The sequence below is a fragment of the Arthrobacter sp. HS15c genome (genome assembly GCF_040812005.1).
GTDB lineage: Bacteria > Actinomycetota > Actinomycetes > Actinomycetales > Micrococcaceae > Arthrobacter.
The window spans coordinates 171,380-213,914 of sequence record NZ_JBFOHM010000011.1 but is presented as its reverse complement, the minus strand read 5'-3'; the positions used below and the strand labels follow the sequence as shown (position 1 = coordinate 213,914).

At 66.6% G+C, this 42,535-nt stretch carries 45 protein-coding genes and 1 pseudogene (1 of these 46 only partly in view); 24 read left to right on the top strand and 22 right to left on the bottom strand.

Annotated elements, in window-relative coordinates:
* Window positions 1-137: 137 nt before the first annotated feature.
* Genes ABV518_RS18945 through ABV518_RS18930 form a run of 4 tightly spaced genes read right to left on the bottom strand, consistent with a single transcriptional unit; the run spans window position 138 to window position 4,073 of the window.
* The gene (locus tag ABV518_RS18945; protein ID WP_367770129.1) at window positions 138-1,178 is read right to left on the bottom strand and encodes a LacI family DNA-binding transcriptional regulator; all 1,041 of its coding nucleotides are present in this window, start codon (window positions 1,176-1,178) and stop codon (window positions 138-140) included.
* A 36-nt stretch (window positions 1,179-1,214) separates the two neighbouring features.
* Window positions 1,215-1,952 carry a cupin domain-containing protein gene (locus ABV518_RS18940; protein ID WP_367770127.1) on the bottom strand — a complete coding sequence of 246 codons (738 nt, stop codon included), beginning with the start codon at window positions 1,950-1,952 and terminating at the stop codon, window positions 1,215-1,217.
* A 2-nt stretch (window positions 1,953-1,954) separates the two neighbouring features.
* Complete coding sequence (locus tag ABV518_RS18935; RefSeq protein ID WP_367770125.1) at window positions 1,955-2,920, bottom strand: PmoA family protein; 966 nt, start codon at window positions 2,918-2,920, stop codon at window positions 1,955-1,957.
* Between the two features lie 31 nt (window positions 2,921-2,951).
* Entirely contained in the window at window positions 2,952-4,073 is a 1,122-nt protein-coding gene (locus ABV518_RS18930) for a Gfo/Idh/MocA family protein (RefSeq protein ID WP_367770122.1), read from the bottom strand.
* Window positions 4,074-4,326: 253 nt separating this feature from the next.
* Between ABV518_RS18930 and ABV518_RS18925 the strand changes: the two genes are divergently transcribed.
* Complete coding sequence (locus tag ABV518_RS18925) at window positions 4,327-6,681, top strand: glycoside hydrolase family 3 N-terminal domain-containing protein (RefSeq protein ID WP_367770119.1); 2,355 nt, start codon at window positions 4,327-4,329, stop codon at window positions 6,679-6,681.
* On the opposite strand, the gene ABV518_RS18920 is transcribed toward ABV518_RS18925, so the two are convergent.
* The 3 genes and pseudogenes from ABV518_RS18920 to ABV518_RS18910 form a co-directional block, all read right to left on the bottom strand.
* Entirely contained in the window at window positions 6,678-7,340 is a 663-nt protein-coding gene (locus ABV518_RS18920) for a flavodoxin (RefSeq protein WP_367770116.1), read from the bottom strand. The two genes, ABV518_RS18925 and ABV518_RS18920, sit on opposite strands and share 4 nt — an antisense overlap.
* 10 nt (window positions 7,341-7,350) lie before the next feature.
* Window positions 7,351-7,842 carry an aldo/keto reductase gene (locus ABV518_RS18915; protein WP_367770113.1) on the bottom strand — a complete coding sequence of 164 codons (492 nt, stop codon included), beginning with the start codon at window positions 7,840-7,842 and terminating at the stop codon, window positions 7,351-7,353.
* A 73-nt stretch (window positions 7,843-7,915) separates the two neighbouring features.
* A pseudogene (locus tag ABV518_RS18910) lies at window positions 7,916-8,161 on the bottom strand (aldo/keto reductase); the annotation flags it as partial.
* A 162-nt stretch (window positions 8,162-8,323) separates the two neighbouring features.
* Here ABV518_RS18910 and ABV518_RS18905 point away from each other — a divergent pair.
* The gene (locus tag ABV518_RS18905) at window positions 8,324-9,223 is read left to right on the top strand and encodes a helix-turn-helix transcriptional regulator (RefSeq protein ID WP_367770110.1); all 900 of its coding nucleotides are present in this window, start codon (window positions 8,324-8,326) and stop codon (window positions 9,221-9,223) included.
* Window positions 9,224-9,389: 166 nt separating this feature from the next.
* On the opposite strand, the gene ABV518_RS18900 is transcribed toward ABV518_RS18905, so the two are convergent.
* Window positions 9,390-10,313: an AraC family transcriptional regulator gene (locus tag ABV518_RS18900; protein ID WP_367770106.1), complete on the bottom strand. Its 924-nt coding sequence runs from the start codon at window positions 10,311-10,313 to the stop codon at window positions 9,390-9,392.
* Between the two features lie 275 nt (window positions 10,314-10,588).
* Here ABV518_RS18900 and ABV518_RS18895 point away from each other — a divergent pair, with 275 nt between their 5' ends.
* Genes ABV518_RS18895 through ABV518_RS18870 form a run of 6 tightly spaced genes read left to right on the top strand, consistent with a single transcriptional unit; the run spans window position 10,589 to window position 15,978 of the window.
* On the top strand, window positions 10,589-11,941 hold the full coding sequence (locus tag ABV518_RS18895; RefSeq protein WP_367770102.1) for a sugar ABC transporter substrate-binding protein: 1,353 nt from the start codon (window positions 10,589-10,591) through the stop codon (window positions 11,939-11,941).
* A 20-nt stretch (window positions 11,942-11,961) separates the two neighbouring features.
* Window positions 11,962-12,930, top strand: a complete 969-nt coding sequence (locus tag ABV518_RS18890) for a carbohydrate ABC transporter permease (RefSeq protein ID WP_367770098.1) — start codon at window positions 11,962-11,964, stop codon at window positions 12,928-12,930.
* Window positions 12,927-13,844 (top strand): carbohydrate ABC transporter permease, encoded by a 918-nt coding sequence (locus ABV518_RS18885; RefSeq protein ID WP_367770095.1) that lies wholly within the window; start codon window positions 12,927-12,929, stop codon window positions 13,842-13,844. Before ABV518_RS18890 ends, ABV518_RS18885 begins: the two co-directional genes overlap by 4 nt.
* Before the next feature lie 52 nt (window positions 13,845-13,896).
* A complete protein-coding gene (locus ABV518_RS18880; RefSeq protein ID WP_367770092.1) occupies window positions 13,897-14,958 on the top strand; it encodes an NAD(P)-dependent alcohol dehydrogenase in 1,062 nt (353 codons plus the stop codon).
* Window positions 14,959-14,960: 2 nt separating this feature from the next.
* Window positions 14,961-15,695, top strand: coding sequence for a carbohydrate kinase (locus tag ABV518_RS18875; protein ID WP_367770089.1), 735 nt, complete (start codon window positions 14,961-14,963; stop codon window positions 15,693-15,695).
* Window positions 15,682-15,978, top strand: a complete 297-nt coding sequence (locus ABV518_RS18870; RefSeq protein WP_367770086.1) for a hypothetical protein — start codon at window positions 15,682-15,684, stop codon at window positions 15,976-15,978. Before ABV518_RS18875 ends, ABV518_RS18870 begins: the two co-directional genes overlap by 14 nt.
* 19 nt (window positions 15,979-15,997) lie before the next feature.
* On the opposite strand, the gene ABV518_RS18865 is transcribed toward ABV518_RS18870, so the two are convergent.
* Window positions 15,998-16,321 (bottom strand): hypothetical protein, encoded by a 324-nt coding sequence (locus ABV518_RS18865; protein WP_367770083.1) that lies wholly within the window; start codon window positions 16,319-16,321, stop codon window positions 15,998-16,000.
* A 33-nt stretch (window positions 16,322-16,354) separates the two neighbouring features.
* Between ABV518_RS18865 and ABV518_RS18860 the strand changes: the two genes are divergently transcribed.
* From ABV518_RS18860 to ABV518_RS18850, 3 genes are read left to right on the top strand one after another with little or no spacing between them, the layout of a single operon-like run.
* Complete coding sequence (locus ABV518_RS18860) at window positions 16,355-17,206, top strand: class I SAM-dependent methyltransferase (protein ID WP_367770079.1); 852 nt, start codon at window positions 16,355-16,357, stop codon at window positions 17,204-17,206.
* A gap of 40 nt (window positions 17,207-17,246) precedes the next feature.
* Window positions 17,247-17,492: a hypothetical protein gene (locus ABV518_RS18855; RefSeq protein ID WP_367770075.1), complete on the top strand. Its 246-nt coding sequence runs from the start codon at window positions 17,247-17,249 to the stop codon at window positions 17,490-17,492.
* On the top strand, window positions 17,489-17,806 hold the full coding sequence (locus tag ABV518_RS18850; RefSeq protein ID WP_367770073.1) for a hypothetical protein: 318 nt from the start codon (window positions 17,489-17,491) through the stop codon (window positions 17,804-17,806). The genes ABV518_RS18855 and ABV518_RS18850 overlap by 4 nt, the downstream gene beginning before the upstream one ends.
* A gap of 55 nt (window positions 17,807-17,861) precedes the next feature.
* Here ABV518_RS18850 and ABV518_RS18845 read toward each other — a convergent pair whose 3' ends face one another.
* A complete protein-coding gene (locus ABV518_RS18845) occupies window positions 17,862-18,209 on the bottom strand; it encodes a GntR family transcriptional regulator (RefSeq protein ID WP_367770070.1) in 348 nt (115 codons plus the stop codon).
* A 44-nt stretch (window positions 18,210-18,253) separates the two neighbouring features.
* Between ABV518_RS18845 and ABV518_RS18840 the strand changes: the two genes are divergently transcribed.
* A complete protein-coding gene (locus tag ABV518_RS18840; protein WP_367770067.1) occupies window positions 18,254-19,081 on the top strand; it encodes a hypothetical protein in 828 nt (275 codons plus the stop codon).
* Here the strand turns inward: ABV518_RS18840 and ABV518_RS18835 are convergent.
* Genes ABV518_RS18835 through ABV518_RS18820 form a run of 4 tightly spaced genes read right to left on the bottom strand, consistent with a single transcriptional unit; the run spans window position 19,067 to window position 21,555 of the window.
* Window positions 19,067-19,567 (bottom strand): N-acetyltransferase family protein, encoded by a 501-nt coding sequence (locus tag ABV518_RS18835; RefSeq protein WP_367770064.1) that lies wholly within the window; start codon window positions 19,565-19,567, stop codon window positions 19,067-19,069. The genes ABV518_RS18840 and ABV518_RS18835 overlap by 15 nt on opposite strands.
* A gap of 9 nt (window positions 19,568-19,576) precedes the next feature.
* A complete protein-coding gene (locus ABV518_RS18830) occupies window positions 19,577-20,449 on the bottom strand; it encodes an alpha/beta hydrolase (protein ID WP_367770061.1) in 873 nt (290 codons plus the stop codon).
* A gap of 20 nt (window positions 20,450-20,469) precedes the next feature.
* The gene (locus ABV518_RS18825) at window positions 20,470-20,961 is read right to left on the bottom strand and encodes a DUF3592 domain-containing protein (protein WP_367770059.1); all 492 of its coding nucleotides are present in this window, start codon (window positions 20,959-20,961) and stop codon (window positions 20,470-20,472) included.
* A 24-nt stretch (window positions 20,962-20,985) separates the two neighbouring features.
* On the bottom strand, window positions 20,986-21,555 hold the full coding sequence (locus ABV518_RS18820; RefSeq protein ID WP_367770056.1) for an AAA family ATPase: 570 nt from the start codon (window positions 21,553-21,555) through the stop codon (window positions 20,986-20,988).
* A gap of 78 nt (window positions 21,556-21,633) precedes the next feature.
* Here ABV518_RS18820 and ABV518_RS18815 point away from each other — a divergent pair, with 78 nt between their 5' ends.
* Together ABV518_RS18815 and ABV518_RS18810 are read left to right on the top strand one after the other, a co-directional pair.
* On the top strand, window positions 21,634-22,131 hold the full coding sequence (locus ABV518_RS18815) for a DinB family protein (protein WP_367770053.1): 498 nt from the start codon (window positions 21,634-21,636) through the stop codon (window positions 22,129-22,131).
* A 157-nt stretch (window positions 22,132-22,288) separates the two neighbouring features.
* On the top strand, window positions 22,289-23,629 hold the full coding sequence (locus ABV518_RS18810) for an amidohydrolase family protein (protein ID WP_367770050.1): 1,341 nt from the start codon (window positions 22,289-22,291) through the stop codon (window positions 23,627-23,629).
* A 14-nt stretch (window positions 23,630-23,643) separates the two neighbouring features.
* Here the strand turns inward: ABV518_RS18810 and ABV518_RS18805 are convergent, their stop codons facing one another.
* From ABV518_RS18805 to ABV518_RS18785, 5 genes are read right to left on the bottom strand one after another with little or no spacing between them, the layout of a single operon-like run.
* A complete protein-coding gene (locus tag ABV518_RS18805; protein ID WP_367770047.1) occupies window positions 23,644-24,363 on the bottom strand; it encodes a DUF624 domain-containing protein in 720 nt (239 codons plus the stop codon).
* An 8-nt stretch (window positions 24,364-24,371) separates the two neighbouring features.
* The gene (locus ABV518_RS18800) at window positions 24,372-26,018 is read right to left on the bottom strand and encodes an extracellular solute-binding protein (RefSeq protein ID WP_367770044.1); all 1,647 of its coding nucleotides are present in this window, start codon (window positions 26,016-26,018) and stop codon (window positions 24,372-24,374) included.
* 5 nt (window positions 26,019-26,023) lie between these two features.
* The gene (locus ABV518_RS18795; RefSeq protein WP_367770041.1) at window positions 26,024-26,965 is read right to left on the bottom strand and encodes a carbohydrate ABC transporter permease; all 942 of its coding nucleotides are present in this window, start codon (window positions 26,963-26,965) and stop codon (window positions 26,024-26,026) included.
* A gap of 11 nt (window positions 26,966-26,976) precedes the next feature.
* A complete protein-coding gene (locus tag ABV518_RS18790; RefSeq protein ID WP_367770038.1) occupies window positions 26,977-27,957 on the bottom strand; it encodes an ABC transporter permease in 981 nt (326 codons plus the stop codon).
* 10 nt (window positions 27,958-27,967) lie between these two features.
* Window positions 27,968-30,031, bottom strand: a complete 2,064-nt coding sequence (locus ABV518_RS18785) for a beta-galactosidase (RefSeq protein ID WP_367770035.1) — start codon at window positions 30,029-30,031, stop codon at window positions 27,968-27,970.
* A 344-nt stretch (window positions 30,032-30,375) separates the two neighbouring features.
* On the opposite strand from ABV518_RS18785, the gene ABV518_RS18780 reads away from it, so the two are divergent.
* Window positions 30,376-31,764 carry a phosphomannomutase/phosphoglucomutase gene (locus tag ABV518_RS18780; protein ID WP_367770033.1) on the top strand — a complete coding sequence of 463 codons (1,389 nt, stop codon included), beginning with the start codon at window positions 30,376-30,378 and terminating at the stop codon, window positions 31,762-31,764.
* Between the two features lie 127 nt (window positions 31,765-31,891).
* On the opposite strand, the gene ABV518_RS18775 is transcribed toward ABV518_RS18780, so the two are convergent.
* The 3 genes from ABV518_RS18775 to ABV518_RS18765 all read right to left on the bottom strand — a co-directional run bounded on the left by ABV518_RS18775 (window position 31,892) and on the right by ABV518_RS18765 (window position 34,821).
* Entirely contained in the window at window positions 31,892-32,827 is a 936-nt protein-coding gene (locus tag ABV518_RS18775; protein WP_367770030.1) for a 2-hydroxyacid dehydrogenase, read from the bottom strand.
* Window positions 32,824-33,606, bottom strand: coding sequence for a DeoR/GlpR family DNA-binding transcription regulator (locus tag ABV518_RS18770; protein ID WP_367770027.1), 783 nt, complete (start codon window positions 33,604-33,606; stop codon window positions 32,824-32,826). The genes ABV518_RS18775 and ABV518_RS18770 overlap by 4 nt, the downstream gene beginning before the upstream one ends.
* A gap of 72 nt (window positions 33,607-33,678) precedes the next feature.
* The gene (locus tag ABV518_RS18765; protein WP_367770024.1) at window positions 33,679-34,821 is read right to left on the bottom strand and encodes a Gfo/Idh/MocA family protein; all 1,143 of its coding nucleotides are present in this window, start codon (window positions 34,819-34,821) and stop codon (window positions 33,679-33,681) included.
* Window positions 34,822-34,958: 137 nt separating this feature from the next.
* Between ABV518_RS18765 and ABV518_RS18760 the strand changes: the two genes are divergently transcribed.
* The 9 genes from ABV518_RS18760 to ABV518_RS18720 all read left to right on the top strand — a co-directional run.
* Window positions 34,959-35,873: a PfkB family carbohydrate kinase gene (locus ABV518_RS18760; protein WP_367770022.1), complete on the top strand. Its 915-nt coding sequence runs from the start codon at window positions 34,959-34,961 to the stop codon at window positions 35,871-35,873.
* Window positions 35,874-35,889: 16 nt separating this feature from the next.
* Entirely contained in the window at window positions 35,890-36,774 is an 885-nt protein-coding gene (locus tag ABV518_RS18755) for an aldolase (RefSeq protein WP_367770019.1), read from the top strand.
* Between the two features lie 93 nt (window positions 36,775-36,867).
* Window positions 36,868-38,154 carry an ABC transporter substrate-binding protein gene (locus ABV518_RS18750; protein ID WP_367770017.1) on the top strand — a complete coding sequence of 429 codons (1,287 nt, stop codon included), beginning with the start codon at window positions 36,868-36,870 and terminating at the stop codon, window positions 38,152-38,154.
* The gene (locus ABV518_RS18745) at window positions 38,151-39,113 is read left to right on the top strand and encodes a carbohydrate ABC transporter permease (RefSeq protein ID WP_367770015.1); all 963 of its coding nucleotides are present in this window, start codon (window positions 38,151-38,153) and stop codon (window positions 39,111-39,113) included. Before ABV518_RS18750 ends, ABV518_RS18745 begins: the two co-directional genes overlap by 4 nt.
* 4 nt (window positions 39,114-39,117) lie before the next feature.
* Window positions 39,118-39,933, top strand: a complete 816-nt coding sequence (locus tag ABV518_RS18740; protein WP_310166833.1) for a carbohydrate ABC transporter permease — start codon at window positions 39,118-39,120, stop codon at window positions 39,931-39,933.
* A 40-nt stretch (window positions 39,934-39,973) separates the two neighbouring features.
* Window positions 39,974-41,413, top strand: a complete 1,440-nt coding sequence (locus ABV518_RS18735) for an NAD-dependent succinate-semialdehyde dehydrogenase (protein WP_367770010.1) — start codon at window positions 39,974-39,976, stop codon at window positions 41,411-41,413.
* Entirely contained in the window at window positions 41,414-42,157 is a 744-nt protein-coding gene (locus ABV518_RS18730; protein ID WP_367770007.1) for a sulfite exporter TauE/SafE family protein, read from the top strand. It abuts the gene before it with no gap.
* Between the two features lie 88 nt (window positions 42,158-42,245).
* Complete coding sequence (locus tag ABV518_RS18725) at window positions 42,246-42,395, top strand: hypothetical protein (protein ID WP_367770004.1); 150 nt, start codon at window positions 42,246-42,248, stop codon at window positions 42,393-42,395.
* A 47-nt stretch (window positions 42,396-42,442) separates the two neighbouring features.
* Window positions 42,443-42,535 carry the beginning of an AGE family epimerase/isomerase gene (locus ABV518_RS18720; RefSeq protein ID WP_367770001.1) on the top strand. Its footprint extends 1,158 nt past the window's final position, so the window shows 93 of its 1,251 coding nt (coding positions 1-93); its start codon is at window positions 42,443-42,445; the stop codon falls past the right edge of the window.

Genomic DNA, 42,535 nt, shown 5'->3' with positions numbered 1-42,535 from the left:
CAACCCCGGTGACACCACTCTCGGATCATCAAAAAACAGAGCGTCACAATCATGCCGGGACCGGCAGGCCAGCACACCCACATCCTGCACCAGAAAGGGGCTACGAAAAAGGTAACGAGCGTCCTGATCGGCGGTGCCTACTTCGCCGCGGCCGCCTTCTTGGCCGGCGCCGCCGTCGAGCCGCGGACCACGAGTTCGGTCCCGAGCTCGATCCGCTGCGGCAGTTCCTCGTCGCCGTCCAGGTGCCGGAGCAGCGCGCGCATGGCGGTCTCGGCCATCTGGACCACGGGCTGGCGGATCGTGGTCAGGCCCGGCTCGATCCACTCCGCCGCCGGGATGTCGTCAAAGCCGATGATGGACAGATCCTCCGGGATGCGGAGTCCGGCGGTCCGCGCCGCCCGGTAGGCGCCCATGGCCTGGTCGTCGTTGCCGGTGAAGATCGCGGTGGGCCGGTCGTCCAAAGACAACAGCTTGCGTGTTCCGGCCTCGCCGGCCTCGATCGAGAAGTCGCCCGGGACCATCAGCGCCGGATCCACCGGAATGCCCGCGCGCCTCAGCGCCGAAACGTAGCCGTCCTCGCGGGCACTGCTGCACTGCAGGTCCTCGCGGCCGCCGATCATCCCGATCCGCCGGTGCCCCAGCTGCAGCAGGTGCTCGGTGGCCGAGTGCGCGCCGTCCCAGTTGGCCGCGCCCACCGTCATCAGGTCCGGCCCGGGCTGGCCCACCGGATCGATCAGCACCACCGGGATGCCCAGCGACTTGATCCGCTGGATCTGCTTGGCGTCCAGCTGGTACACGGCCATCAGCAGCCCGTCCGATTTCCGCTCCGCCACGTTCGCCAGCCACGGCCGGATCCGCGAGCCGTCCATGTTCAGGCTGCTCACCACCGTGCCGTACCCGGCGTCCTGCGCCACGCGCTCCACGCCCTCGATGATCTCCAGCGCCCATTCCGAGCCCAGGCCGGGGAACACCAGGTCGATCAGTCCGGCTTTCTGCCGCCGCTTGGCCGGGCGGCGGGCGTAGTCGCGCCGGGCGATGATCTCCTCCACCCGGGCACGCGTTTCGGCCGCCACGTGGGCGTGGCCGTTCAGCACTTTGGAAACGGTGGGGACCGAGACGCCGGCCTCCCGGGCAATCTCACTGATCGTCGCGCGCCCGGTGTCCTGCTTGCTCACCATGGAACCCACCTTTCCCGCCGGAGCACTCCCCCGGCCCTACGAGTTTTCGGAAAGTCCCCACGCCTGGATCCGGCCGCACATGCCGTAAATCCTGCTGGTTTTCCGTTTCCCCATGGTAGTCCGCGCTTCCTGCAGATAGAAACTTTCGGCGATTTCCAGAGACTGCAACTGCTGCCGTGTCGTAGCCGCCTGCCGCTCCGCCCCCTGAACCAGCATTTCCTGCCACTCGAAGGTCCGGGAACTGACCAGCCGGGCCGCTGCAGCATGGAAACCGGACAGCGCACCGGGCCCGGAGTCCAGCACGGCCTCCTTCAGGGCAAAGTACCCTTCCAGCGCCAGATCACGACGGCGGCGCGCGGCCGCCTCCGCGCCCGGGTCACCGCCGTCGGCATCACCGGGCGCCAGCACCGCCGCACGCCGGTACGCCGCGGCGTCCGCCAGGTGCGCGGGCGGGAACGTCATCACGGCGTCGCCGTTTTCCGGCAGGCCCGCGTTCTGCATCACCACCAGGACGCGCAGGTCGCCGGAATCGTTGACGGCCCGGTGGATGGTGCCAGGCGTGAACCACAGCACCACCCCCGGCTCCAGCGGCGTGGACGTGAACCCGCGCGAGTCCAGCGTCTCCAGCCGCCCATTCCCCTGCTGCACCACGTACGCCTCCGCGGACGCGGTATGCAGGTGCGGGGTGCCGCCGGCGGCGCCGTCCGCCGCGGGCCAGTCGTAGATGCTGACCTCGGACAGGGCGGTGGCTCCCGGGAACGTAGTGGCTGCCATCCTCAGGCCCAGGCCACCAGGGCAGCCTTCGCGGCGCCGGCCAATTCCGCCGCGGACTGCCCGTCCACCTGCCCGTCGGAAATGACGACGGCGTAGCGGTACCTGAGCGGCTGGCCCGCCACCAACGGGACTGCTTCGCTGAAGAACGGCGCGGCGCCCAGGCACGCGAACATGGACGAGCGGGCGAACCACTGGTTCGGGGCGCCCGGGTTGGTGCCGTCCTCCACGAACGTGATGCTGGAGAAGCGGCAGGTGTCATCGTGCTGGCCGGTGAACGAGATCCACTCGGAGCGGGTGCCCATGAACTCATCCTGGCCGGTCCCGGCGTCGGAGCGGAACTGGCCGCCGGTGAAGGACCGCGGCCCGCGCCAGAACAGCCCGCCGTAGCCGGCGTTGTCCCGGCCCTCGGTGGTGGGGCTGCCGATCTCGATGGCGTCCGGGGAGATGTTGGTGATCTCCGTTTCGAAGAGCAGTGCCCAGGCCGGGGTGGCCGGGACGTCGAGGAGCTGGACGTTGAAGCGGCGCTTCTCGGCGATGACGGGTGTTCCGTCCTGCGAGCTCCACACCAGTTCCTCGGCGGCGGTGATCCCGGCTCCGGCGTCGCCGATGGCGGTGAAGGCCTCGTGGGTCATGGCCCCGTTGTTGTCCAGGTTGGCGTAGCCGGTGGCGCGGGTGTAGGTGGCGCCACCCCAGAAGTTGTCCTTGCCCACGTTGGGCAGGGCCAGCGACAGGCCTTTGTGCCAGACGTGGTCCCAGGGCCGGAAGATGGTCACCTCGTCACCGCCCAGGGTGCTGAGCGGGTGGAAGTAGGGGCGCGGGCTTTCGTACTGGTCGTCCGTGGGCCTGTACGTGTAGGTGGCGATCTGCCGGCCGCCGGCGGTGAAGGTGAGGGCCGCGCCGTCGTCGGAATAGCTGAGCGTTGTCTGTTCGACGGCGGTGTTGGTGGCGGTTGCTGCGGGGCTGGTCATGGGAGTCTCCGAAGGGCTGGGGGGTGGCTGGTCAGGCTGGGGACGTAACGGCGAGGCTGGTGGAGTCCAGGACCCGGGTGCCCAGGCCTTCGCCGTCCATGCCGGCGTAGAACGGGTGGCCGGGCACGATCTCGCCGCGGCGGACCGGTGCGCCGGTGAACGCGGAGGCGTAGATCGCGGCAGCGAGCTCCAGCGTCTGCCGCGCGGAGTCCGCGCCGGCTGGGAGCCGCCTGCCGGCGTCGAGCGCGTCATACATGGCCATGAACTGGGCCGAATGTCCGCTCCCCCGCTCCAGCGGCTGCGCGTCCCACGCGCCTGTGACCTCATCCTCGTGGCCCGGCGCCGGCGTGACGGTCCAGTTGTCCGTGGCGTAGCCGTACAGGTGGCTGAGCTCCACGGTGGCGAATTCGCAGTCGATCCGGATGTCCGAGGTCTCGCGCGGGGAGAGCAGCGAGTTGATGATGGTGGCCACTGCGCCGTTTTCGAACCGGACCAGCGCGGCGGAGAGGTCCTCGGTGGAGGTGGCGCGGGCCTGCCGGGAGGCGATGGCAGTGACCTCCTGCCACGGGCCGAGCAGGTGGAGCAGCAGGTCGAACTGGTGGATGCCGTGGCCCATGGTGGGGCCGCCGCCCTCGGCGTTCCAGGTGCCGCGCCAGGGCAGGTCCCAGTATGTGTCCGGCCGGTACCAGAGGGTGTCGCACCGGGCCACCAGCGGACGGCCGAATTCGCCGCTGCCGATCAGTTTTTGGGCAGCGGCGGAGGCATCGCCGAAACGGTGCTGGAAGACGCAGGAGAACTGCGCCCCGCCCTGGGTCTGGGCGGTTTCCAGCCGGTCGAAGTCGGCCAGGGACAGGGCGGGCGGCTTCTCGGACAGCACGTGCACCCCGGCGGCCAGGCACTCGAGGGCCTGGTCGATGTGCATCATGGGCGGGGTGCACAGGTGCACGATGTCCGGCTTGGCCTCGGCCAGCAGTTGGGTGAGGCTCAGGTACCGGCCGGTGATGCCGTGCCGGTCCGCGAACGCGTCCAGCCGGGCCTGGTCCACATCGCAGGCCGCCACGAGCTCCGCCCGGCCGCCGGCCCTGGCCAGGTTGTCCGCGTGGACCGCGGCGATCCCGCCGGTGCCCACGATGGCCACTTTGTACGTCCGCATCTGAAAATTCTCCGCCTTTGCAGTTCTTCGCTGGATAGTGCTGGTTACTTGCGTGCTGGTCTTGGGCGGCCGGAAGGTTCAGAAACTTTCATGACTGGATCATTAGTTTCCGAAACACGTCGGGGCTGGAAATCCGGCCGTCCTTCAACCGTAGGAAGCAGGACGCGGTGAAGTCAATGGTTTTCAGCCCTAGAAACTAAATACAAATTTCTGATAGTTTCTAAAAAACTGATTCCTATGTGAGGAGACGCCCGTGAGCGGTGCCGCCGAGAAACAAGCACTCCCCCGCACCGCCGGCCCGGACGCCGTCGAGCACCTCATCGCCGAGATGACGCTGGAGGAGAAGCTCGCGCAGCTGGTGGGCGTGTGGGTGAACGCGTCCACCGACGGCGACTCCGTGGCCCCGCTGCAGAACCAGATGGCCGGCGACGCCCGCTCCTGGGACGACGTGATCACCAACGGCCTGGGCCAGATCACCCGGATGTACGGCACCACCCCGCTGGAACCGCTCGACGGCGCCCGCCGCCTGGCGGCCGCGCAGGAGCAGATCATGGCCGCGTCCCGCTTCGGGATTCCCGCCCAGGTGCACGAGGAGTGCCTGGCCGGACTCGCCGCCTGGAAGGCCACCGCCTTCCCGGTCCCGCTGGCCTGGGGCGCCAGCTTCAACCCGGAACTCGTCCGCGAGATGGCCGGACTGATCGGCGCGGACATGCGGGCGCTCGGCGTGCACCAGGGCCTGGCCCCCGTGCTGGACGTGGTGCGCGACCTCCGCTGGGGCCGCGTCGAAGAGACCATCGGCGAGGACCCCTATCTAGTGGGCACCGTGGCATCCGCCTATGTGCAGGGGCTCGAGGAGACAGGCATCGTGGCCACGCTCAAGCACTTCGTCGGCTACTCCGCCTCCGTCGCCGGCCGCAACCACGCCCCCGTGTCCATGGGCCCGCGCGAACTGGCCGACGTGATGCTGCCGCCGTTCGAAATGGCCCTCAAGCACGGCGGCTCCCGCTCGGTGATGCACGCCTACACGGACGTCGACGGCGTCCCGGCCGCCGCCAACCAGGGCCTGCTCACCGGGCTGCTCCGCGACGAATGGGGCTTCACGGGCACGGTGGTGGCCGACTACTTCGGCATCGCCTTCCTCAACGTCACCCACGGCGTGGCGGCAGACCTGGGCGACGCCGCAGCGCTGGCACTGACGGCGGGAGTCGACGTCGAACTTCCCACCGTGAACTGCTACGGCACCCCGCTGCTGCAGCGGGTCCGCGATGGCGCGGTGGATGAGGCGCTGGTGGATACCGCGCTGCGCCGCGTGCTCACGCAGAAGCAGCAGGCCGGGCTGCTCTCCCCCAGTTTTGATCCCGCCCCGCCTGCCCTGGCGGACGGCGTCAACCTCGATCCCGCCGGGCACCGCGCGCTGGCCCGGAAAATGGCGGCGCAGTCGCTGGTGCTGCTGAAGAACGGGACGCACGACGGCGGCCCGGCACTGCCGCTGCCCGCTTCGGCCGTGCGGTCGCTGGGTGTGGTGGGGCCGCTGGCCGAGGATCCGTTCGCGATGCTGGGCTGCTATTCGTTCGACGCGCACGTAGGCGCCTCGCACCCGGACGTGCCGATGGGTATTTCGGTGCCGACTGTCGCCGGGGCTGCGGCCGGACGCTTCGCCGGAGTCGTTTCCTCAGCTACCGGGACGTGCGAGGCCATCACACCGCAGCAGATCGCGGAGGCCTGCAACATCGCCGCCTCCGTGGACACGTGCGTGGTGGTGGTGGGCGACAACGCCGGACTGTTCGGCCGCGGCACCTCCGGCGAGGGCAACGACGCCGCCGACCTCCGCCTCCCCGGCGACCAGCACGACATGCTGGACCGGGTGCTCACCGCCGCCGAGGGGGCCGGGACGCGCACCATCGTGGTGGTCCTCAGCGGCCGCCCCTACGCGCTGGGCGGTTTCGCGGACCGGGCGGACGCCGTCGTGCAGGGTTTCTTCCCCGGCGAGGAAGGTGCCGGGGCGCTCTGGGACGTGCTGACCGGCGTCGTCAATTTTTCCGGAAAGCTGCCGGTGTCCGTTCCGCGGACGGCCGGCGGGCAGCCCGGCACGTACCTGCACAGCCGGCTGGCCGGCCCCACCGGCGTCAGCGCGCTGGACCCGTCGCCGCTGTTCGGGTTCGGGCACGGGCTGTCGTACACCTCGTTTGAGTTCTCGGAGCATGTGGCCAGCGCGCCCACTCTGGCGACGTCGGGCGCCGTGACGGTGGGCTGCACGGTAACGAACACCGGCGCGGTGGACGGCGCCGAAGTGGTGCAGCTGTACCTGGAGGATCCGGTGGGCGAGGTGGTGCGGCCAGTCCGCGAGCTGATCGGCTACGCGCGGGTGGAACTGGCTGCAGGGGCCTCCGCAGCGGTGGAATTCATGGTGCACGCGGACCGGACGTCGTTCACGGGCGTGGATCTGAAGCGCGTGGTGGCGCCGGGGCTGGTGAAGCTGCACGTGTCGACGTCGAGCACTTCCGACGTCCACACGCACGAAGTAATCCTGCACGGCCCGCGCCGGGTGGTGGGCTTTGAACGCGAGATGCTGACCCCGGTGACGATCACCCCCGCGCGAACGACCTAAGCCAGCAGGCCGGTGCGGCGGAGCCAGGACTCGACGTCCGGTCCGGCGTCGCGGACTTCCTCGCCGCGCACCGCGAGGCCTTCGCCGATGACCGCCGCCGGGCAGAAGCGCGCGTAGTCCCGTTCGGTGGTGCCGAGCCCGCTCATGGCGTGGGTGGTGACGGCGTGGATGGTTTTGCCGCTGAAGTCGTACGTTTCGGCGAACGTGGCCATGATCATCGGCGCCCGGACGTTCCAGATGCCGCTGGCCAGCAGCACGGTGCTGTACTGCTCGATCGACGGCAGCGGGTTGGCGATGGCCGGCCGCGCGTCCGACTCCTGCTCGCGGACATTGCGCGCGACGGCGGCATCGTACGCGTCAGGGTACGTTTCCGATGCTTCAATGCGGTGCACGTCGCAGCCTACGAGTCCGCTGATCATGCCGGCCAGCACCTCGGTGTTGCCGACGTCGAGCACGGTGCGCCCGCCGTAGTGGTAGTTTTCCCCTGCCCGGGAGAAGTAGGCGAGCAGGACCCGCCCGACGTTCCCTGATGGTTCCGTAGTGTCCTCCGTTCTTGCGGTGCAGGCTGATGTTCCGGCCGCCACCACCGCGCCGGTGAAACCGGCGACGGCGGTGCGCAGGACGGAACGGCGGCCGATGGGCCTCAGCTTCCTTGGCATGGGCCGCGTCCTAGTCGACGCGGCGCTGGCCGAGGAAGCTGACCATTTTGGGGTCGCGGTGGTCGAAGAAGAGCGACGTTTCGGTGTCCAGGGCAGCGATGAGGTTCATTTCCTCGTCGGTGAGTTCGAAGTTGAACACGTCGAGGTTTTCGGCCATCCGGTCGGGCCGGACGGACTTGGGGATCACGACGACGTCGCGCTGGATCAGCCAGCGAAGCACCACCTGCGCGACGGATTTGCCGTGCGCGCCGGCGACTGCGGTGAGGGTGGGATCGGAGAAGATGTTGTTCTTTCCCTCCGCGAAGGGCCCCCACGACTCGTGCTGGACGCCATGCTCGCGCATGAACTCGCTTTCTTCCGCCCGCTGGTGGAACGGATGCGTTTCGATCTGGTTCACGGCCGGCGCGATGTCGTTGTGCGTGATCAGGTCCACGAGCCGGTCCGAATGGAAGTTGGACACGCCGATCGCCTTGACCAGGCCCGCGGTGTTGAGATCCTGCATGGCGCCACTGGCTGTAGACGTCCCCGTAAGGCTGGTGCATCAGGTAGAGGTCCACGTGATCCAGCCCGAGGCGCTGGAGCGAGCTGTCGAAGGCACGTTTGGTGGCGTCCTCGCCCGCGTCCTGGACCCAGAGCTTGGTGGTGATGAACAGCTCGTCGCGGGCGGTGCCGCTGTTCCTGATCGCACGGCCCACCGCTTCCTCATTCTGGTACGCGGCCGCAGTATCGAGCGAACGGTAACCGGCCGCGAGCGCTTCGCCCACAGCCTGCTCGGTCTGGTCAGCCGGGATCTGGTAGACGCCGAAGCCAAGGATCGGCATTTCGACGCCGTTGTTCAAGGTGACATTTCTTCATGGCAAATTCCTCCTTGTTGGGTTGCTGATATCAAGACAACCAGTCCGTGCGCGTGCGTGGGAGTGTCTGTTGTGAGGTGTACTGCCAGTTCCTGTTAGGACCAGCCGGGGCCTCGTACCGTTGGAAGCATGGACAACAGCAAGGACATCCGCGAGTTCCTCATGAGTCGGCGGTCGCGGATCACGCCGGAACAGGCAGGGATACCCACCTACGGCGGTGTCCGGAGGGTCACCGGCCTCAAACGCGAGGAGGTGGCCATGCTCGCCGGCGTCAGCACGGAGTATTACGCCCGGCTCGAGCGGGGAAACCTGCGGGGCGTGTCCGAATCCGTCCTCGACGCCCTCGCGGGCACGCTCCAGCTCGACGAGGCTGAACGTGCCCACCTTTTCGATCTCGCCAGGGCGGCAGTCCCGTCAAAGGCAGCCGGGACACGCAATCCCCAGGCCAAAGTCCGTCCCAGCGTGGAGCTGATCCTGGCCGGCATGACCGGCACCCCGGCCTATGTCCGCAATTCGCGCATGGACATCCTCGCCGCCAACAGTCTCTGCTTCGCCCTCTATGCGGGGATCCTCAGCCCGGACGGCCTGCCGCTGAACCTTGCCCGGTTCATGTTCCTCGACCCGCGGTCGAAGGACTTCTTCGTCGAATGGGAGAGCATCGCCGATGATCTCGCCGCGGCGCTCCGCTCCGAAGCGGGACGCAACCCCCGCGACCGGGCACTGAACGCCCTGATCGGCGATCTCGCCACCGGAAGCACCGAATTCTCCACCCGCTGGGCCCGGCACAATGTCCGCTTCCACCGCACCGCACGCAAGACCCTGCGCAACCCGCTGGTGGGCGAGATCGAACTCACCGGCGACTCCCTGGAACTGGCCGGCGACGGCCTGGCGGTCATCGTCTACACGGCCGAGCCGGGCAGCCATGCCCGGGAGCAGCTGGACTTCCTGGCGAGCTGGAGTGCCGGCCAGCCGGCACCCACAGCGCCCACCGCCGTCGACATCCCGCACCGGAACGACCAGCCGGGCTGAAGCCGCCACCCGCCGGCCCGCCCACCCGGCCGCGAACGGCGCGAACGTACAGTCGCGGCCAAGAGCGCGAACTGGCAGATAATGCCCTCAAAACGCGGTTTTGAGGGCATTACCTGCCAGTTCGCGCCAGAGGTTGGGGCCGCAACTGTACGTTCGCGCTGGAGGGTCAGGCCTGGACGCGCTGGCGGTAGCTCCGCGGCGTCTCCCCCGCATCGTTGAGGAAATGCCGGTTGAAGTTGGACAAGTTGGAGAAGCCCACCTCGTAGCAGATCTCAGAAATGGGCTTGTCGCTGCGTTCCAGCAGGCGCCGCGCGTGCGCCAGCCGCAGCTTGCGGACCAGGTCGCTGAAATTCTGCCCCGTGGCCCGCTTGAAGTACTTCGAGAAAGTGGGTTCCGGCATTCCCACCAGGATGGCAGCCTCGGACATTTTGACGCTGCCGGCATGGTTGCTGAACACATACTCCAGGACAATATCGACGACGGCGGCGGCTTGGCCGTCCAGCTGCGGCCTGAACCATTCCTCGGCAAGGTAGCGCCGCTCGTCCTGCGGAGCGCGGGCCAGGATCCCGAACAGCTCAAACATGTGCCGGAGCCTCTCCAGCCCGGTGGTGGCGCCCATTGCCTCGATGGCTGCGGCGGCCGTCTCCGCCGATCGCCCCAGGAACTCGATTCCGCGCTGCGACTGCTCCAGGAGCGGCTTCACCTCGGCCATTTCAGGGACCAGGGACGCTGTCTGTTCGACCCACTTTCCATCGAACTGGATCACGGCATCCCGGTTCTCCAGCACTTCACCGGGTTCCAGGTCGCTGACCCAGTCGTGCGGCAGCCCTGATCCGACGAGCGAGACATGGCCTGCCTCAAAGGTCCCGATGTGGTCGCCGACGATGAACTTTCCGGTGCCCTTCCGGATGAGGTGGATCTCGTACTCGGGGTGGTAATTCCACCGTGCCACGGGGCTGGGGTAACTGTGCTCAACCCATCTGACCGAGTGGTTGGGGTCAGGCGGGATGACTTCACGATTGGCGCGCATCCCCAACAGCCGTTCGGCCAGCCTCGCTGTTGCTCCGTCGGCAGTGTCCGAGGCACTCATGGTGGTTCTCCCCACATCGGGCGGTTATGAAATCTGGACGGCTCCTCAGTAGCCTTTCCCAGATTAGCGCGTATTGCTCACCACAGATACGGAAAATAAGTATCAGTAAATGGCAACCAGGGCGCTAGTTGTGCCCTGTCCCACAGGCCTAATCTTGAGAGACATCAACGAGGCACACCGGAATTCCCGAACACTTGCCTCGCCCCGGTCCGGTACGTCGACGCAGCAGTCGAGGTGCGGAGACTGTGCACCCCTGAAGAACAAAGGAGTCCTTAATGCGCCCAAAAATGCGTGCAGCGACCCTGGCCGCCGGCGCCTTGTGCGTCGCGCTGAGTGCCTCGGCCTGTGCAGGTGCCGGCGGAGGCAATTCCGCGGGAAACCCGAACAGCATCAATGTCCTGATGGTGAACAACCCCCAGATGGAGGACCTGCAGCGGCTCACCGCGGATCATTTCACCAAGGACACCGGCATCCAGGTCAACTACACGATCCTGCCGGAGAACGATGTCCGGGCCAAGATCAGCCAGGAGTTCTCCAGCCAGGCCGGCCAGTACGACGTCGCGTCCCTCTCCAACTACGAGATCCCGTTCTATTCCGCGAACGGCTGGCTCGCGCCGCTGGACGACGTGGCCGGGGACGCCGACTTTGACCAGGACGACATCCTGCCCGCCTACACCGCGTCCCTGACCGGCGAAGACGGCAAGCTGTACGGCGAACCGTTCTACGGCGAGTCCTCGTTCCTGATGTACCGCAAGGACATCCTGGACGCCAAAGGCCTGACCATGCCGGCGAAGCCCACCTGGGATGAGGTGGCTGAGATAGCAGCAGAGGTCGACGGCGCAGCCCCGGGCATGAAGGGCATCTGCCTCCGCGGCCAGCCGGGCTGGGGCCAGGTCTTCGCGCCGCTGACCACCGTGGTGAACACCTTCGGCGGGACCTGGTTCGACAAGGACTGGAACGCGCAGGTCAACTCCCCCAAGTTCACGGCCGCCGTCGAGTTTTACACCAGACTGGTCCGCGAGCACGGCGAAGCAGGTGCCGCGCAGGCCGGCTTCACCGAGTGCCTGAACAACATGAGCCAAAGCAAAGTGGCCATGTGGTACGACGCCACGTCCGCCGCCGGCGCCCTGGAAGCGGACGCATCGCCGGTGAAGGGGAAGATCGGCTACGCCCAGGCCCCCGTGAAGGAAACCAAGTCCTCCGGCTGGCTCTGGACCTGGTCCTGGGCCATGCAGGCTGCGTCCAAGAAGCAGGACGCAGCAGAAAAGTTCATCGCCTGGGCGAGCTCAAAGGACTACGAGGAACTCGTCGCGTCCGAGATGGGCTGGGCGAAGGTCCCCTCCGGAAAGCGCATCTCCACCTACGAGAACGCCGAATTCCAGAAGGCCGCCCCCTTCTTCGAGGCCGAACGCTTCGCCATCGAGAACGCCGACCCGAAGAACCCTGGCGCCCAGGAACGTCCCGCCGTCGGCATCCAGTTTGTGGGCATCCCCGAGTTCGCCGCACTGGGCACCAACGTCTCCCAGGGCGTCAGCTCCGCCATCGCAGGCCAGGGCACCGTGGCCGACGCGCTGGCCAAGGGCCAGGCAGCCGCCCAAAAAGTCGCCGATAAGTACAAGCAGCCTTAACCGAACCGCAGGAGAACATCATGACTACCGCAACGGCGCGCATCTCCCGCCCGGGACGCAATGCAGCCACACCCTCACGAGACAGCCGGTCGCGCGAACGCGCCCTGGCCTGGGCCCGCCGCGCACCGCTGCTTCCGGCCCTGATCTTCCTCATCGTCGTCACCCAGCTCCCGTTTGTGGTGACGCTGATCATCTCGTTCCTGAACTGGAACAGCCTGAGCCCTGACAAGACTGCTTTCGCCGGTCTCGAAAACTACGCCACGGTCCTTACCGACCCGGACCTCCGCCAGGCGATCTTCACCACCATCCTCCTCACCGTTTCCGTGGTGCTGATCAGCCTGCTCATAGGGCTGGGCCTGGCCCTGCTGCTTGACAAGAAGTTCATCGGCCGCGGACTGGCACGCACCCTGCTGATCGCACCCTTCCTCGTGGTGCCCGTGGCAGCGGCCCTGATCTGGAAGCACGCCCTGCTCAACCCCACGTACGGGCTGATCAACGGCATCCTGACCTGGATCTGGTCACTCTTCGGCAGCGCCGCGGCGCCCCAGCTGGACCTGCTCTCCCAGGCACCCATGATGGCCGTGATCGTCTCGCTCGTCTGGCAATGGACGCCGTTCATGATGCTGATCCTGCTCGCCGGCCTGCAGTCCCGTCCCATGGACACCGTGGAAGCGGCCCAGATGGACGGTGCCACACCGTGGGCGATCTTCCGTCATCTGACCCTGCCGCACCTTCGCCAGTACCTGGAGCTGGGCGGGCTGCTCGGAGCGATTTACATCGTGCAGAACTTCGACGCCGTCTTCACCCTCACAGCCGGCGGACTGGGCACGGCCAACCTGCCCTACGCCATCTACCAGACGTTCTACTTCGCCAACGAATACGGCCTGGCCTCCGCCGCCGGCGTCGTGGTGGTCATCGGCACCATCATCGTGGCCACCTTCGCACTCCGAACCGTCTTTTCACTCTTCAAGAAGGAGGCAGCACGATGAGCACCCTCACTCCCGCCGCACCCCGCAAGGCCGCCCCCGCCCGTGCCGCGTCGTCCGCCGGATCGCTCCGGCGCGGCAAGTCACGCATGGACCCCACGCGCAACAACACCGCCGCCGGGATCGCGGCCTGGCTGCTGGCCCTGCTGTTCGCAGTCCCGGTCCTGTGGATGATCCTCACCTCGTTCCACTCCGAGACCGACGCCGCAACGAACCCGCCCTCCATCGCCGCGAACCTGACCCTGGACGCCTACCGGGAGTTCTTCGGCGAAACGTCCGGCGTGAGCCCGTGGCCGTCGCTGATCAACTCGGCCACCGCCTCGATCCTGTCCACGGTCCTGGTGCTGCTCCTGGCCTTCCCGGCCGCGTATGCGCTGTCCATCCGGCCGGTGAAGAAGTGGACCGACGTGATGTTCTTCTTCCTCTCCACCAAGATGATGCCGGTGGTGGCGGCGATCCTGCCGCTGTACCTGTTCGCACGGACGGTCGGAGCCTTGGACAACATCTGGTTCCTGATCCTGATGTACACGTCCATGAACCTTCCTATCGCCGTCTGGATGATGCGCTCGTTCCTGGCTGAGGTACCGGAAGAAATGCTCGAAGCCGCACAGATCGACGGCGCCAACCTCCTGCTCATCCTCCGCAAAATCATCGCCCCCGTGGCCATGCCCGGCATCGCCGCCACCGCCTTGATCTGCTTCATCTTCAGCTGGAACGAACTGCTCCTGGCCCGGGTCCTCACCGGCGTCGTCGCAGGCACCGCCCCGGTCTTCCTGACCGGCTTCGTCTCCGGCCAAGGCCTGTTCCTCGCCAAGGTCTGCGCGGCCGCCGTCGTGATCTCCCTCCCGGTGCTGTTCGCGGGCTTCGCCGCCCAGGACAAACTCGTCCAGGGCCTCTCCCTCGGCGCCGTGAAATAACGCCGCCCGGCACCCTGCCCGCCACTTCCGAATCCCCGAAAGGACCCCTCCGATGACAGCACCAACCGCCCAGTCCGCCCCGCTGGCCCCCGCCGACCTGCCCGCCACCATGCGCGCCGCCGTCCTGAAGCGCCAGGGCGACATGGCCATGGAAACGCTGCCCGTCCCGGAACTCGACGCCGACCAGGTCCTGGTGCAGGTGGCCGCCGTCGGCGTCTGCGGCAGCGACGTCCACTACTATGAGCACGGCCGGATCGGCCCGTACGTGGTGGACCACCCGCTGATCCTGGGCCACGAACTCTCCGGCCGGATCGCCGCCGCCGGAAGCGCCGTTGACCCTGCCCGCATCGGCCAGCGCGTAGCCGTCGAACCCCAGCGCCCCTGCCGCACCTGCAAGCAGTGCAAGGCCGGCCGCTACAACCTCTGCCCGGACATCGAGTTCTACGCCACCCCGCCCGTGGACGGCGCCTTCGCCGAATACGTCACCATCCAGTCCGACTTCGCCTACGACATCCCGGACAGCGTCAGCGACGAGGCGGCCGCCCTCATCGAGCCGCTCTCCGTGGGCCTTTGGGCCTGCGAACGCGCTGAGATCAAGCCGGGCAGCAGGGTCCTGATCGCCGGCGCCGGGCCGATCGGCATCATCGCCGCGCAGGCCGCACGAGCGTTCGGCGCCACCGAAATCTACATCAGCGACATCGCCGAGGACCGGCTCGCCTTCGCCCTCGAACACGGCGCGACGCACGCGCTGAACGCCAGGACAGACAGCGCCGAAGGGCTCGACGTCGACGCGTTCATTGACGCTTCCGGCGCACCGCAGGCGGTCCGTTCCGGGATCAAGGCCGTGGGACCGGCCGGCCGGGTCATCCTCGTCGGGCTCGGGGCGGACGACGTCGAACTCCCCGTCTCCTTCATCCAGAACCGCGAGATCTGGCTCTCCGGCGTCTTCCGCTACACCAACACCTGGCCGCTGGCCATCCAACTCCTCGCAGACGGCAAGGTGGACCTGGACATCCTGGTGACCGGCAGGTTCGCCCTCACCGAATCCGAAGAGGCGCTCAAGGCCGGCAAGCAGCCCGGCCAGCTCAAAGCCGTGGTCTACCCGGGGCGATGACCATGATCACCGTCATCGGAGAATCCCTCGTCGATATCATCAGCGATCGTCGGATGGCTGGTCCTAGGCAGACCCATCCGGGCGGCAGCCCGCTGAACGTCGCCGTCGGCTGCGCCCGCCTGGGCTTGCAGACCAGGCTCGTCACGCACTTCGCCGAAGATGCGCACGGACAGCTGATCGGTGACCACCTGCGCGGCAACGGAGTAGAGACAACTGTGGGCGGTTCCCTGCCGACGTCGACCGCCGTGGCGCACCTGGACGACACCGGGGCAGCGGAATACACGTTCTCCATCAGCTGGGACATCAACGGAGCCTCCATCCCGGCCCTCGCAGCGGTGGAGAGCTCGCTGCACGTCCACACCGGATCCATCGCGACGGTCCTGGCCCCGGGCAGCAAGTCGGTGCGGGGCCTGGTCGAGGCCGCCCGCCCGCACGCCACGGTCAGCTTTGACCCCAACTGCCGGCCCGCAATCAGCCGGGACGCCGACGAGGCCCGCCACGAGGCGGAGGACTTTGTCGCCGCCAGCGACATCGTCAAAGCCAGCGACGAGGACCTTCGCTGGCTTTACCCCGACAGGACGCTGGAGGAGTCAATCGCCGCCTGGCTGGAGCTCGGGCCGGCACTGGTGGCACTGACCCGCGGCGCTGACGGGCCAGTCCTCCTCACCCGGCGGGGCCGCGTGGGAATTCCCGGCGAGGCTGTCACGGTGGCGGACACCGTGGGTGCGGGCGACTGACATCGAAGTGGAAACAGGGTCAGCCGCGCTGGTACGCGCCGCTGCGAGGGAACCGTCGCCCGACTCCTTCATGGCCGGCCTGATCTCCGGGCTCGCACAGCTGGACGCGCTGGGCGCCGCGGGGAGGCCCCGCCTGCGGGACCTCGGCACCGCTGACCTGCACGCACTGGCCGGCTACGCGAACAGGGCCGCCGCCATCACCTGCTCCCGGCCGGGAGCCAACCCGCCCACCTCTGCCGAGCTGGGTTCCCTTGCCGGCTCCCTCGCCGCAGCTGACGGCTAGGCAATGCCAGCGGCGCGTGTCAGCGCTTCGCGGCGCGGATGGCCTTCCGGACGGCGGCGCCCAGGACCGAGACCAGCGGAACCAGGCACACCAGGGTGACAACAGTGTTGGGGCGGAAGGTGACGCCGCCGCCGTCGTTCCGGTAAACGCCGAGTGGCAGCACCATGCCGCCGCCCCCTCCGCCGGAAGCGCCACCGTCGGCCTCGTTGCCCCCGCCGAAACCGAAGGAAACGAGCGCCACCGGAATGACCTCCTGCCCGCCCAGCTGGACGGGACTGCCATAGGCCCGGGAGACGCCGACATTTTTGAATGTGTCCACGAGGGTGGAGAAAGTATCAGCCATGCACCCAGCCTACTGACTGCATAGACTCGCCACATGACTGATCTCTGGACCGACATCGACTGGAACACGGCACGCGCGAGCAACCTGGACAACTGGGAAGACCGTGTGCCGCTGCACGAAAAGGCGTACGCGATCAGCGACCTGGACGATCCCCGGCACCTGTCCACCGTGGTCCGGACAGACCTGGCAGCGCTCACCCCCTTCCTCCCGGGCGGCACGGTCTCGGGCCTGGACGTGTGCCATCTGCAATGCCACATCGGCACCGATACGCTTTCGCTGGCCAGGGCGGGGGCCAGGGTCACCGGCGTCGACTTCTCTCCCGGCGCCCTCGAATCCGCAGCCAAACTCGCGGAACGCCTGGGCCTCGAAGCCACATGGGTGGAAACCGACGTCCTCGAGGCCCGCGCGGCCGTGGAGGGCGACTTTGACCTGGTGTACACCAGCATCGGAACCATCACGTGGCTGCCCGATCTGGACCGCTGGGCGGGCCAGATCGCCGGGCTCCTGCGTGCCGGGGGAACGTTCTATATCCGCGACGGTCACCCTGCCCTGTACGCCGTTGACGAGGACGCCGACGTCCTGCAGCTGCGCTACCCGTACTTCGGCAACGGCAAGGCGCAGGTCTGGGATGACGAATCCACGTATGCCGGCGACGGCAAGGTTGCCCACGCCCGGACGTACCAGTGGGCCCACCCGATGTCCGCGATCCTTAATTCCCTCATCGATGCAGGCCTGCAGATTCTTCGTGTCGAGGAGGGCAGGACCCTCCCGTGGAAGTTTTCGCCGCGGATGGTGGAAGTGGCGGACGGCTTTGCGTGGCCGGAACCGGAACGCGATCTGATGCCCTGCACCTACACGATCATCGCCCGCAAGGCAGGAGCGTAAGCGCCAGCGCCCCTGGCGGCTCCACGTACCGAAAGGCGCCGTGGGAGAAGACCGTTCCGTGGACATCATTTTCGGTGCGATCGGCTTTGCAGCGCTCCTGATGTTCGGGATCGCGGTCATCCTGGCGCCCGGCGAAACGGCGCCCGGCCTCGTGCTCCTGATCTGCGGGGCCTCCGCCATGATCGCCGGCATTGCCGCCTCCTTGGGCGCGGACGACGGCGGGCGGCGGGCGGCCGTCGTCCGAGTTCAGCTAGCCAGCGTGCCGCGCGGGATAATGGAGGCATGACGGATCAGGACCGTGAGCTGTGGGATGAGTTCGACAGGCTCAAGCCCGCCGCCGGCGACCGCGTGGAGGGGTACCCGGGCGGAGAACCTGTGGGCTTTGGCTTCCGCACGGGCGTGCGCAGCGCCAGGGTGGCCCTTGGGTTCGCCGTGTATGCGCTCGTCCTCGGAACAGTCCTGGTTTCACTTGGAGTCATCTATTTCATCAGCGAAAGCCAGTGGCTGATGCTTGGACTGATGGCCCTGATCGAGGCCGGCTTCGTCTTTGCCTTCCTGAGGCTGGTCCGCCAGGCCCGCAACCGGCGCTCCCTGCAGTAGCCGGCCTCGGCTGTCGGCCGGACAGTCCCGCATTTCCCCGGAACCGCCGTGAGAGTCAGTCCGCATTCCGGATGATCTCGATGAGTTCATCCACACGGACGCCGTGCGTGCGGGCGTAATGCACCAGCTCGCGGGCCTGCTTGATGACCTGTCCGCGTTCGGGGATCCCCACCACGGAGATGCCGCGGCCCCGGCGGAATTCCAGAATTCCTTCGTCGCGCAGAAGCCTGAGGGCACGGAGGACAGTGTTGGTGTTCACGCCCAACACTGCGGCCAGGTCCTTGGCGGGCGGAAGGCGCTCGCCAGGCTTGGCCTCACCTTCGGCGATGGCCCGGCGGAGTTCCATGGCGACCTGCTCGAAGAGGTCGGCGGGGTCATCCTTGCGCACCTTGACTGTCAACATGGTGCTAGTAAGATTAGCACCATCTTGGGAAACAGGAGGCAGCCATGACTGTCACCGATGGCCCCCGGACGCTGCGTCCCCAGGAGCCTTTCGAGAATATAGAAACCCCAGTCGTGCTGATCCCGGAGGCGAGGCAGCGGGCACGGCGGAGGCGCCGGTGGTACGCGTTTGCCGCCCTAGTCGCCCTCGGCGCAGCCTCGCTCGCCGTCTTCGGAAGGCCGGATCCCCCTCCGGATCTGGCTCCGTGGGGCGACACCGTCATAGAAGGGCCCTCCGTTGCTGCCGGGCAAGACTCCACTGCGGGCATCATCGCCCACCATGGCATCTACCACTTTGGCTGGATCCTCGTATACGACGACGGCAGGGTGATCGAAGCCAAGGAAGTCGAACCGATGCAGCGGCGACTGTCCAGCAAGGGCCTTGAACTAGTCCGCTCCGGGGCAATTCATCCGGGGTCCCTCATGGTGAAGCCCCCTTCAGAACTACCGGATGGCATCTGGGTTGATTCCGAGGCCACCGAATACACACCCTCTGCGTACGCGGCCTGCTTCGACCCACCCGGCCTGTCCAAGGCAGGGATGGGACCGGCCCTGGCTGACCTTCGTGAGCTGCAGCGCGGACGGGAGCGGATTTACCTCGATGTGGACATCTTTACCCGGCAGTTCGACCCCACGGCGGGGCCGTTCGACTGCTTCGAAGTCAAGGCCCAGGAGATGCCCGAAACCTTCGCCGCCATCAGGAACGCAGGCTTCGCGGGATTCGACGAGCCGGACCTGCGCCAGCAAGGTTGCGTCGAGATCGCGCTGGGAGTCCCGGTCCTGTGCTTCCACGCCGTACTGCCCCACGGCTCATGGGTTCTATGGGGAGGATGACCGGACCATCCGGAATTCCGCCAGGCTTTCCCACTCGGGCGGAAGCTGCCCCCGTTTTCCGTCGGGTCGGAAGCCGTGCTTGACGTAGAAGGCCAGCGCCCGGGGGTTGTCCTCAAGCACCCAGAGGTAGGCCGGAGACTCCCCGATCGCGGCACGCAGCAGGGCCGCCCCGAGTCCGGTGCCGTGCGTGCGGGCCAGCGTGTAAATCGAGTACAGCTCAAGCTCAACGGGACCGTCCTCGTCGCGGCCCGGACCGGCGTCGGCCAATCCCACCACCTCACCGTCGGCGTCCACGGCAACGATCCGCGGGTCAGCAACGTCCAGGTGGGGCCGACGGCGTTCCACGCGTTCGGGGATACTGTCACGGCGGGCGCGGAAAAACTCCGGGGACAGCAGGTGCGGGTAGCACTCCTCGTGGGCCAGGGTGTGCATGCGCACCACGGCCTCCGCGTCCTCGGGCGTCGCCTGGCGAAGCTGGAAATCCATGATTCCAGCCTAACCAGCCGGCTCGTTGACCCAGCCGACCTTGCCGAGCCAGCCGGTCAGGATGGGCAGGACCACGGCACTGTTCATGGCGCCGAGATGGTCGAGCCCGGGAAGGACCTGCACATCCCAGCCGGCAGCCATGAGTTCCATTCGATGCGCGGCAAGGGGTTCACCGATCCGCACCTGGACGCCGCCCCATTGCGGGCTGTAGTCGATCTGGTCGTCTGCCCCGGCGAAAGCGAGCCGCGGCAGGTCACGGGGCACGGCGGCAGCAGCGTCGTCGAAGTCCTGGAGTGCTTCGTAGAGGGTGACGAACTGGCGTGTTTGGGCCTCGGTGGTCTGGACGGCGGCGGAATCCCAGTCGCCAGGCTCGGCGTCGTCGACCGGAATCCAGGCCGGGTCAGGCTCCTGGCCGGACATCGCATGCGCGGCGCGGGTGACGGCCAGCATGCTCTGGTACGGCCCGTCGAGCGGCGGAAAGCCTCCCATGGCCAGCGCCCGGAGGCGGTCGGTGCGGAGGGCAAGCTGGAGTCCGCTGAGCGCGAGCCACGAGTAGCCGTAGTAGCCGAAGACGTCGGCTCCGGCGGCGTCCGCGATGGCCAGCAGGTCAGCGGCGAGGTTGTCCGGAGTGAGCGTCTCCGCAGCCGGGTGTGCCATCCGGTGGCCTTCGTAGTCAGCCGTGATCACCCGGTTTGACCCGGACAGTCCACGGACCAAGGTCGGCCCCAGATCAGGGTCCCCGCCCCACTTCCGCATGGTCTCGGCGTCGGCCTGCGCATATGGCTCCAGGCGGACAGGCAACAGCAGGGCCGGCCCTTCGCCGTGGATGGTGACGGGGATGATAGACCCGTCATGGAGGACGGCCTCAGCAGTTTCAACCACGTTGATCCCCTTTCAGGCGGCTAGCCGGTGGCCTTGTTTCGGCGCTTTCTCAATCCCATCCAGGAGCAGACAGCCAGGAAGAGGCCGATACCGCCGAAAATGAACGTCAGGACAACGCCCACGCCCCTTAGAAATACGCCGTCGCTTTCAAATCCGACCACCGTTGCCTGGGCGGGATCGGACAACCGGTGCACCACCGTGACTTCATCGCCGACCACGGGATGCTGATGATAGTCCACCATGATCCACTCGTGGTGTGCTGATCCGTCGGCTGACTGGAACTCCACTTTCATCTTGCGGTCGGAGGCCTGCGCTTCGTCGTGGAACTCAGTGACCATTCCGGGGACCTGTTCTCCGGTCCGCACCAGCTCAGCGTCGGCATTGATCTGGAACGTGCCAACAACCATCAGGATCGGGCCAAGGCAGATCACAAGCGCTGAAAACGCGAAGTTGGCCCGCATTCCCCACGATATTCTCGGCGTGCGGTTCACGGTGGCGTTAGGCGGGGTCACGCACCCATTCTGCCGCAGCGACGGTCAGCCGGTGACCGCTGGAACCAGGGACCGGCGGAGCCACTCCTCAACCTCCCGCCGCGAACGCAGCCGGACGACGACGATGTGCCGGTATTCGCTGACGACTTGCGGCATCAGCGCCGTGTACTTTCGCCGCGTCCGGATTGCCCAACGGACAATATGCTCACGGTCGGTGAAGAACGTCCGCAGCGGCGCCTCAAAGTTGCCGTTCCACAGTTCCTCACGGCGCAAACGACGGCGGACGGTCCGCTTCACGACGCGCGGCAGGGTCACGCGCACGAAGGGAAAGTCGAGCCAGACGAGGAGGTCAGCACGCTCGGCAAGAAGTGGCCGCGCGGCATCGTACTGCCACTCCGTGGTCCAGGCGTCGGCGCTGACGAACGAGCGCAGATCGGCGAGGAACTCGGCCCGCGGCATCCAGCCCGGGCCATGGAAAATGGCGTCAATCTCCAGGTGCGGGCCGCCGATGATCTCCGCGATCCGACTGGCCAGAGTCGTCTTGCCTGCACCAGACACGCCAGCCACCAGGACCCGCTTCGGCCGGCGCGGAAGAGGATCGCAATAGGAACGCATGAATCGACCCTAATACCGGGATGCAGGCTCCTCCCGCCGGCTGTAGCCCCCGGACATACCCCTTGCTAGGCTCCGACCATGACTTCCCACCCTCAGAGTTTCGCCGACGACGTCACCCACCAGCCAGCGCGCGCCCAGTTCGATGCCTTCCTGGACGAGCACCGCATCGCGCTCAACGATAGCCTCAGCGGGCTGACCGAGGAGCAGGCCCGACGGCGGCTGGTGCCTTCCCGCACCACGATGCTGGGCCTGGTGAAGCATGCGACGTTCGTCGAAAGGGTCTGGTTCGACGAGGCCATCACCTGCCGGCCACGCAGCGAGATTGGTATTCCGGCGACGCCGGACGAGTCGTTCATCCTCGACGATGTCGACACCATCGCTTCCGTCCAGCAGGCACACCGCGAAGCCTGCGAAGCGTCCCGGCTCGCTGCCGCCTCCCTGGGGCTCGACGATCTGCTCCCCGGCAACCGGCGGGGCCCGCTGCCGCTGCGCTGGGTCTACCTGCACATGCTGCGGGAGCTGGCCCAACACTGCGGCCATGCCGACATACTCCGCGAACAGATCCTCAAACAATAATCAGATTTGGAATACCAGAACGTCCTATCGTCCGGGATGCGAGACTGAAGACGGCACAAATACCTATACACGAGCGGGAGACTGGCCGTACTTTGGAATACCAAGTACCCTATTTGTCAGCCGCTCACTCCCCCAGGCGGCCTTCCCCAAGGAGCCAATGATGTGCCTTCATGACCACACTTCCGCCCCCGCGCTGCCGGCCAACCTCCCCCGCCGCGGCATCCTGGCAAGCGCCGCCGCCCTCGCCGGAATCTCCGTGGCAACCATCGCCGCCCAGATCGGCGGCGCCCCGGCCGCCCACGCCGCGGAACGTCCCTCCGGCCCCAACTACCACGGCAGCCCCCTCACCCATCCGGCCCTCATCATCGAGGGCGGCACCATCGTGGATCCCAAGACGGGTGAGGCCGTGGAGGACGGCGTCCTGGTGCTCGACGGCGGCAAGGTGGCCGCCGTCGGAACCCGCGACGCCACACGCAAGGCCGTTGCCGCCGTCGCCGGCCGGGCCCAGGTCCTGAACGCAACGGGCCGCTGGGTGCTCCCCGGCCTGATCGACGTGCACGTCCACGCCAACGCGTTCGCCGATGCCCGGGCCATCCTGCAGGGTGGCGCAACCAGCGTCCGCAGCGGCTCCAGCAGCTTCTACCAGGACGTGGCCCTCGCCGCGCTTCCGGGCTGGGCGCCCGGAGTCTCCCCGCGCATGACCCCCGCTGGCCTGTTCATCTCCCCCGAACTCGGCGATTCGCTGCTGGCCGACCCCGACCTCGCGCCGCTCGCCACCCTCACCAGCGGCGTCAAGGACCCCGCCGACCTGGCATACCTGACCCGGATCAACCTCAAGCGTGGAGCCCAGGTCATCAAGACCCGCGCCAACCCGCGGGCCGGCCTGCCGGAGCAGGATCCGCGCGAACTGGTGTACAACCAGGAGCAGCTCTCCGCCGTGGTCAAGGCAGCGAACGGCGCAGGCGTGCTCTGCCATGCTTACAGCGCGGAGGGTATCGACGGCGCCGTTCGGGCCGGGGTGCGCAGCATCGAGCACGGCGTCTTCGTCACCGAGGGCACCATCGCCGAGATGGCCCGCCGCGGAACCTACTTCACGCCCACCATGGACGCGATCACCTCGATGGCGGCGTCCGCCAACCCGATCCTCGCCGCACGAGGGCAGGAGTACACACCTATCCTGCAGGCCGCCGTCCGCGCCGCCCACGAAGCAGGCGTAACGATCGTGGCCGGCACCGACTCCTTCGGAACCGACGTCACCCCCATCGGCACGGAAGCGCGGCTCCTGGCAGAGGCTGGCCTGTCCCCGCTGGAGGCGCTGCAGTCAGCCACCGTCCATGCCGCCCGGCTCCTGGGCCTCGGAGACGACGGCGGGCGACTGGTGCGCGGCGGGTTCGCCGACGCGATCGTAGTGGACACCGACCCCCTGGCCGACGCCTCGGCGCTGGAAAAGGTCAGTGCTGTGGTGGCCCAGGGAGCCGTGGTCCGCAACGAGCTCTAAGTTTCGGAAGGCCCCTACGACGCTGAATCCTGAACCGTGAACTTCTGCTCGATGAACTTCAGCATCGGCCGCGAGTTCAGGCAGATCAGGTACATCAGGGGACCTGCGATGACGATCAGCAGCCCCGCGGTGGTGGCCGTGAGCAGGAACGCCGTGATGAACAGGATCCCCGCGTTGCCCAGCGACACGCGCTTCTGCGCCCCGAGGCAGTACAGCGAGAGACGGTAGAGGTCCCGGGTCCTGAACGTGAACCGGGACAGCAGCAGCATGGCCGTCACACCGGCGGTCGCCACCAGGAGCCCCAGCCCCAGCAGCCCCACCCGCGCGGCTGACTGGGCTGGGTTCCCGGCGTCGAACGTTCCCGGGAGGAACAGAAGATTAACGACGACGGCGGCCAGCACCGCGACGTACGGCACCCAGGCCGCGAGCGCCTGGCCGAAGTTGGCCCGGTAGCCGCGGACAAAGTCGCGGAACACACCGGTGTCCTCCCCCGCCAGCAGCCGGTTGAACGCGTACGCCGCGGCCACCAGGGACGGACCCACCGGCACAAACGCAACCAGCACCATGACCCCGGCCAGCAGGGCGGAACCGCCAGCCAGCGTGACCAGCACCGGCGCCAACACCAGCAGGATGTTGGCGAGCACCAGCAGCACGTCGGCCACCATGACCCCGTAGACCACTCCGGCCGCCCTGAACAGCGGACCGGAGCCGTACTCCGCCTTCTTCTGTGCCACGAACTGCCCTACTTTTTGTCTGTGTACGCCTTGTAAGCCTTGTTGGCCAACTCTACGTACTTGGACTGGCCCTTGGCGTCGAGCTCCTTCACGTAGGCGTCGAACTCGCTGAGGTTCCGCTGGCCGGTGATGAACTTCAGGGTGTTCTGCTTGACGTGGTCCTTCAGCGGGGTAAGCACCAGGGTGGCCTGCTCGCGGTCCACGTCGCTGAACGGCACGGGCGGAGCCACGGCCTTGGGCTTCTTGGACTTCATGGCCTTCTGGAACGCCAACTCCTCCTCGTTGAACGTGGAGTTCAGCAGGTCGGTGGTGCCGCCGTAGGCGAAGTTGCCTCCGGAGAATCCGTACTCCATCCGCAGGTCCTTGGTGCCCGCCGGGTTCAGGCCCTGGAAGTTGATGTCCTTGGCCAGGACCCGCTTGCCGTCCTCCTTGGTAAATGTGGTGCCCTCCACGCCCCACTTGGAGAACTCCTGCCCGGCGTCGCTGTAGAACAGCCAGTCGATGAACTGGATCAGCGCCACGAAGCTGTCCTTGTCCTTCACGGACGAGTTCAGCATGATGCCGTTCTCCAGCCGCGAGCCGCCGATAATGTCGCCGGCCGGGCCGCCGGGCACCGTAATCTTGCCCACCGCAAAGTTGCCCTTGCCCAGGGACTGTTCCATGGACGTGCGGTACGTGATGATGTTCTGCGAGTTCGCGCTGATCACGAACGACTTGCCGGAGACGAACTTCTGGATGGCCGAATCGTCGGTCTGGGTGAAGCTCTCCGGGTCCATCAGGCCCTCGGAAACCAGCGAGTTGAAGTACTCCAGCAGCTCCTTGAACTTCCCGGTGCCGGCGCCGAACTCGAACTCCTTCTTGGACTCGTCAAAGTTCAGCCCGTCCACCAGGCCCCAGCCGGCCACGGTGCCGAACGCGTTACCCGCGATGTTCAGGACACTGTCGCCCTTGAAACGGTCGGAGAAAGGCACGACGTCGGGATAAGCCTTCTTGAGCGACCGCAGCACCTCGCGGAACTCATCCCAGGTCTTGGGCTCGGCAATGCCTTCCTTCTGCAAAATGTCCTTGCGGAACGCCAGCGAGTAGTCCGGCCACAATTCCTCGTGCAGGCCCGGCAGCACATAGTACTTGCCGTCCTCCTGGGTGAGCCCGGCGATCTCCGGCTCCAGCTTCCACTTCTTGACCTTGTCCTGGAAGTGCGGCATCAGGTCCACGTAGTCACTGACCGGCAGCACGGCGCCGGAGGAAACGTACGCAGATTCCTGGCCCGGGTAGGTCTTGGCGATGATCTCCGGGGCGTTGCCGGAGCTGATGAGCAGGCTGCGCTTCTGCTCGTAGTCGCTGCTGGGCACGATGGTGGTCTCCAGGGTGACGTTGTTGTCCGAAGCCATCTTGGTGAACAGGAGCCAGTCCTTCTTATACGGGTAGGTGGGCTGGTCGCTGAAGAGGAAGCTGAACGTCAGCGGCGCCGTCGCCTTGAACGTGTCCCCCACGCCAAAGCTGTCCATGGCGCCGGTACGGGCCTTGGAGGTGTCCACCTCGGCGGACTCGGAATCGCAGCTGGTCAGCATCAGGCCGATGGTGACAACGGACGCCAGGCCGAGGAAATCTCGTCTGCGGAGCTCTCGTTTTGGGATCATTGGATGTCCTTTCATAAGGGTTACTCCTTGACGGAGCCGAGCATGACGCCCGAAAAGAAGTACTTCTGGACGAACGGGTAGATGCACAGGATGGGGATGACGGTCAGGACGATGGTGACCGACTGGATGTTGGCGGCGATCTGGCCCACGTTTTCCGCGGTGCCGCCGGCGGAGCCCGCGGTGGTCACACCCGCGATCATGTTGCGGAGGTAGATGGTCACCGGGAACAGCTCCGGTCTGTCCAGGTAGAGGAAGGCCTGGAACCAGGAGTTCCAGTTGGCCACGGCGTAGAACAGCACCATGGTGGCCACGATGGCCTTGCTCAGCGGCAGCACCACCCTGAAAAGGACGCCGTACTGGGTGAGGCCGTCAATGGCGGCGGCTTCCTCCAGTTCGCGGGGCATGTTCTCGAAGAACGACTTCATGATCAGCAGGTTGAAGACGCTGATGGCGTTGGGCAGGACCACGGCCCAGATGGAGTCCCGCATGCCCAGCGAGCTGATGAGCACGTAGTTGGGGATCAGGCCGCCGTTGAAGAACATGGTGAACACTGCGATGCCGATGAACACGCCCCGGCCTTTGAGGTCCTTCTTGGCGATGGCGTACGCGAACGACGTGGTCAGCACCATGGAGATGGCCGTGGCCACCACCGTGTAGAGGACCGTGTTGCCGTAGTTGTTCCAGAACGTGGAGTCGGCCAGGATCAGCTTGTAGGTCTCCACGTTGAAGCCCAGCGGGAACAGGTTCACCTGCCCCGCGTTGATGAACCCCTCGCTGGAGAACGACTGCGCCACGATGTTCAGGAACGGGTACACCGTCAGGAACACCACCACCAGCAGGAACGCCAGGTTGAACACCCGGAACGCCCGCATGCCGCGGGAGACTTTCATGTCCTTGACCAGGACGCCGGTTTCTTTCCTGGCCGCTTTCGAAGCCGGCCGTTTCTGGAGAATTCCAGTCATTGCAGTCCCTTTCACCACAGGCTCGTTCCGGCGAGGCGCTTGGAGATGGCGTTCGCGGAGAGGATCAGCGTGAGGCCGATGACGGATTCGAACATCCCGATCGCGGCCGCGTAGCTGAAGTTGGACGACTCCAGGCCCACCCGGTACAGGTAGGTGGAGATGACATCGGAGGTTTCGTAGTTCAGCGGGTTGTAGATCAGCAGGATCTTCTCGAAGCCCACGGCCATAAAGGTGCCGATGTTCAGGATCAGGAGCGTGATGATGGTGGGCCGGATGGCCGGCAGCGTCACGTGCCAGGTCTGCTGCCAGCGGTTGGCTCCGTCGATCCGTGCCGCCTCGTACAGCGACTCATCCACCCGGGTCAGCGCGGCCAGGTAGAGGATGGCGCCCCAGCCCATGGTCTGCCACACCTCGGAGCTGATGTACATGGGCCGGAACCAGGACGCGTCCTGGGTGAAGTTCACCGTGGTCCCGAACAGGGATTCCGCGATCTGGTTCACCGTGCCGGTCATGGAGAAGTTCTGCAGGATCATGCCGGCGATGATCACCACGGACATGAAGTGCGGCAGGTACGCCACGGTCTGGACGAACTTCTTGAACTTCTGCGAGCGCAGTTCGTTCAGCATCAGTGCGAAGATGATGGGCATCGGGAAGCAGAACAGCAGGGTCAGCACACCCAGGACGATGGTGTTCTGGAACGCCTGCCAGAAGCTGGGGTCGTTGATGAACAGGGTGACGTACTTCAACCCCACCCACTTCTCGCCGAAGATGCTCCCACCGGGCTGGAACTGCCGGAAGGCGATCACGTTCCCGGCCATCGGCAGGTAGCGGAACACCGCGAAGTACAGCAGCGGCAGCGCCACCAGGGTGTAGAGGCGCCAGTCCCGCTTCAGGGCGAGCTTCCAGCCGTTGGGCTTGTTCCGCGGTTTGTCCTTGGTGCCGGGCGGGTCCGCGGTGACCGCCTCGGGAGGTACTTCCAGTCGCATGGCCATGGTGTTTCTCCTACCGGACGGATTCTGCGGGGACGTTTTCTTCTTCCAGGACGAGCACGCCGTTGGCGGCGAGCTCCACGGTTCCCCGGAGCTGCGTGCCGGTGAGCCGGTCGGTGCCGCCGCCCTGCACGTCAACGCTGACCGGGGCGTCGTTATGGTTCAGGACCAGCAGGTAGCTGCGACCGTTGCCAGTACGACGGCGGACCTGGACTCCCAGCGGCGCGGCCAGTTCCGGGCGGATCCCCGCAGCCCCGCGTTCGGCGGCGAGCAGCTCCTCCAGGAAGGTGCTGTCCACCCGGGCGGACAGGTAGACGGCGGTGCCTTTGCCGAACCTGTTGCGGGTAACAGCAGGTGAGCCGGCGAGCCGGCCCGAAGCATAGCTGGCGAGGACGTCCGCTGTTTCGGTGTGCAGGTGCTCAGTCCAGTAACTCGCTGAGGCCGTGCCGCCGTCGGACGTTGAAAGCTTGACCTCCTCCCCCTCGCCGGCGAGCGGGTGCATTTCCTCGCTCCAGGCGCCCAGCACATTCCGGAGCGCCCCGGGGTAGCCGCCCAGGCGGATGGTGTTGTCCGGGTCCACGATGCCGGAGAGGTAGCTGGCCACCAGCCGCCCGCCGTCGGACACATAGTCCTCGAACCGCTGCGCGGACTCATCGGTGAGCAGGTACGACGCCGGCAGGACCACCAGGCTGTACCCGCTGAGGTCGCCCTTGGTGTCCACGAAGTCCACCGGGATGTTGGCGTCGAAGAAGGGCCGGTAGAGGCGGAGGACTTCCTGGGGGTAGTTCAGGTCCGAGCGCGGCGAGTTGCCAAGCTCCAGGGCCCACCAGCAGTCCCAGTCAAAAACGATGGCCACCTTGGCGGCGGAGCGGGTGCCGGTGATGCCGCGGAGGCCTTTCAGTTCCTGGCCCAGCTGGCAGACTTCGCGGAAGACGCGGGTGTTGGGGCCGGCGTGGTTGACCATGCCGGAGTGGTAGCGCTCGGTGCCGCCCTTGGCCTGGCGCCATTGGAAGAACAGGATGGAGTCCGCGCCCTGGGCGATTGCCTGGTAGGAGCCCAGCCGCATTTTGCCGGGGAGCTTGGAGACGTTCACGGACCACTGGCTGACGGCGGCGGTGGCCTGCTCCATGACCAGCCACGGCTGGCCCTTCTTCAGCGAGCGCATGAGGTCGAAGTTGAGGGCGGCGGCCACGTGGGCGTCCGCTTCGCGCGGGTCCGGGTAGATGTCCAGCGCGGCGGCGTCCTCCTCCGCAGCCCAGGCCCAGTAGTCGTTGTTTTTGTAGAAGCGCATGAAGTTGGTGACCACCGGCAGGTCCGGGGTGTGCCCGCGCAGGATGTCCCGTTCGGCCTTGTAGTGCTCCAGCATGGAGTCCGACGTGAAGCGGTGGTAGTCCAGGCGGCGGGACGGGTTGGACCAGGTGCGTGGCTGGGCGGGGGCGTTGACCTGGGCCCAGTCCGAGTAGACCTGGCCCCAGACGTCGGTGCTCCAGGCCTGGTTGAGCTCTGCCAGGCTGGCGTATTTGGCTTGGAGCCATTTGCGGAAGGCACGGTCTGCGTGCGGGCCGTAGGAGACCGGGCCGTATTCGTTGTTCACGTGCCACATGCAGAGGGCGGGGTGCTTGGCGTAGCGCTCCCCCATCTTTTCCGCCATTGCCAGGGACTTTTCCCGGTATGCCGGGTGGGAGACGTCGAAGTGCTGGCGGGAGCCGAAGCCGAAGGTGGTGCCGTCCGCCAGGACCGGCAGGATGTCCGGATGCTGGGCGATCAGCCAGGCCGGCGGCACGGCGTCCGGGGTGGCCAGGTCCACGCCGATGCCGTTGGCTTGCATCAGGTCCATTACGTCATCGAGCCAGCCGAAGTCGTACACGCCGTCGGCGGTTTCGAGGCGGCTCCAGGAGAAAACGGCCAGCGTGACCAGGTTAACGCCGGCCTCCTTCATCAGCCGGACGTCCTCCTGCCAGACCTCGCGCGGCCACTGCTCCGGGTTGTAGTCGCCGCCGTAGGCAATGCCGCCCAGGCGTTCGTGCAGGCCTTTCAGGCGGTCTTCGGCAGTGCTGGTGTACGGCTCGCTGGTCATCGTTGTCCTTTGGTTGGCACGTTGGCCGCACGGTTCCCAACCATGCGACCTGCATCACACGTAGAAACTATCGTAAACTTTACGCAATAACAACACCCCTCGAAAAGGAACCCCACTCCCACTATTGCTAGGCACCAGAACGCCTATGGAGGCGCGAACGTACACCTGGGGCCCCTGGCGGTATCGCCATAACCGACTTGAAGCTGCCGATGCGCTTGTTGTTTACGAGTTATTTTGGAAACTATCGGACCCGCGGCCGGCAGTCAGCCCAGCCCACCTGCTAAAGTTGTGTTGAAATTCCAACACAACTTGTTTGCATTGCCACTACTGCCCCGGGGAGCACCATGGACCTGTCACCGTCTTTCAAGGCCTACGACGTGAGGGGCCTCGTTGGCATCTCCATCACGGCCCAAAGCGCCGAAGCCGTGGGCGCCGCGTTCGTCGACGTCCTGGGCCTGTCCGGCCAGACCATCGCCTGCGGCGGCGACATGCGGCCGTCCTCGCCCGAATTCAGCCGCGCCTTCGCAGCCGGTGCCGCGCGGCGCGGGGCACACGTCCTGGAACTCGGCCTGATCTCCACGGACGAGCTCTATTACGCATGCGGCGCCCTGGACATGGCCGGGGCCATCTTCACCGCGAGCCACAACCCCGCCGAATACAACGGCATCAAGATGGCCAAAGCCGGAGCCGTGCCGGTTTCCTCCGAAACCGGCCTCGACGCCATCAGGGACCTGGCCCAGCAATACCTTGACAACGGGATCCCCTCAGCCCCGATCGAGGGCACCATCTCCAAGCAGGACGTCCTGGCCGGCTACGCCGAAAAACTCCGCTCGCTGGTACCCCTGGACGGAATCCGGCCGCTCAAAGTGGTGGTGGATGCGGGCAACGGCATGGCAGGCCTGACCGTACCGGCGGTCCTGGGCGACCAGTTCCACCCGGCCCTGCCCCTCACCGTGGTTCCGCTCTACTTCGAACTCGATGGCACGTTCCCGAACCACCCCGCCAACCCGCTGGAACCTGACAACCTCCGTGACCTGCAGGCCGCCGTCGTGGCCCACAAGGCGGACCTCGGGCTGGCGTTCGACGGCGACGCCGACCGCTGCTTTGTGGTGGACGAGACCGGAAGGCCAGTGACGCCGTCGGCCATCACCGCGCTGATCGCGGTCCGTGAGATCCGGCGCGCACAGGCCGCCGGGGAAGCCGAGCCGGTCATCATCCATAACCTGATCACCTCCCGCGCCGTGCCGGAAATTGTTGCCGAAGCCGGCGGGCGGCCCGTGCGGACCCGTGTGGGGCACTCCTTCATCAAGGCAAGGATGGCCGAGGAAGGCGCCGTGTTCGGCGGCGAGCACTCCGCGCACTACTACTTCCGCGACTTCTACAACGCGGACACGGGCATGCTGGCCGCCATGCACGTCCTGGCGGCCCTCGGCGAACAGCGCGGTCCGCTGTCGGAGCTGGCCCGCGAATTCGAGCCGTACACCGCCAGTGGGGAGATCAACTCCTCTGTTGAGGGGGTTGCGGCCACGGTTGCACAGGTCAAGGCCAGCTATGAAAACGCGGGCACCATTGACGAACTCGACGGCCTCAGCGTGATCGATGAGGCCGGAAACTGGTGGTTCAACCTGCGGCCGTCCAACACCGAAGAGCTGCTCCGGCTCAACGTCGAAGCCTCCGACGCGGCCACCATGCAGCAGGTACGGGACGCGGTCCTGGAACAGATCAGGCGCTGAAGCCTCGCCGTCGCCCAAATCGCCGGAACGGTGCCGGGACGCTGATGCGCTCGGGCGACACCGAACCGTTCCGGCGATTTCGACGGCGACTCAGGGCTGAGCCAACCGATCCTGGACGTCGAGGGGGTTACTCGGCCACTGAATCCCGGCCCAGGACCACGTTCACCGGTTCCTGGCCTGCAAGCAGCACGGAGATCTGCTTGCGGACCAGTCTGGCCATCCGCGGGAGCATGGCCGAGCTGGCCCCGCCCACATGGGGCGTGATCAGCACCCCGGGCACTGTCCACAGCGGGTGGTCCGCCGGCAACGGCTCGGGGTCGGTCACGTCCAGCGCGGCCCGCAGCCTCCCCGAGGAAGTCTCACGAAGCAGGGCATCCGTGTCCGCCACCGGACCGCGTGCCACGTTGACCAGGAGGGCTCCGTCGGGCATCGCGGCCAGGAACTTCCGGTCCACCAACTTCTGTGTCCGGTCGCTCAGGGGCACACTGACCACCACGATGTCGTGGAGCGGCAGCTGGTCATACAGCGCATCGATTCCGTGGATGCGGCCCCGCTCATCGTCGCGTTCACGGCTGGCCATCCGCGTCACATGGGTTTCGAACGGCAGGAGCCGGGCCTCGATGGCCTTGCCCACTCCCCCGTAACCCACCAGCAGCACGCGCCGGTCGGCCAGGCTGGGACGCTGGTTGTTGTCCCAGGTCCCCGTCGCCTGGTTCCGCACAAAGTCCGGAATCCCGCGCTGGCTGGCAATCATCATGCCCAGGGCGAGCTCCGCTGTGGACGTCTCATGGACCCCTGCCGCGTTGGCGAAAAGGCAACCCGCGGGCAAAACGGCCGCGACGCCGTCGTACCCAATGGACTGGCTCTGCACGAGCCCCACCTCAACACCGTCCAGTGCGGCCAGCGCGCCCGGCTTGCCCATGTAGGGCGGCACCAGGAGGTCAAACTGTTCCGACGGCGGCGGGCCGGCCAGGTCCCACAGCACAAAGTCGACGCCGGCGGAGGGGCCTACGGCATCCAGCAGCCTCTTGTCCGGCAGGCTCACGCGCAGGCGGGCCGTCACCGCGCCACCACCAGTTTGACGTTGGCGGCCCGGAGCGCGGCCTCGATCTCCCGCGGCGGCGGAGCATCGGTAACCAGGATGTCGGCCGCGTCAAACGCCGCCAGCCGGGCCAGCGCGTACCGCAGCATTTTCTGGTGGGTGGCCACCACCACCACCTGTTCCGCGGAATTCATCAGCGCAATCTTGGTGGCGCGTTCCACATCCCGTTCGATGTAGAACGCCTCGTCATGGATCCCACTGACCCCGATGAACGCCGTTTTTGCGCGGAGGCCCGCCGCGGCGGAGACCGTCATGGGCCCGTTGAAGGCCTGGCTGTCCAGGAGCAGCTCGCCGCCGAGGCAGATGGTCCGGGCCGAGGTGAGCTGCAGGCAGCGCTGGATGGCGGGGGCCGAGTGCGTGATGATGGTGCCTGCAAACGACGCCGGCAGCTCCTGGGCGATCTGGTACGTGGTGGTACCGGCGTCCAGGATGATGGCGTCCCGCTCGCTGATCATCGACACACAGGCCTGCGCCACCCGCAGCTTCGCGTCGGAGTCCTCCCGGACCCTGGCCGCGAAGTCTGCGTTCTGCCCGCTGGCGTTGACCGCGCTGACTCCGCCGTGCACCACCCGCACCAGCCCCTTTTGGGACAGCACGCGGGTGTCCCGCCGAACCGTCATGTCCGAGACCGCGAACGTTTCGGCGAGGTCCATCGTGGAGATGAACCCCCGCCGCTCGAGCTGGTCCAGGATGGTCCGTTGGCGGGGCGTCAGCGGCGCCTCTTCATGTGAGCTGCTCATATCCCCTTCTCCTGCTTCCCTTAGCCGGATGCGTTAACCTGGCAGCGTGTTGCAATTCCAACACAAATCTACTTAATGCCTGGCCCCTGCGCCCGCATTCAGCAGTTCCACGGGGCGTCCTTCGATGATGGAACGCTCGGCCGCGAGGCCCATGCGGACGGACTGGAGGCCGTCGGCCACGGTGACTTCCACCGGGCCCTCGCCCAGGATGGCCTTACGGTAGCCAAGGTGCTCGTAGTACGTGGAACCGTGGTGGGCACCCGCCGCGAGCACGGCTTCATCGACGGGAACCTCATGCAGCTCCGGACCGAGCGGCGACCGCGGGCTGAACTCCACTGTGGCTTCGGCTTCGTCGCCCTCGATCCAGTGGTTGGCCGCCACCGGAATGAGGGTCTCGATCTTGGCGGCATCGCCCACGATGGAGATGCGCTCCTGGAACTTGGAGCCTTCGGCGAACATGGACAGCTCCAGCATGGCCCGGCGGCCGCCCTTGAAGTCCACAATCACGTAGGCGTTGTCGATCATGTCCGAGACCCTGCCGTCGTAGACCTCGTCCATGTGGTTGACGTCGTGGCCGCCGCTTGCGTAGACACGGACCGGCTCGTCCTGCAGGATCAGCCGCATCAGGTCAAAGAAGTGGCAGCACTTCTCCACCAGCGTTCCGCCGGTCCGTTCGGCGAAGCGGTTCCAGGCGTCCACCTTGTGAAGGAACGGGAACCGGTGCTCCACGATGGACAGCATGTAGATGTTTCCCAGCTTGCCGCCGTGGGCTGCCTGGATGATCTCCTGCACCGGCGGCATGTACCGGTATTCCATGGCGACCCAGACCGGGGCAGGGTAGCCGGCGGCGAGGGACTCAAGCTCGTCGGCCTGCTCCGCCGAGGTGCACACCGGCTTCTCCACCAGCACGGGCAGGTTGGTGCCGCTGGCGAAGATGTCCTTGAGGATGGCCAGGTGCGTGTCGTTGGGGCTGGCGATGACCAGCGCATCGACCAGGCCGGACGCGAGCAGGTCCTGGTGGCGGGAGAAGGTCTGTACCTCGTAGCCGATTTCCGCTGTGGTTTCCTCCAGCGACGACGGCTGGGGATCGGATACGGCGGTGATGTGGCTTCCCGGGATCAGGGCAAGGTTCCGGACATGTTCGCGGGCCATGTGGCCGGCACCGATAAGGCCGTAACGAATGGTCCGGACCGATTCCGCAGAAGGCAATGACATGTGCTGCTCCGTTTCTCTACGTTGAGTATGGGACCGCGGCGTTGCATCCCAAACAGAACTATACCGAAAGTGTTGTTATTCCAACATAGCGTGTGTATATTTCTTCAGTACAAGCCGTGACTACAACGAGGTGGAACGTGTACCAACCCTCATCAGGAACCCTGCTCTTCATAGGCTGCGCAACTCTTGACTCCATTGCACTCGTCCAGGATTACCCTGCCGCAGACAGCCGCACCGTCGCCACAGACTTCGCCACCGCAGGCGGCGGACCCGCGGCAACCGCAGCCGTTGCCGCAGCCCGGGCCGGCGCAAACACCGCATTCGCCGGAGTCCTGGGAACGGACGAGGAAGGCGACCGCATCATCAGCGGCCTGCAGGCAGAAGGCGTGGACACCTCAGCGGTGATCCGCGATCCCGCCGTCAAAACAGGCGCCAGCGTGATTGTGGTGAGCACGGCCTCCGAAAGCCGGGCCATCGTCACCCGCCCGGTGCCGCCGGTCAGCTTCCCTGCGGAGGGCCGCTTCCGCGAACTGCTGGACTCCGCTGCCTGGGTCCACGTGGACCACCTGGGCTGGAACGCCGTCGCCGCCATCCCCGGGCTGAACCCCGGCGACCTGAACATCAGCGTGGACGCCGGAAACCCCATCCCTTCCTTCAGCCCGCGCGGCGTGGCCCTCTATGTGCCCACCATCGAGCGTCTCCGCGCAGAGTACGGCGAGGAGCTGGCCGTTGAGGAACTGCTCCAGAAAGCCATCGACGACGGCGCCTCCGCCGTGGTCGCGACGGCCGGCGCCGAGGGCGCCTGGGTGAAATCCGGAACCGGCCCCGCCGTCCATGTTCCGGCCACGCCGGCCACCATCCTCTCCACCCTCGGCGCCGGCGACGTCTACCACGGTGCCCTCCTCGCCGCTGTTGCCGCCGGCCTCCCGCTGGTGGACGCCGCAGCTTTCGCCGGCCGGACCGCCTCAGCCTCCTGCGAAGGACTGGATGGCCGTTCCAAGATCCCGCACCAGACCATTACTCCTGTCCTTGCCACCAACCACACCGCCTAGCTGAAAGAAGCAGCACATGACCCTCACAGACCTCTCACCCCTCCAGCGCCCGTCCGGCGCCTTCGCGATGCTCGCCGTGGACCAGCGCGAGGCGATGCGCAACATGATCGCCGAACACCAGGAAGCCCCCGTCACGGACCAGGACCTCCAGGACTTCAAGCTCCAGGCCGCCAAAATCCTCACCCCCTACGCCTCCGGCGTCCTCATCGACCGGCAGTTCGCCCTCGACCAGGCCATCGAGGACGGCGTGGTTGACCCCGGCTGCGGACTCATCGCCTCCGCCGACCACTTCGAATCCGCGCACGGCGAGCTGGTGGGCGAAGTGACCATCGACCGCCTCGTGGACCCGCACAAATACGCCGCCCTCGGCGTCAAGGCCCTCAAGCTGCTGGTGCTCTACCGCCCGGACGAGCCCGCCGACGGCCGCGTGTCCATGGTCCGCGAATTCGTCGAGATCTGTAAGTCCGCCGGGCTGATCAGCATCATCGAACCTGTTTCCCGCAAACCGCTCTCCGGGGACGACTTCGACTGGAACGCAGGCATCCTGGCCGCTGCCAAGGAACTGGGCAGCCTGGGCGCGGACCTCTACAAGGCCGAGGTCCCCTTCAAGGGCCAGGCACCCGAAGCCGACGTCCGCGCCGCCTGCGCAGACCTGACCAACGCCATCGATGGCCCGTGGGTGGTGCTGTCCTCGGGCGTCCCGGAGGACGTTTTCCCCGACGCCGTCCGGTGGGCCTGCCTCGAAGGTGCCAGCGGCTTCCTCTCCGGACGCGCCGTGTGGGCGTCCTGCATCGGCGCCCCCGACGTCGTCGAATCCCTCTCGACGGACGCCGTCCGGCGGCTGCAGCGCCTCTGCGCCGTGGTGGACGACGTCGTCTCGTCGCAAAAGACCAGTGCATGAGCAGTCCCGACGCGCGCCAAAGCGCTTCCAGGTGACAGCCATTCCGCAGGAAAACAAACAAGGCACAGCAAAACACTCAACGAGGAGAATATTGTGAGTCAGATTTCACGCAGGCAGGCCATCGCGATTCTCGGAGCCCTGGGCTTCGGAGCAACCGCGGCAGCATGCGCCGGACCGGGCGGCACCACAGCACCCGGCGGTGCAACGGGTCCGGCCGCACCCGCCACCGGCAACGTCACCGGCAAGGTGTCCTTCGCCCACTGGCGCGGTGAGGACAAGGTGGTGTTCGACGAACTCATCAAGAAGTTCGCGGCACTGCACGACGGCGTGGAGGTGGTCCAGGACATCTCCACCTCCAACGACTACAACGCCCAGGGCCTGCAGAAGGTCCGCGGTGCAGCCATCGGCGACGCGTTCGCCACCTTCCGCGGCGCCCAATTCAAGAACTTCACCGAGGCGGGAATCTACACCGATCTCAAGGCCAGCAAGGCGGCAGCCAACTACCAGCCGGGCCTCCTCACCGCCGGCCAGTCAGGCGAGAACCAGCTGGGCCTGCCCTACCAGGTGGTCTTCCCCATGCCGATGGCCAACGCCGACCTGTTCGATAAGGCCGGCGCGGAGATCGCCCCGAAGGACTGGGACGGCTTCCTGGCGATGTGCGAAAAGCTGGCAGCCTCCGGGGTCACTCCCATCTCCTGGCCAGGCGGCGACGTCGGAAACGGCGGCCAGCTGTTTAACTGCATGATCGCCAACAACGCCCCGGTGGATGACATGTGCGCCCAGATCGAGCAGGGCAAGCTCAAATGCACCGACGACTGGTTCCTGAAGATGCTGGGCCAGTACAAGGAACTGGTCCCGTACCTGCAGCCCAACGCCACCGGCACCGCGGTGGAGCCGGCGCAGAACCTGTTCTCCCAGGGCAAGGCCGCCATGCTGGCCACCGGTTCGTACCACATTGCCGCGGTCCGCGGACTGGGCGCCCAGTTCCCCATCGAACTGGTCTTCCCCAATACTTCCGACGGCAACGGCAAGTTCGAGGGCGCCTACAACGCCACGTTCATCCTGGGCGTCAATTCGGCAAGCAAGAACCAGGCCGCCTCCGCGGCGTGGATCGACTTCCTCTCCGAGCCCGAGAACGCCGGCTACTACGCCAACAAGACAGCCCAGCACGTGGCCGTGAACAACGTGGAGTACACCAACGCCGACCTCAAGCGGCTCAGCCCCTGGCTGGAAAAGAAGACGGCCCTCGCCGCCAGGTTCCAGTTCCAGAACCTCGATGTCCGCAACGCCGTCGAGGCCAGCGCCACCGCCGTCATCTCCGGCACCAGCCCCGAACAGGCAGCCGAGGCCGCACAGAAGATTGTGGACGAACGGCTATGAGCACCCATACCGGGACCGCCGCCCCGCGCAAAGCGGCGGACGGCCGTACCGCCCCGAAAGAGCCCAAGGTGCACCGCCGCTCCCCCACCCGGGTGAATCCGGCACTGTACCTCTTCCCGCTGCCCGCCGTCGCCATCATCGCGTTCTTCCTGGTGATGCCCACCCTGCAGGCGTTCCAGTACGCCATCACGGACTGGAACGGCTTCTCCGCAACGTTCAACTACGTGGGCGTGGACAACTTCGTCCGTGCCTTCACCAAGGACTCGCTCTTCACCAACGCGCTGACGAACAACCTGAAATTTGTGCTGCTGGTGGTGATCGCGCAAACAGTATTCTCGTTGCTGCTCGCGTTGCTCCTGACCAAGAACTCGCGCGGAAGCATCCTGCTCCGGGCCCTGTTCTTCTTCCCCACCATCCTGTCCTCGGTCTCCGTGGCCTTCATCTGGAAGTTCATCTACGACCCCAACTTCGGCCTGGCCAACGCGGTCCTGGGCGGCGTGGGCCTGGAGGCCCTCCAAGGCTCCTACCTCGGCAACAACGCCCAGGCACTGTACTGGGTGGCCGTCACGCAGGTCTGGTTCCACGCCGGGCAGATGATGGTGGTCTACATCGCCGGCCTGCAGGCCATCCCGCGGGAACTCTACGAGGCAGCGGAGATGGACGGCGCCGGCAAATGGCAGCAGTTCAAATCCATCACCTGGCCGTTCGTGGCCCCGGCAACATCCATCGTCGTCGCCTACACCACCGTCCAGTCGTTCAAGGCCTTCGACCTGATCCTCGGCATCGCGGGCAACCCGCCCAAGCAGTCCCTGGACATCCTCTCCACCCGCATCTACAGCACCTTTGCCAACTCGGAGTTCGGCTACGCCGCTGCCCAATCGATCATCTTCATGGCGATGATCGCCCTGGTCACCTGGCTGCAGCGCCGGCTGCTCCGCCTCACCCCGAAGGGGGAATGACAGCATGCTCGCGTCAATAACCCGCCGCGGAATCCTTGGGATCTACGCGGTCATCATCATCGTTCCGCTGACCGTGGTGGGGTTCGGCAGCTTCAAGTCCACCCAGGAACTCTTCGCCGGGCCGTTCAGCCTGCCGCAGTCCCTCTCCCCGGCCAACTACGCCGAAGTCATCGGCGGCCAGGACCTGGGGTCGTCGTTTATGAACAGCGTCATTGTCACCGCGATCTCCGTTCCACTCACCCTGTTCCTGGCCAGCCTGGCCGGATACGCCATCTCCCGGCTCAAGGGGTTTATGGCCTGGGCCATCTTCGGCTTCCTGGTCCTGGGCATGGCCATCCCGGCGCAGGCCAACATGGTGCCGCTGTATGTCCTGTTCGGGCGGCTGGGGCTGCTGGACAGCCTGGCGGGCCTGGTGCTGGCCAACGTGGTGTCCACCCTGCCGATCGCGGTCTTTATCCTGGGCGGGTTCATGCGGACCCTGCCCAAGGAGCTCTACGAGGCATCCTCCATTGACGGAACGGGCCCGTGGCGAACATACGTGTCCATCGCCCTGCCGTTGTCGGCACCGTCGGTGGCCGCAGCAGCGATCTTCCTGTTCGTGATCCATTGGAACGAGCTGCTCTACCCGCTGCTGTTCATCCAGTCACCGGGCAACCGGACACTGCCGCTGGCGCTGCTCAGCTTCCAGGGCGAATTCCAGACCAACTACCCGCTCCTGTTCGCCGGCGTCATCCTGGCGTCCCTGCCCGTGGTGGTGGCGTACGTCTTCCTGCAGCGGTACTTCGTTGCCGGTATCACCGCCGGAGCAAGCAAGGGATGAGGACCCCGGACCTCCACCAGCCCAACGAAAGGCAACACACGTGAACCTGAAATCAGCCCGACACCTGGTGAATGGAACCTGGCACACCGCCGGCAGTTCCAAGGACGTCACCGACCCCGGAACCGGCGGCACCATAGGTGAAGTCGCGTGGGGCACGGCGGACGACGCCACCAAAGCGGCCGATGCCGCGGCCGACGCCTTCGGTTCCTGGTCCCGGACCACGGCCCGCAACCGGGCCGACCTGCTCCGCAACGCCGCCGACCTGCTGGCCGAACGCCGCGACGAACTGGCCCACACCCTGGCCCTGGAAGCCGGCAAACGGCTCCCGGAGGCCCAGGGTGAGGTGGATTTCTCGGTTGAATACTTCCGCTGGTTCGCCGAGGAAGTCCGCCGCTCCACCGGCACCGTCAGCCCGCCCGAACTCCACGGCCGGCGCCACCTCAGCCTCCGCAAACCAATCGGCGTGGCGCTCAGCCTCACCCCGTGGAACTTTCCCGTCTCCATCCAGGCCCGCAAACTCGCAGCAATGCTTGCCGCAGGCTGCACCGTGGTGGGCCGGGTCTCCGAAAAGGCGCCGCTCGCCGCCACCGGCCTGTTCGAGGTCCTGCACGACGCCGGGTTCCCCACCGGCGTCGTCAACGTGGTCCACGGACCTTCGCGCGAAATCACTGCCGCCCTGCTCCAACACCCGGCCGTGCGGGCCGTCAGCTTCACTGGATCCACCGGCGTGGGCCGCCTGATCATGGCCTCAGCTTCAGAACGCGTGGTCCGTCCGCTGCTTGAACTGGGCGGCAATGCACCGTTCATTGTCTTCGAGGACGCTGACCTGGATGCCGCCGTCGACGGTGCTGTCCTGGGCCGGCTCCGCAACACCGGCCAGTCGTGCGTGGCAGCGAACCGCTTCCTGGTCCAGGACAGCATCGCCGACGAGTTCACCCGGAAGCTGGGCGCGCGGTTCGATGCGATGAGCATCGGGCACGGCGTTCCCGACGGCGGCGCAGCGGTTCCGGATCTTGGTCCCATGATCGACGCCGAGCGGGTGGCCGCCGTGCAGGCCCTGGTGGACGACGCGCTCGCACGCGGCGCCCGCCGTGTCACGCAGCGGACCGATGTTCCGGCGCAGGGCGCGTTCATGGCCCCCACACTTCTCACGGACGTCCCCGACGACGCACCCCTGGTGAGCGAAGAGGTGTTCGGCCCGGCGGCCGGCGTCGTGACCTTCACCTCGGACGAGGATGCCATCCGCAAGGCGAACGCCACCGAGATGGGCCTCGCCGCGTACGTCTGGAGCCGCGATCCCAAGCGCGCCTGGGACATCCCCGAACGCCTGGAAGCCGGCATCGTGGGGGTCAATGATCCCCTCCCCTCCGTGGCCTTCGCGCCCATGGGCGGCGCCAAGCAGTCCGGCCTGGGCCGCGAAGGATCAAGCCTTGGCCTGGAGGAGTTCGAGGAGGTCCAGTACGTGGCCTGGAGGCCGTAAATGCTGACCACCGGGCTGGTGCTGGGCGCCATCGTCATGGGAGCCGGGATGCAGCGCATCACCGGCATGGGCTTCGCGCTGGTGGCTGCCCCCTTCCTGGTCCTGCTCCTTGGCCCGGTGGAGGGGGTGGTGCTGGTGAACGTCTGCGGCGCCGTGACGGCGGGGGCCATCATCTTCCGGGTGGTGCGGGACATCGACTGGAAGCGGTACGCGGCATTGGCGGCATCGGCGCTGCTGGGGATCATCCCGGCAGCCTTCCTGATCCGGCTCATCCCGCCGGCGGTGCTGGAGATCTCCATCGGGGTGCTCCTCGCCGTCGGGCTCACCGTTTTGCTTGGCCTCAAGTCCGCCACGCTGCCTCCGCGCCGCCGATACCTGTTCACGGCCGGCGGCCTGAGCGGCTTCATGAACACGGCGGCCGGGGTGGGCGGGCCTGCGGTCAGCATGTACTCCATCGCCACCCGGTGGCAGCACAAATCCTTCGCTGCGACCATGCAACCGTACTTTTTCACCATCGGCGTGTTCTCGCTGATCTCCAAGGCCCTCACTGCCCCCGCAACGTTCCCCGCGCTGCCATGGGGAATGTGGGTGGCCGTCGCAGTGGCCTGCCTCGCAGGGCTGGTGCTGGGCGACGTCGCTGCCCGGTTCGTCCCCGCCCGGGCCGCCCAGGTCCTGCTGATCGTCCTTGCGTACCTGGGAGCGGCTGCCACCATCATCCGCGGTGTGCTGGACGCCGTCGGCTAGTTGCCGATGCTCCACCAACCCCGTCCACTCAACCATCAACGAAAGGGCTGACATGGCTGTCGCCTCCCCCCAAGAAAACCTTCTGCGCGTGTCCACCAGCACCGGCGAGACCGTGACCCTGACGATTGATGCGACCGCTCCGGTCACCATCCAGCTTGAGGTTGGAGGACAGTGCAACTGCGGGGGCACCGCCCGTGTTGCCGGCGCCTACACAGATACCGACTTCGGCACCCACTAATCAAGCATCATTCCCAATCTGCACCCGCACCATGGAAAGGAAATAACATGACGTGGCTGAACAGTGCCGCTCACGCGCGATGGCTCGAGGCCGAAACCGATCGGCTGATCAATTTCGCCTCGGCGTCAAAGGTGCCCACC

Excerpts from the sequence above, each read along its gene's own strand:
- ABV518_RS18945 (WP_367770129.1), bottom strand. The coding sequence starts at position 1,178 with ATGGTGAGCAAGCAGGACACCGGGCGCGCGACGATCAGTGAGATTGCC.
- ABV518_RS18940 (WP_367770127.1), bottom strand. The coding sequence starts at position 1,952 with ATGGCAGCCACTACGTTCCCGGGAGCCACCGCCCTGTCCGAGGTCAGC.
- ABV518_RS18935 (WP_367770125.1), bottom strand. The coding sequence starts at position 2,920 with ATGACCAGCCCCGCAGCAACCGCCACCAACACCGCCGTCGAACAGACA.
- ABV518_RS18930 (WP_367770122.1), bottom strand. The coding sequence starts at position 4,073 with ATGCGGACGTACAAAGTGGCCATCGTGGGCACCGGCGGGATCGCCGCG.
- ABV518_RS18920 (WP_367770116.1), bottom strand. The coding sequence starts at position 7,340 with ATGCCAAGGAAGCTGAGGCCCATCGGCCGCCGTTCCGTCCTGCGCACC.
- ABV518_RS18915 (WP_367770113.1), bottom strand. The coding sequence starts at position 7,842 with ATGCAGGATCTCAACACCGCGGGCCTGGTCAAGGCGATCGGCGTGTCC.
- ABV518_RS18905 (WP_367770110.1), top strand. The coding sequence starts at position 8,324 with ATGGACAACAGCAAGGACATCCGCGAGTTCCTCATGAGTCGGCGGTCG.
- ABV518_RS18900 (WP_367770106.1), bottom strand. The coding sequence starts at position 10,313 with ATGAGTGCCTCGGACACTGCCGACGGAGCAACAGCGAGGCTGGCCGAA.
- ABV518_RS18895 (WP_367770102.1), top strand. The coding sequence starts at position 10,589 with ATGCGCCCAAAAATGCGTGCAGCGACCCTGGCCGCCGGCGCCTTGTGC.
- ABV518_RS18890 (WP_367770098.1), top strand. The coding sequence starts at position 11,962 with ATGACTACCGCAACGGCGCGCATCTCCCGCCCGGGACGCAATGCAGCC.
- ABV518_RS18885 (WP_367770095.1), top strand. The coding sequence starts at position 12,927 with ATGAGCACCCTCACTCCCGCCGCACCCCGCAAGGCCGCCCCCGCCCGT.
- ABV518_RS18880 (WP_367770092.1), top strand. The coding sequence starts at position 13,897 with ATGACAGCACCAACCGCCCAGTCCGCCCCGCTGGCCCCCGCCGACCTG.
- ABV518_RS18875 (WP_367770089.1), top strand. The coding sequence starts at position 14,961 with ATGATCACCGTCATCGGAGAATCCCTCGTCGATATCATCAGCGATCGT.
- ABV518_RS18865 (WP_367770083.1), bottom strand. The coding sequence starts at position 16,321 with ATGGCTGATACTTTCTCCACCCTCGTGGACACATTCAAAAATGTCGGC.
- ABV518_RS18860 (WP_367770079.1), top strand. The coding sequence starts at position 16,355 with ATGACTGATCTCTGGACCGACATCGACTGGAACACGGCACGCGCGAGC.
- ABV518_RS18850 (WP_367770073.1), top strand. The coding sequence starts at position 17,489 with ATGACGGATCAGGACCGTGAGCTGTGGGATGAGTTCGACAGGCTCAAG.
- ABV518_RS18845 (WP_367770070.1), bottom strand. The coding sequence starts at position 18,209 with ATGTTGACAGTCAAGGTGCGCAAGGATGACCCCGCCGACCTCTTCGAG.
- ABV518_RS18840 (WP_367770067.1), top strand. The coding sequence starts at position 18,254 with ATGACTGTCACCGATGGCCCCCGGACGCTGCGTCCCCAGGAGCCTTTC.
- ABV518_RS18835 (WP_367770064.1), bottom strand. The coding sequence starts at position 19,567 with ATGGATTTCCAGCTTCGCCAGGCGACGCCCGAGGACGCGGAGGCCGTG.
- ABV518_RS18820 (WP_367770056.1), bottom strand. The coding sequence starts at position 21,555 with ATGCGTTCCTATTGCGATCCTCTTCCGCGCCGGCCGAAGCGGGTCCTG.
- ABV518_RS18815 (WP_367770053.1), top strand. The coding sequence starts at position 21,634 with ATGACTTCCCACCCTCAGAGTTTCGCCGACGACGTCACCCACCAGCCA.
- ABV518_RS18810 (WP_367770050.1), top strand. The coding sequence starts at position 22,289 with ATGATGTGCCTTCATGACCACACTTCCGCCCCCGCGCTGCCGGCCAAC.
- ABV518_RS18800 (WP_367770044.1), bottom strand. The coding sequence starts at position 26,018 with ATGAAAGGACATCCAATGATCCCAAAACGAGAGCTCCGCAGACGAGAT.
- ABV518_RS18795 (WP_367770041.1), bottom strand. The coding sequence starts at position 26,965 with ATGACTGGAATTCTCCAGAAACGGCCGGCTTCGAAAGCGGCCAGGAAA.
- ABV518_RS18790 (WP_367770038.1), bottom strand. The coding sequence starts at position 27,957 with ATGGCCATGCGACTGGAAGTACCTCCCGAGGCGGTCACCGCGGACCCG.
- ABV518_RS18785 (WP_367770035.1), bottom strand. The coding sequence starts at position 30,031 with ATGACCAGCGAGCCGTACACCAGCACTGCCGAAGACCGCCTGAAAGGC.
- ABV518_RS18780 (WP_367770033.1), top strand. The coding sequence starts at position 30,376 with ATGGACCTGTCACCGTCTTTCAAGGCCTACGACGTGAGGGGCCTCGTT.
- ABV518_RS18770 (WP_367770027.1), bottom strand. The coding sequence starts at position 33,606 with ATGAGCAGCTCACATGAAGAGGCGCCGCTGACGCCCCGCCAACGGACC.
- ABV518_RS18765 (WP_367770024.1), bottom strand. The coding sequence starts at position 34,821 with ATGTCATTGCCTTCTGCGGAATCGGTCCGGACCATTCGTTACGGCCTT.
- ABV518_RS18755 (WP_367770019.1), top strand. The coding sequence starts at position 35,890 with ATGACCCTCACAGACCTCTCACCCCTCCAGCGCCCGTCCGGCGCCTTC.
- ABV518_RS18745 (WP_367770015.1), top strand. The coding sequence starts at position 38,151 with ATGAGCACCCATACCGGGACCGCCGCCCCGCGCAAAGCGGCGGACGGC.
- ABV518_RS18740 (WP_310166833.1), top strand. The coding sequence starts at position 39,118 with ATGCTCGCGTCAATAACCCGCCGCGGAATCCTTGGGATCTACGCGGTC.
- ABV518_RS18730 (WP_367770007.1), top strand. The coding sequence starts at position 41,414 with ATGCTGACCACCGGGCTGGTGCTGGGCGCCATCGTCATGGGAGCCGGG.